Source organism: Cohnella sp. GCM10027633 (assembly GCF_042675445.1).
Classification (GTDB): Bacteria; Bacillota; Bacilli; order Paenibacillales; family Paenibacillaceae; genus Cohnella.
The window spans coordinates 230,687-275,532 of record NZ_JBHTGV010000006.1; the positions used below are offsets into that span (position 1 = coordinate 230,687).

43 protein-coding genes (1 of these 43 cut by a window edge) are annotated in these 44,846 nt (G+C 57.3%); 12 read left to right on the forward strand and 31 right to left on the reverse strand.

Annotated elements, in window-relative coordinates:
• Window positions 1–424 carry the 3' portion of a 3'-5' exonuclease gene (locus ACFQZG_RS16510; RefSeq protein WP_378154411.1) on the forward strand. 185 nt of this gene lie to the left of the window's left edge, so the window shows 424 of its 609 coding nt (coding positions 186–609); its start codon lies off the left edge, out of view; the stop codon is at window positions 422–424.
• A 60-nt stretch (window positions 425–484) separates the two neighbouring features.
• On the opposite strand, the gene ACFQZG_RS16515 is transcribed toward ACFQZG_RS16510, so the two are convergent.
• From ACFQZG_RS16515 to ACFQZG_RS16585, 15 genes are all read right to left on the reverse strand, one after another.
• Window positions 485–2,017, reverse strand: coding sequence for a family 43 glycosylhydrolase (locus ACFQZG_RS16515; RefSeq protein ID WP_378154412.1), 1,533 nt, complete (start codon window positions 2,015–2,017; stop codon window positions 485–487).
• A gap of 156 nt (window positions 2,018–2,173) precedes the next feature.
• A complete protein-coding gene (locus tag ACFQZG_RS16520; RefSeq protein WP_378154414.1) occupies window positions 2,174–3,046 on the reverse strand; it encodes an AraC family transcriptional regulator in 873 nt (290 codons plus the stop codon).
• 131 nt (window positions 3,047–3,177) lie between these two features.
• On the reverse strand, window positions 3,178–5,022 hold the full coding sequence (gene recQ, locus ACFQZG_RS16525; RefSeq protein WP_378154416.1) for a DNA helicase RecQ: 1,845 nt from the start codon (window positions 5,020–5,022) through the stop codon (window positions 3,178–3,180).
• Window positions 5,023–5,047: 25 nt separating this feature from the next.
• A complete protein-coding gene (gene helD / locus ACFQZG_RS16530; protein WP_378154418.1) occupies window positions 5,048–7,390 on the reverse strand; it encodes an RNA polymerase recycling motor HelD in 2,343 nt (780 codons plus the stop codon).
• Window positions 7,391–7,650: 260 nt separating this feature from the next.
• Window positions 7,651–8,985: an LLM class flavin-dependent oxidoreductase gene (locus ACFQZG_RS16535; protein WP_378154420.1), complete on the reverse strand. Its 1,335-nt coding sequence runs from the start codon at window positions 8,983–8,985 to the stop codon at window positions 7,651–7,653.
• A 35-nt stretch (window positions 8,986–9,020) separates the two neighbouring features.
• A complete protein-coding gene (locus ACFQZG_RS16540) occupies window positions 9,021–9,554 on the reverse strand; it encodes a GNAT family N-acetyltransferase (protein WP_378154422.1) in 534 nt (177 codons plus the stop codon).
• 33 nt (window positions 9,555–9,587) lie between these two features.
• On the reverse strand, window positions 9,588–10,094 hold the full coding sequence (locus ACFQZG_RS16545; protein WP_378154424.1) for a DinB family protein: 507 nt from the start codon (window positions 10,092–10,094) through the stop codon (window positions 9,588–9,590).
• A gap of 11 nt (window positions 10,095–10,105) precedes the next feature.
• Window positions 10,106–11,260, reverse strand: coding sequence for an N-methyl-L-tryptophan oxidase (gene solA / locus ACFQZG_RS16550; protein ID WP_378154426.1), 1,155 nt, complete (start codon window positions 11,258–11,260; stop codon window positions 10,106–10,108).
• Window positions 11,250–12,449 carry an amidohydrolase gene (locus ACFQZG_RS16555; protein ID WP_378154428.1) on the reverse strand — a complete coding sequence of 400 codons (1,200 nt, stop codon included), beginning with the start codon at window positions 12,447–12,449 and terminating at the stop codon, window positions 11,250–11,252. Before ACFQZG_RS16555 ends, solA begins: the two co-directional genes overlap by 11 nt.
• Window positions 12,450–12,485: 36 nt before the next feature.
• Window positions 12,486–13,502 (reverse strand): LLM class flavin-dependent oxidoreductase, encoded by a 1,017-nt coding sequence (locus ACFQZG_RS16560; RefSeq protein ID WP_378154430.1) that lies wholly within the window; start codon window positions 13,500–13,502, stop codon window positions 12,486–12,488.
• A 19-nt stretch (window positions 13,503–13,521) separates the two neighbouring features.
• Window positions 13,522–14,274 (reverse strand): amino acid ABC transporter ATP-binding protein, encoded by a 753-nt coding sequence (locus ACFQZG_RS16565; RefSeq protein ID WP_378154432.1) that lies wholly within the window; start codon window positions 14,272–14,274, stop codon window positions 13,522–13,524.
• Window positions 14,271–14,981 carry an amino acid ABC transporter permease gene (locus ACFQZG_RS16570; RefSeq protein WP_378154434.1) on the reverse strand — a complete coding sequence of 237 codons (711 nt, stop codon included), beginning with the start codon at window positions 14,979–14,981 and terminating at the stop codon, window positions 14,271–14,273. The genes ACFQZG_RS16565 and ACFQZG_RS16570 overlap by 4 nt, the downstream gene beginning before the upstream one ends.
• The gene (locus ACFQZG_RS16575; protein ID WP_378154436.1) at window positions 14,978–15,769 is read right to left on the reverse strand and encodes an amino acid ABC transporter permease; all 792 of its coding nucleotides are present in this window, start codon (window positions 15,767–15,769) and stop codon (window positions 14,978–14,980) included. The genes ACFQZG_RS16570 and ACFQZG_RS16575 overlap by 4 nt, the downstream gene beginning before the upstream one ends.
• A 36-nt stretch (window positions 15,770–15,805) precedes the next feature.
• The gene (locus tag ACFQZG_RS16580; protein ID WP_378154438.1) at window positions 15,806–16,696 is read right to left on the reverse strand and encodes a transporter substrate-binding domain-containing protein; all 891 of its coding nucleotides are present in this window, start codon (window positions 16,694–16,696) and stop codon (window positions 15,806–15,808) included.
• A 236-nt stretch (window positions 16,697–16,932) separates the two neighbouring features.
• The gene (locus ACFQZG_RS16585; RefSeq protein WP_378154440.1) at window positions 16,933–17,847 is read right to left on the reverse strand and encodes a LysR family transcriptional regulator; all 915 of its coding nucleotides are present in this window, start codon (window positions 17,845–17,847) and stop codon (window positions 16,933–16,935) included.
• A 155-nt stretch (window positions 17,848–18,002) separates the two neighbouring features.
• Between ACFQZG_RS16585 and ACFQZG_RS16590 the strand changes: the two genes are divergently transcribed.
• Entirely contained in the window at window positions 18,003–18,299 is a 297-nt protein-coding gene (locus ACFQZG_RS16590) for a DUF1294 domain-containing protein (protein WP_378154442.1), read from the forward strand.
• A 32-nt stretch (window positions 18,300–18,331) separates the two neighbouring features.
• Here ACFQZG_RS16590 and ACFQZG_RS16595 read toward each other — a convergent pair whose 3' ends face one another.
• The gene (locus ACFQZG_RS16595; RefSeq protein WP_378154444.1) at window positions 18,332–18,559 is read right to left on the reverse strand and encodes a hypothetical protein; all 228 of its coding nucleotides are present in this window, start codon (window positions 18,557–18,559) and stop codon (window positions 18,332–18,334) included.
• Between the two features lie 153 nt (window positions 18,560–18,712).
• On the opposite strand from ACFQZG_RS16595, the gene ACFQZG_RS16600 reads away from it, so the two are divergent.
• Window positions 18,713–20,110 (forward strand): SpoVR family protein, encoded by a 1,398-nt coding sequence (locus ACFQZG_RS16600; protein WP_378154446.1) that lies wholly within the window; start codon window positions 18,713–18,715, stop codon window positions 20,108–20,110.
• A gap of 122 nt (window positions 20,111–20,232) precedes the next feature.
• Window positions 20,233–21,123, forward strand: coding sequence for an SDR family oxidoreductase (locus ACFQZG_RS16605; protein ID WP_378154447.1), 891 nt, complete (start codon window positions 20,233–20,235; stop codon window positions 21,121–21,123).
• A 42-nt stretch (window positions 21,124–21,165) separates the two neighbouring features.
• On the opposite strand, the gene ACFQZG_RS16610 is transcribed toward ACFQZG_RS16605, so the two are convergent.
• The 6 genes from ACFQZG_RS16610 to ACFQZG_RS16635 form a co-directional block, all read right to left on the reverse strand.
• Entirely contained in the window at window positions 21,166–22,512 is a 1,347-nt protein-coding gene (locus tag ACFQZG_RS16610; RefSeq protein ID WP_378154449.1) for an MATE family efflux transporter, read from the reverse strand.
• A gap of 106 nt (window positions 22,513–22,618) precedes the next feature.
• Window positions 22,619–23,398 (reverse strand): class I SAM-dependent methyltransferase, encoded by a 780-nt coding sequence (locus tag ACFQZG_RS16615; RefSeq protein WP_378154451.1) that lies wholly within the window; start codon window positions 23,396–23,398, stop codon window positions 22,619–22,621.
• A 167-nt stretch (window positions 23,399–23,565) separates the two neighbouring features.
• Complete coding sequence (locus tag ACFQZG_RS16620) at window positions 23,566–23,958, reverse strand: LytTR family DNA-binding domain-containing protein (protein ID WP_378154453.1); 393 nt, start codon at window positions 23,956–23,958, stop codon at window positions 23,566–23,568.
• A gap of 13 nt (window positions 23,959–23,971) precedes the next feature.
• Window positions 23,972–24,100 carry a cyclic lactone autoinducer peptide gene (locus ACFQZG_RS16625; RefSeq protein ID WP_378154455.1) on the reverse strand — a complete coding sequence of 43 codons (129 nt, stop codon included), beginning with the start codon at window positions 24,098–24,100 and terminating at the stop codon, window positions 23,972–23,974.
• Window positions 24,087–24,629, reverse strand: coding sequence for an accessory gene regulator ArgB-like protein (locus tag ACFQZG_RS16630; RefSeq protein ID WP_378154457.1), 543 nt, complete (start codon window positions 24,627–24,629; stop codon window positions 24,087–24,089). Before ACFQZG_RS16630 ends, ACFQZG_RS16625 begins: the two co-directional genes overlap by 14 nt.
• A complete protein-coding gene (locus ACFQZG_RS16635; RefSeq protein ID WP_378154459.1) occupies window positions 24,622–25,284 on the reverse strand; it encodes a hypothetical protein in 663 nt (220 codons plus the stop codon). Before ACFQZG_RS16635 ends, ACFQZG_RS16630 begins: the two co-directional genes overlap by 8 nt.
• A 330-nt stretch (window positions 25,285–25,614) precedes the next feature.
• Between ACFQZG_RS16635 and ACFQZG_RS16640 the strand changes: the two genes are divergently transcribed.
• The 4 genes from ACFQZG_RS16640 (at window position 25,615) to ACFQZG_RS16655 (ending at window position 32,089) form a co-directional block, all read left to right on the forward strand.
• Window positions 25,615–26,979, forward strand: coding sequence for a sensor histidine kinase (locus ACFQZG_RS16640; RefSeq protein WP_378154461.1), 1,365 nt, complete (start codon window positions 25,615–25,617; stop codon window positions 26,977–26,979).
• 675 nt (window positions 26,980–27,654) lie between these two features.
• Window positions 27,655–28,344, forward strand: a complete 690-nt coding sequence (locus ACFQZG_RS16645; RefSeq protein ID WP_378154463.1) for a sensor histidine kinase — start codon at window positions 27,655–27,657, stop codon at window positions 28,342–28,344.
• 149 nt (window positions 28,345–28,493) lie between these two features.
• Window positions 28,494–30,047: a glycosyl hydrolase family 18 protein gene (locus ACFQZG_RS16650; protein WP_378154465.1), complete on the forward strand. Its 1,554-nt coding sequence runs from the start codon at window positions 28,494–28,496 to the stop codon at window positions 30,045–30,047.
• 83 nt (window positions 30,048–30,130) lie between these two features.
• Window positions 30,131–32,089: a stalk domain-containing protein gene (locus ACFQZG_RS16655; protein ID WP_378154467.1), complete on the forward strand. Its 1,959-nt coding sequence runs from the start codon at window positions 30,131–30,133 to the stop codon at window positions 32,087–32,089.
• Window positions 32,090–32,172: 83 nt separating this feature from the next.
• Here ACFQZG_RS16655 and ACFQZG_RS16660 read toward each other — a convergent pair whose 3' ends face one another.
• Window positions 32,173–34,068 carry a PrkA family serine protein kinase gene (locus tag ACFQZG_RS16660; RefSeq protein ID WP_378154469.1) on the reverse strand — a complete coding sequence of 632 codons (1,896 nt, stop codon included), beginning with the start codon at window positions 34,066–34,068 and terminating at the stop codon, window positions 32,173–32,175.
• A gap of 203 nt (window positions 34,069–34,271) precedes the next feature.
• On the opposite strand from ACFQZG_RS16660, the gene ACFQZG_RS16665 reads away from it, so the two are divergent.
• Together ACFQZG_RS16665 and ACFQZG_RS16670 are read left to right on the forward strand one after the other, a co-directional pair.
• On the forward strand, window positions 34,272–35,138 hold the full coding sequence (locus ACFQZG_RS16665; protein ID WP_378154471.1) for a DUF2161 family putative PD-(D/E)XK-type phosphodiesterase: 867 nt from the start codon (window positions 34,272–34,274) through the stop codon (window positions 35,136–35,138).
• Window positions 35,119–35,433 carry a Rieske (2Fe-2S) protein gene (locus ACFQZG_RS16670; protein ID WP_378154473.1) on the forward strand — a complete coding sequence of 105 codons (315 nt, stop codon included), beginning with the start codon at window positions 35,119–35,121 and terminating at the stop codon, window positions 35,431–35,433. The genes ACFQZG_RS16665 and ACFQZG_RS16670 overlap by 20 nt, the downstream gene beginning before the upstream one ends.
• Here the strand turns inward: ACFQZG_RS16670 and ACFQZG_RS16675 are convergent, their stop codons facing one another.
• Window positions 35,434–36,570: an aminotransferase class I/II-fold pyridoxal phosphate-dependent enzyme gene (locus tag ACFQZG_RS16675; RefSeq protein WP_378154475.1), complete on the reverse strand. Its 1,137-nt coding sequence runs from the start codon at window positions 36,568–36,570 to the stop codon at window positions 35,434–35,436.
• Between the two features lie 162 nt (window positions 36,571–36,732).
• Between ACFQZG_RS16675 and ACFQZG_RS16680 the strand changes: the two genes are divergently transcribed.
• A complete protein-coding gene (locus tag ACFQZG_RS16680; protein WP_378154477.1) occupies window positions 36,733–36,888 on the forward strand; it encodes a hypothetical protein in 156 nt (51 codons plus the stop codon).
• A gap of 128 nt (window positions 36,889–37,016) precedes the next feature.
• Here ACFQZG_RS16680 and ACFQZG_RS16685 read toward each other — a convergent pair whose 3' ends face one another.
• The 3 genes from ACFQZG_RS16685 to serC all read right to left on the reverse strand — a co-directional run bounded on the left by ACFQZG_RS16685 (window position 37,017) and on the right by serC (window position 39,121).
• Window positions 37,017–37,259 carry an AbrB/MazE/SpoVT family DNA-binding domain-containing protein gene (locus ACFQZG_RS16685; protein ID WP_378154479.1) on the reverse strand — a complete coding sequence of 81 codons (243 nt, stop codon included), beginning with the start codon at window positions 37,257–37,259 and terminating at the stop codon, window positions 37,017–37,019.
• A gap of 212 nt (window positions 37,260–37,471) precedes the next feature.
• Complete coding sequence (trmL, locus tag ACFQZG_RS16690) at window positions 37,472–37,930, reverse strand: tRNA (uridine(34)/cytosine(34)/5-carboxymethylaminomethyluridine(34)-2'-O)-methyltransferase TrmL (RefSeq protein WP_378154481.1); 459 nt, start codon at window positions 37,928–37,930, stop codon at window positions 37,472–37,474.
• A gap of 99 nt (window positions 37,931–38,029) precedes the next feature.
• Entirely contained in the window at window positions 38,030–39,121 is a 1,092-nt protein-coding gene (serC, locus tag ACFQZG_RS16695) for a 3-phosphoserine/phosphohydroxythreonine transaminase (RefSeq protein ID WP_378154483.1), read from the reverse strand.
• A 130-nt stretch (window positions 39,122–39,251) separates the two neighbouring features.
• On the opposite strand from serC, the gene thpR reads away from it, so the two are divergent.
• The gene (gene thpR / locus ACFQZG_RS16700) at window positions 39,252–39,863 is read left to right on the forward strand and encodes an RNA 2',3'-cyclic phosphodiesterase (protein ID WP_378154485.1); all 612 of its coding nucleotides are present in this window, start codon (window positions 39,252–39,254) and stop codon (window positions 39,861–39,863) included.
• 46 nt (window positions 39,864–39,909) lie between these two features.
• On the opposite strand, the gene glnA is transcribed toward thpR, so the two are convergent.
• The 4 genes from glnA to ACFQZG_RS16720 form a co-directional block, all read right to left on the reverse strand.
• On the reverse strand, window positions 39,910–41,334 hold the full coding sequence (glnA, locus tag ACFQZG_RS16705) for a type I glutamate--ammonia ligase (RefSeq protein ID WP_378154487.1): 1,425 nt from the start codon (window positions 41,332–41,334) through the stop codon (window positions 39,910–39,912).
• 271 nt (window positions 41,335–41,605) lie between these two features.
• Complete coding sequence (aroF, locus tag ACFQZG_RS16710; protein ID WP_378154489.1) at window positions 41,606–42,667, reverse strand: 3-deoxy-7-phosphoheptulonate synthase; 1,062 nt, start codon at window positions 42,665–42,667, stop codon at window positions 41,606–41,608.
• Window positions 42,668–42,861: 194 nt separating this feature from the next.
• On the reverse strand, window positions 42,862–43,365 hold the full coding sequence (locus ACFQZG_RS16715; RefSeq protein ID WP_378154491.1) for a DUF2062 domain-containing protein: 504 nt from the start codon (window positions 43,363–43,365) through the stop codon (window positions 42,862–42,864).
• A 27-nt stretch (window positions 43,366–43,392) separates the two neighbouring features.
• On the reverse strand, window positions 43,393–44,352 hold the full coding sequence (locus ACFQZG_RS16720; protein WP_378154493.1) for a 4-hydroxy-3-methylbut-2-enyl diphosphate reductase: 960 nt from the start codon (window positions 44,350–44,352) through the stop codon (window positions 43,393–43,395).
• Window positions 44,353–44,846 lie beyond the last annotated feature (494 nt).

The following is a 44,846-nucleotide window of genomic DNA, read 5'->3' on the forward strand; positions in this document are numbered from 1 at the left end:
CGCCGATCTCGTGAACGGAATGGACGAGGAGACGGCTTTTCGGATTCTGAACCGCGTCATCGGCGACAGCATCATCGTCGCGCACAACGCCACGTTCGACCTCGGGTTCCTGCATCATACGCTGCTACGGCTCGCGAACCGCTCGTTCAACAATTCGTTCCTCGACACGCTGACGATCAGCCGCAACCGGCACGTCTATCCGCATAACCTCAAGGAGATGTGCGCCCGCTACGGCATCGAGCTGGAAGGCGCCCACCGATCGTTGAACGACGTCGTCGGCACCTGGAGACTGCTGGAGAAGATGAACGCGGAGAAGAGCGTGGGGAGCGAACTCAACGTTCTCGGCTACTTGAAGAAATTCGGCATGCCCAAGTGGTATCCGCAGCACGCGAGCATGGTGTCGGTCGATATCAAATACGCGTAACGCCAAGCTGAAAAAGGAGGCAAGGGGAATCTCCCTTGCCTCCTTTCGCGTCTGCCGCCGTTATTGCGCCGGAGCGAGCGATACCGACACCTTAGATACGTTCGCCCCGCCCATGCCGCCGCTCAAACGGACGACGTTGCCGTTGCCCGGCTTCAGATCGATCAGCCGCTCGGTCTTGCCCGTGTACGCGTCCCAGCCGCCGGTTCCAGGCAAGGAGAGGAAGTAGCCGTCCCCGGCCTTATCGCCGCTGGAATCCACCTTGAACGCAGCGCCTCCGTCGGCGGAAGCATACTCGACCGTCAGCAGAGCCTTGCCGCCGGTTGATCCGCCGTCCACGCCGGTCAGTTCGATGAACGAGCCTTCCACGTGCATGTTGCCGACGTTGGCGCCCGACAGCGTCGCCCCGCCTCCGACCGTTACGCCCTCTCCGCCTACCTGATATTCAGTGCGAACGCTGTAGCCCTCCATCGATTCGCCCATCAACTCGGCGTACTTCGGCTCCGTCGCCTTCGAGCGCGGTCCGACGGCCGGCACGCCTTCGGCGGTTTGGACGACTTTCTGAATGGTGCCGTCCTCGTTGAAGTATACCCGGTCCACCCGCACGGAGCGGAGCGTGCCATTGCCGGAAATTTCTCCGCTATGGTAGAACATGTACCAGTTGTCCTTGTACTCGGCGATCGACCCGTGCGACGTGCCGCTCTTCTCGACCGGGTCGAGGAGGACGCCGCGGTTCATCCACGGACCGAGCGGGCTATCGCTCGTCGCGTAGCGCATCCGGTTGCCGTCCTTATAGTTGTCTGCATACATCAGGTAATAGAGGTCTCCCCGCTTGAACACCCAAGTCGCCTCGTGGAAGTCCGCCAGCTCCGGGAACGGCTTGAGCGGCCCGTCTAGCGACATCATGTCGTCCGCCAGCTTCGCTCCGTAGCTGCGACCGCCGCCCCCGCCGTAGAAGTAGTAGCTGCCGTCGTCGTCGCGGAACACGCTCGGGTCGATGAAGCTGTCGCCGGGCAATCCCTCGATGTAGCCATGAACCTTGAAGTCCGAGGCCGGCTTGTCGCTCGTCGCGACGCCGATCTTCCAAGACTTATTCCAATCGGACTCGTTCGGATGCGGGAAGTAGAAGTAGTAAATCCCGTCCTTGTACGCGGCATCAGGCGCCCACATGAAGCCGCCCTCCGGACGTCCCCACGGCACGTCGGCCGCTTCGAGGATCTGTCCTTCGTCCACCCAGTCGACCATGTTGTCCGACGAGAAGACGTGGTACTTATCCATCAGATCGCTGCCCCGCGACGGGAAAATATCATGCGAAGGATACACGTAAATCCGGCCGTCTTCCCACACGTGCGCGGAAGGGTCGGCGGTGAAGATGCTCGTGAAGATCGGATTGCCGGAGCTGACGTCGGCGACCGGCTCGGCCGGCGCCGGGGCTGAAGCCGCAGACGTAGGCGAAGGCGCCTCGGACGGCGTCGACGACGAAGTCGCCGGCGGCGCGGAAGACGGGGTTGACGTGGATTCGGGCGAAGACGACGTGCATCCGCTGACGACGGCCAATAGCAGTACTCCCGGGAGCAGCAAACGAGCTTTTTTCATAGGGAATCCTCTCTGCGATACGTAGGTTACTCCCATTATAGCAACGCACGATTTACCGACCATGAGCCTCGATTGTCCTTTTACCGGGCAATATTGTCCTTGTTGGAACGCAAACAACGCCCACCCGCCTGGATGGACGTTGCCATTGCTCTTCGCTTACTTCTTCGCGACCGGAAGCCATACCTCGCACCGGTAATCGTCCGCGTTCACGTCTCCAGGCGGATACAGCTCGAACTCGGGACCGCCCGCGTGCTCGTAGCCCGTCGCCGGGAACCATTCCTGGAAGACGCGGTTCCAGACGGTCTGAATCGCGTCCGGCATCGCCCCGACCGACGTGAACACCGCCCACGTGTATGCCGGTATTACCCTCGCCTCGTACCCTTCCGGCACTTCAGCTTCGCTTGGCGCCGCCACCGCGATGAGATAGTTGAACTCTTCCTCGCCTACCTGCATATCCAGGCAGACGCCGAGCACGTCCTCCTTGCCGCCGCCGACCTCGACCAGCTTCTCGACCGTACCGTCTTGATTGCTCCGTTGCCAGAACTTCGGAATCTCTCGCGAGTTCTCTCCGTCCTTGCACGTCGTGCGCAATGCTTTGCCGATGATGCGGAACGCGTCTCTCTCCACGACTCTGTAATCCATGTCCTTGTCTCCTTTAAGCGACAACTGGAAGGAAATGCGGGGAACGGCCTTCAGCCGGACGCTCTCGCCCCGGGCTTCGGAAGGCGCGATGCCGTGCAGCTTCCGGAACGCCTTCGCGAAAGACTCCGGCGAATCGTAGCCGTACTTCAGCGAGACGTCCAATATCCAGGCGCCTGTCGTCGCGAGCTCCTGCGCGGCCAGCGTCAGCTTGCGCTTGCAGGCGTACTCCGCGACCGTCATTCCCGTAACCATATGGAACATCCGCTGAAAATGAAACGGGGACGTATACGCGGCCTTCGCCGCCTGCTCGATATCGAGACGATCTTCCAGCGTTCGCTCGATCTCGTCGATCGCGGCGCTCATCCGGTTCAGCCATTCCAACCGCATCTCCTCCTCGTGGATTCATCCTACCATAGCGTTCTCGCTCGATCCTGTCATTCCCTGCTTCCTTCGGACAGCACGTCGCGGGCATCGGTATGGACAGAGAAGCACGCGCCGTGGCGCGTGCTTCTCATCGTTCATCGATGCTCCCGGATGACCTCGAGGAACGCCCGCCCGTACTTCGCGAACTTCGCTTCCCCGATCCCCTTCAACGTGCGCATCTCGCTCTCGGTCGTCGGCTTCACGCGGCACATCTCCTGCAGCGTCGCATCGTGGAAGATGACGAACGGCGGCAATCGCTCGCCGTCCGCGATCCGCTTGCGCACCTGGCGCAGCGCGTCGAACAAGGCCGGATCCTCGGCGTAGCCGCGCGCGGCCGAGCCGCCGCCGGAGCGAGACCGTCCGCCTCCGCTGCGCGATACGCCCGGAGGCAGCTCCCGCTCCACCCGGCGATAGACGCGCTCTCCTTGCTCGAGCACCTCTCGTACTTTCTCCGTGAACTGGACGACGGGGTATTGGCTGTCGGTCAACCGCAAGTAACCGTCTCCGACGAGCGCTTGGACGATCTGCACGATCTCCTTCTCCGTGCGCCCGCTCATCTTGCCGTAGTAGGCCAAGCTGTCGAACCCGAACTGCTGCAGCTTCGCGTCCTTCGCGCCTCGCAGAACCTTGGCGACCATCGTGACGCCGAACCGCTGGCGCAGCTTATGGATCGTGCCGAAGACGAGCTTCGCGTCGTCGGTCCCGTCGACCATCTCCCGATCGTCCGTGCAATTCGCGCAGCGGCCGCAAGGCTCGCCGTTCTCTTCGCCGAAGTAGCGGACGATCGCCAACTGCAGGCATTCCCCCGTGTGCGCGTACTGCACCATCTCGTTCAACAGCCGGTAATCGTTGCGCTTGCGTTCCTCGTCCGCCTCGCTCTGCTCGATGAAGAACTTCTGCGTCACGACGTCCTGGCCCGAGAACAGCAGCACGCAGTCGCCCGGTTCGCCGTCTCGACCCGCGCGTCCGGCTTCCTGATAATACGCCTCGAGATTCTTCGGCATGTTGTGATGGATGACGAAGCGCACGTTCGACTTGTCGATGCCCATGCCGAAGGCGTTCGTCGCCACGATGAGCGGTACGTCATCCCGTTGGAACGCGTCTTGCGTATCCGCGCGGTCCTCTTCCGTCAATCCCGCGTGATACTTGCCCGCCGCGATGCCGAGCCCGTTCAACCAGGCGTGCGTACCGTCCACCTCGCGCCGCGTTGACGCGTAGATAATGCCCGCTTGTCCCGGACGCTCGCGCAGGAACTCGCGAATATACGCGCGCTTGTCCGCGCCGCGGACGACGTTCAGCGTTAAGTTGTCCCTCGCGTAGCCGGTCGTCACCCGCGCCGGATCGCGCAACTGCAACCGCTCCGCGATGTCGTCCTTCACGACGTCGGTCGCCGTCGCCGTGAACGCGGCCATGATCGGACGCGGCTCGATGTCACGCAGCAGACGTACGATCGTCATATAGCTCGGACGGAAGTCGTGTCCCCACTGCGAGACGCAGTGCGCCTCGTCCACCGCGATGAGCGGCACTTCGATCCGGCGGAGAAGCGAGCGGAAGTATTCCGATTCGAGCCGTTCCGGCGCGATATAGAGCAGCTTGAACTTGCCGGCTTCGAGCTGCCTTATCCGCTCGTTCGTCTCCGCGAGCGACAGCGAACTGTTAATGAACGTCGCGGGAATGCCCGTCTCGTTCAGCGCGTCGACCTGGTCCTTCATGAGCGAGATAAGCGGGGAGACGACGAGCGTCACCCCGGGAAGCAGCACGGCCGGAATCTGATAGCAGATCGACTTGCCCGCTCCCGTCGGCATGATCCCGAGCGCGTCCCGCCCTTCCAACAGCGCTTCGATGAGCGAGCGTTGCCCGCTTCGAAACGCGTCATAGCCGAAGTATATGCGAAGCGCCTTCAGCGCATCGTCGAAATCGACGTTCCATCCGGTTCCCATAAGCCTCTTCCTCTCCCCTTGCGCATTACGACCGCGGCAACCAAGGAGACGGCTCCCCGGCATAGTAGATTCGCAGCACGTGGAGCGCCCGCGTGCATACGGTATACAGCAGCTTGCGGTCTTGCTCCCTGCCGTAGCGTTCGGCGCTCGCGTCCCAAACGAGCACCGCGTCGAACTCGATCCCCTTCGCCAGATAGGACGGGATGACGGATACACCGCGAGGCAGCTCCGCCGATACTCCGGTCACGTGCGACAGCTGCACGCCCTCCGCCAGGCGCTCGGACAAAATCGCGTATGCGTCCCCGCTGTCCTTCGACGTCTTCGCGATGACGCCGATCGTGCCGTAACCGCGCGACGCGAGCTCAGCTACCGCCTCGGCGACCCGCTCGCCGATCCGCGCGACGTCCCTGCATGCCTCGACCGACGGCGCTTCGCCCGACCGCTCGAACGGCGTAATGCCCGCCGCGTCTTCCGGCGATAGAATGCCTTTCGTGTAATCGACGATTTGCTTCGTCGAACGATAGCTCGTCGTCAGCTTCCAAGCGGCCGTATACTCCGGCGACATGAGCCGCGTCCACCCGCCGAAGCCCCCGCTCTGCTGCGATTGCAAGTAGATCGCCTGGTTGAAGTCCCCGAGCACCGTCATTCGGGCGCGCGGATATCGGCGACGCAAGTACGCCGCCTGGAACGGCGAGTAATCCTGCGCCTCGTCCACGAACACGTGCGAGATGTCGCCTTCCACCCTCCGGAAGCCTTCGAGCGCTTCCGATACGTACATGAGCGGCGTGGCGTCTTCGTGATCGATCCGCTTGCGGCCGAGCGTCTCCTCGCACCGGAGCGCCATCCAATCCCAGCCGGCCGGCAGCAGCCCGTCTGGCGCGCAAGCGACGAACAGGGATCTACTATAGAAAAGCTCCTGATAGGTTGCCACGAAGTCGATGAACCGGTAGCCCCGGACCGCCTTGATGATCGGCGCGATCGCGCTCTCCGCCGCGCGGCGGCGAAGTCTCGCGCGCAGTTGATCGTCGTCGTCGAACGATTCGTCGTGGAAGCCGCCGCTTCGGCGCACGTCGACGTACGCCCGCTGCAAGTCCTCGTTATCGGCGAGCTCAGCCGCTTCTTCCACCCACGGTTCATCGGCCTGCGACTCGATCCACGTCTTCAGCCTCTCGTTCAGCCATCGGCGCAAGCCCGCGGCCCTTAGCCCGAATCCGTCGGCGGGGCGAACGGAGTAGAATTGCTCCGTCATCTCCTCCGCCGAAGCGATCGTCATGTTGCGGAACCGGAGCGGACGGAACTTGACGCCTTCGGTCCCGAGCCGCTTCAAGTAGTTCTCGACCGTCGCGAAGTAATGCTCCGAGCCTTTGTACTGCACCGCGCGCTCTCTCGCGGCACCGCCCGTCGTCTCCGCGCTCGCCGCGAGAGCCTCTGTCTGCGAGAACAGATCCTCGACTTCGAACCGGCGCCCGAGCCTCGCCTCGATCAGCTCGCGGAACGTCATCTGCGTCATGTTCGCTTCCCCGAGGTCCGGAAGAACCCGCGAGACGTAGCCTTTGAACACCGGGTTCGGCGAGAACAGGATGATATTGTCCGGCTTCAGCGTGTCGCGGAACCGGTACAGCAAGTACGCGATCCGCTGCAGCGCGGCCGACGTCTTGCCGCTGCCCGCCGCGCCTTGGACGACGAGCATCCGGTGCTTCTCGTCGCGGATGATCCGGTTCTGCTCCTTCTGAATCGTCGCCACGATGCTCTTCATCGACGTATCGGAGCCTTCCGACAGCACGGCCTGCAGAATCTCGTCCCCGACCGTCTCCGACGTATCGAACATATGCCTCATCTGGCCGCCGCGGATGACGAATTGACGTTTAAGCGCGAGCTCCCCCTGCATGACGCCGTCCGGAACCGCGTAGGAAGCCGGCCCCGGCTCGTGATCATAGAATAAGCTCGAGATAGGCGCTCGCCAATCGAATACCCAGAACGTCTCTCCGTCTTCGCCGACGAGCGACGCTCTTCCGATATAGATGGTTTCGTTCGGACCGCCCCGCTCCGCGAAGTCGATGCGCGCGAAATACGGCGAGTCGAACTGCTTCGTCAGCCGCTCGACCGCCTCCGACGCGACGCGGTGGCTGCGCTCCCGCTCGGCCAGCAGCTCCGCCTGCTGCATGATGCTGCGCCATGTCTCGTCGACCTCGGCCCTGTCGGTGAAGCTCATCCGCACGTCTTCCCAGAATTCCTGACGGATGCCGACGACGTCGTCTCTCCGGTCCCCGAGCAGCGCCATCTCCTTGCGCAGCCTGCGGCTTACCTGCTCCAGCGTATCTCGCAACCGCCGTTCTTCCTCTTCGCGAGGCGCCTCTTGTCCAGCCAACGGATCGTTCACTCCTTACGGATAACATTGTATTCTCTGTTGTATCATGCGGGCGGGGCTAGCGCAACCCTGTTCGAATCTGCTTACCCGCATAGACGCGAGGTTAAGAATCGCGGAGCTTGAGCTGCTTATCGAACGAATAGAGAACGGCGATTTCGATTGCGAATATCATGTTAATATCAAACAACCAAGCTCCCCATGATCGCGGCGACTTTGCGTCGATCGCATGGAGAGCTTGGCTCGTTGCTCCTATTCGGCGGTCATCCCGCGCTATTGACCTTCTCCGCCGCATACCGGTTGGCCGGAATCGGCAGCCCGAGATTGCCGCGAAGCGTATCCGACTCGTACTCCGTCCGGTAGACGCCCCTCTCCTGCAGAATCGGCACGACCTTCTCGACGAAGTCGCGCAAGGCGTCCGGCGTCGGCGCATGCAGGATGAAGCCGTCCGCGGCCTCCTCCTCGTGCCAGAGCTGGATAAGATCGGCGATCTTCTCCGGCGTGCCGATGAACGCGCCGCGCGGCGTTGCCGCCCCGATTGCCACTTGGCGCAACGTTAGCCCTTGCTCCCGCGCGACTTGCTTGATCTTGTCCGTGCCGCTTCGGAAGCTGTTCGAGCCGAGGTCGCCGAGATCCGGGAACGGTTCGTCCAGCGGGTACTGCGAGAAGTCGTGATGCTCGAAAAACCGGCCGAGATATTCGAGCGCCTTGTCGATCGTCACGAGATTGGCGAACTCCAAGTATTTGCGCTCGGCTTCCTCCTCCGTATCCCCGACGATCGGTCCGATGCCCGGCAAGATGGCGATATCGTCACGCGAACGGCCGAGCGCCTCCGCGCGGTCCTTGACGTCCTTGTAGAACGCCTTCGCGTCTTCGATCCGCTCGTGCCCGGTGAACACCGCGTCCGCGCTCTTGGCCGCCAGCTTCCTGCCGCTCTCGGAAGAGCCCGCTTGGAAGATGACCGGATGGCCTTGCTTCGAGCGCGCGATGTTCAGCGGCCCTTGCACGGAGAAGAACTCTCCTTTATGGTTCAGCGTATGAAGCTTCGAACGGTCGAAGAATACGCCGGTTTCCTTGTTCCGCACGAACGCGTCGTCCTCCCACGAATCCCACAACCCGCGCGCGACTTCCAGGAATTCCTCGGCGATCCGGTAGCGCACGTCGTGCGACGGATGCTCCGGCTTGCCGAAGTTTTTGGCGGAGCCTTCGAGCGGGGACGTGACGACGTTCCAGCCCGCCCGGCCACCGCTAATGTGGTCTAACGAGCCGAATTGTCGGGATACGGTGAACGGTTCGCTGTACGACGTCGACAGCGTGCCGACGAGGCCGATCTTCGACGTTACCGCCGCGAGCGCGGACAGAATCGTGATCGGCTCGAACCGGTTCAAGAAGTGCGGAATCGACTTCTCGTTAATGTACAGGCCGTCGGCGATGAACGCCAAGTCGAACTTGCCCGCCTCCGCGATCTGGGCCTGGCTCTTATAGAACTCGAAGTTCACGCTCGCGTCGGCCGGAACCTCCGGATGCCGCCAAGCGGACACGTTGCCGCCTACGCCGTGGATGATCGTGCCTAGCTTAATCTTTTTCCGGTTAGCCATGTTGCTCTTCCTCCTCTTCGTTCGCTATGCGTCGTTCAAGCTTCCAGCAAAGCCGTCTCCTCGAGACGCAGCCGGTAGCTCTTGACCAAGATATTGCCGTTATGGAACTCCTTGTCGTAGGCCCGCTCGAAGCCGAGCCGCTCGTACAGCCGGACCGCCGAATCCATCAAGTCCGACGTATGCAGATGCAAAGAGTCCGCGCCGCCCTCGCGCGCCAGCTTGGCGCTCGCCCGAATGAGCTCGGTGGCGACTCCGAGTCCGCGCGCTTCGCGCGTAACGCCTAGCAGCCGGATGATCGGGTTATGGATCTGGAGCTGGGGAGCGCCGTACGCTTCCGTCGACGTCGCGTAGACGAACACGCTGCCGACGATTCGTCCGTCGACCTCGGCCACGAATCTCGCGAGCGTCGTCGGCGCGTCGACCGCCTCGAGAATGTTCGCTTTGTATTGCTCCCAGCGTTCGCCGGCAAGCGCCTCCTCGTATTGACCGTAAGCATCCAACAATACGCGGGCTACCTCTTCCCGGTCCTCCGCTTCCGCGAGCCGGACTTGCAATCGTCCTGTCGTCATGGGCTTCCCCTCGCTTCCATTAATAGATGGCGTTCAGATCGCGCAGCCGGAACCGGCATTGCGCGATTCGGTCTCTCCCCGCTTAATGCGGTCGATCTGTCCGAGATGCGATTGCACGTGGGCGACGAACGACCGGACGATGCCGCCCGCCGTCACGTTCTCGCCTTTGAAGTTGACGCCAGTCTTCTCCCAGTCTTCGGCTTCCAATCTTCGGAACAAGCGGCTATTGTATAGAAGCAATTGACGGAACAGCTCCAGCGTATCCTCGACCTTGCCTTCGTTCGCCTTCTGTCCCGCTACCCACGGATCTTGAGCGAACGCCGGCAGCTTCGTCGTCGAGCCCGACAGGATTTCCCGCAGTCGGAACGAGACGACGATATTGTGATCGGCCAGATGCGTCAGCACCTCCGCGACGCTCCAGGTCTTCTCGGACGCCTTCCAGCGCAACTGCTCGGCGGACAAGCCTTCCGTCGCTTGCCGCAACTGCTCGTAAGTGTCCAGATAGGAATCGATATCGACGAGTTCTTGCGCTTGGCTCATGGTCGTGCCTCCTATTGAAATATGCTAGTCGTGCTTGATTTCGCGGCGAATCGCGAGAGGGAGAACGTCGATAGATCTTCGCTCCACCGGCCGTGCTCGATCCGATCGGCCACCAGCTCTCCGACGGCGCTCGCGAACTTGAACCCGTGACCGGAGAAGCCGGCCGCGATATGCACGTTCGGATAGGCCGGATGGTCATCGATGAGGAAGTGCTCGTCGGGTGTCATCTCGTACTTGCAAGCGACGCCCCGGAGCAGAGAACCGGCGGCCGCGGGCATATAGGCTTCGAGCGCCTGCCGCAGGTCCGCTTCGTCTTCCGGGTAAGCGCCGAACGGCGCGAGCGGCTCGCCGGGCTTCCAAGGAACGCCTCCGTCGTGGCGGCCGATCTTGACGCCAGCCCCGCCGATGCTCGGGAAGCCGTAGTAACCGCCGGTCGCGTCGCCGATCGTGAAGCCCGGGAACGCTCCCGCGTCGAACGAACCGTCGCGGGGCTGGAACCAGCCGACGACTTTGCGGACGGCCCGGATCGGCGCGTCGATCAGCCCGGCGAACGCGCTCATCCAAGCGCCGGCGCTCAGCACGACGTGCTCCGCTTCGTACGTCGCGTTGCCGACGGATACGACGACGCCATTCTTGCCCGGACGAATCGCGGTGACGGGCGCGTTCACGAGAAGCTTGGCGCCGGAAGCCAATGCCTGCTTGCGATATGCCTGCACGCACTTCTCGCTGTACAGATAACCGGCTCCCGGTTCGTACATCGCCCGATAGGCGTCCGGTACGCGGATTTGCGACCACCTGTCGCGAACCTCCAAACCGGTCAACGTCTCGAAGTCGACGCCGTAATCGGCGGCGTCCTTGAACCGGCCGTCGAACGAGAATACGTCGGGGTCGGCGATGCTAAGCACGCCGGACCTCTCCAGCAGCTTCTCGCCGGTCGCCTCCTCGAGCGCCAGCCACTTGGCGTCGGCCCGCAGCGCGAGCTTCACGTACGTCGGGCCGCCGCTATAGACGCGGCGAATGAGACGCGGCTCGCCATGATGGCTGCCGTGCGCGTGCGGCGGATCGAACGCGTCGACGAGCAGCGTCTTCAGCCCGCGCGCGGCTAACTCGTAGCCCGCGCTCATGCCCATCGAGCCCGCGCCGACGACGATCGCGTCATAGCGCATCGGCGCTCTCCTTCCGGTTCGCGGCATCTCGCTTCGCCAGCTCGCCCAGCGCTTCGTCCGCGATCGAGGCGAGCAGCTCCGCCGCGATCGGCAGCGCCCGCTCGTCGACGTCGAACGCCGGATGATGCCACTCCTGCGGCCCCGACGTGCCGACGAACAGGAAGTTGCCCGGCGCCTCGCGCAAGTAGAAGGCGAAGTCCTCGCCGGCCGGCGACGGCTGCGGCTCGACCACCTGCAGCCCGAGCGACGCCGCCGCTCGCGCGGACAGCTCCGCCCATGCCGGATCGTTGACGACCGCAGGCGGTCCTTCGATCCAATTGACCTTCGCTTCCGCGCCGAGCGACGCCGCGACGCCCGTGACGATGCGCTCGAACCGGGCGCGCACCGTCTCCCGCGTCCGTTCGCCGAACGTGCGGAGCGTGCCGTCGAACACCGCCTGCTCCGCGATGACGTTCCACGCCGTCCCGGCGTTCAGCCTCGTCACGCTGACGACCGCGCTGTCCAGCGCGCCGACGTTGCGGCTGACGATCGTCTGCAGCGCCGTAATGATGTGAGCCGACGCCACGATCGGGTCGATGCCCGCCTCGGGAACCGCGGCATGGGAGCTGCGGCCGGTCACTTCGACGAGGAAGCCGTCCGCCGCGGCCATGATCGGCCCCGGCCGTATGCCGACCGTGCCGACCGGCAAGTCCGGCTTGTTATGCAAGCCGAACACCGCCCGGACGTCTGCCAGCGCGCCGCTCGCGATCACTTGGGCGGCGCCCTTCGCCTTCTCCTCCGCCGGCTGGAACAACAGCCTGACCGTGCCGGGCAGCTCGCTCTCCCGCTCCTTCAGCCTAATCGCCGCCCCGAGCAGCGCCGCGGCATGATAATCGTGGCCGCAGGCGTGCATCCGCTCGGGATGGCGGGAAGCGTAAGGCAGCCCGGTCTGCTCTTGGATCGGCAGCGCGTCGATATCCGCCCGCAGCGCGATGACCGGTCCTCCCCGCGCGCCTCCGACTTCCGCGATGACGCCGGTCTTCAGCCGGTACTTATCCGCGATGCGGATGCCCGCTTCTCCCAGCCAGCTTCGAATCGAGGCGGTCGTCTCGTGCTCCGCGTGAGACAATTCCGGGTTGGCGTGAAGGTGCCTTCTATATCCGACCAATCTGTCCGCGAACGCTGCTTCGTCTTGTTTGCCCATCGTCATGCAACCTCCGATATCCCTTCGCCCGTCGCGGCGAATCTATTGAACCGCCGATTCTTCGAACGCTTCCTTCAGCAACGTGAACGATCTCTTCCGCTTCTCGAAGTCCGGCACGATCGTCGTGAACACGAATTCGTCGACGCCGTACGTCTCGCGCAGCTCGAGCAGCCGCTTGCGGACCGTCTCCTTCGTGCCTCTCGTAATGTCCGCTTCGCGAACTTCCGCGGTATACGTCTCTCCTGCCTGCTTCGCGAACGCCTCCGCTTGCTCCAACGAGCCGACGTTCAGCGTCTTGCCGCTCGCGAGCGTCACGCGCACGCTCTTGAACGCGCCCGCGACCTCCGCCGCCTCTTCTTCCGTATCCGCCGCGATGACGGACAACGCCAGTATCGGCTTCGGCTCCGCGCCCTTCGTCCGGTCGAACCGTTCCCGATACGTCTCGAACGCTTCCTTCGCTGCCGACGGGTCGTTGTTGATGAACAACGCGAACGCGTAAGGATAACCGCGCTCGGCGGCTAACCGGGCGCTCGACACGCTCGTGCCGAGCAAGTAGACGTCGGCCGGCTGCGTCGGAATCGGGTTCGCCTGCAAGCCGGACAGCGCGTGCGCTTCGTCCAGCGGTCCTCGGAGCAGCTGGTCCAGCTCGGCGAGCTTCGCCGCGAGCGCATCCGCCTGCTCCTCCGTTCCCCGCTGCAGCGCCTTCGTCGATCTCGGCAATCCGCCCGGCGCGCGACCGATGCCGAGATCGACCCGGCCCGGCGCGAGCGACGCGAGCACGTTGAAGTTCTCCGCTACTTTATAAGGGCTGTAATGCTGCAGCATGACGCCGCCCGAACCGATCCGGATCTTGTCGGTACGCGCGAGCAGATGCGAGATCAGCACTTCCGGGGAAGCGCCCGCCATCTGCGGGGAATCGTGGTGCTCCGACACCCAGAACCGCTCGTAACCGAGCGTCTCCGCCAGTTGGGCCAGCTTGATCGTATTGGCGAGCGCTTCGCCCGGCGTCTGGCCGGGGAAGACGATGCTCTGGTCCAGAATTCCGAATTTCAAAGCCATGCTCCATCCGCTCCCATCTTCATATCGAATACGCGCTCTCCGCCGAGAACCTCGCCAGAAATTGCTTCGTTCGTTCCTCCTTAGGCTTCTGGAAAATCTCCTTCGGAGAGCCTTCCTCCACGACGACGCCGTCGTCCATGAACACGACGTGGTTCGCGACGTCCTGGGCGAAGCCGATCTCGTGCGTCACGATGATCATCGTGATGCCTTCCTTCGCGATTCTGCGTATGACCGCCAGAACCTCGCCGACGAGCTCCGGATCGAGCGCGGACGTCGGTTCGTCGAACAGGATGACCTCGGGATTCAGCGCCAGCGCCCGGGCAATGCCGACGCGCTGCTGCTGGCCGCCGGACAGCTGGCTCGGATACGCGTCCAGCTTGGCGCCGAGGCCGACTTTCTCGAGCAGCTCGACACTCTGCTGCCTTGCCTGCGCTTTCGGCACCTTTTGCACGACGACGAGCCCTTCCATGACGTTCTCCAGCGCCGTTTTATGACGGAACAGATTGTATTGCTGGAACACCATCGCCGACTTGCGGCGAAGCTGTTGGATATCGTGCTTATGCGCCTTGCGGACGTCGACGCCGTAGTTGCCGATCGCGATCGTTCCGTCGCTGGGCTTCTCCAGATAGTTGATGCACCGGAGCAGCGTCGTCTTGCCCGAGCCGCTCGGCCCGATGATCGCGACGACTTCGCCTTGGCGGACGGTCAGATCGATTCCCTTCAGAACATCGTTCTTGCCGAACGACTTCCGTATGCTGGTCAGCTTGATCATGCGACACCTCCGCGATTGTAGACGTTGATCCGCTTCTCTAGCGCCGCCGTGACCCGCTCGATCAGGACGGTCAGTCCCCAGTAGATGAGCGCCGCCGCGAGGAACGCTTCGGAGAACTTCCAGTTGGTCGAGGCGACGATCTGCGCCTTGGCGTTAATGTCCACGACCGATACGTAGAAAGCGAGCGACGACCCGTGCAGCATGCCGATGAGCGAATTGGACAGGTTAGGCAGCGCGGCCGCGAACGCTTGCGGGAACACGATCCGGCGCAGCGCCTGCGGCGTCGTCATGCCGACGGCGTAAGCCGCTTCCAGCTGCCCCCGGCTGACCGCCAGCATGCCGGCGCGAATGACTTCGGACAAGTAGGCGCCCGCCGTAATCGAGAACGAGATATAGGCGAAGCCGATCATCGGAATGATCGTCGAATTGAACGACCAGCCGTACTGTTCGGACAGGCTATCGAGAATCATCGACAACCCGACATAGATGATGAGCAGATGCGTCAGCATCGGCGTGCCGCGAATAATCGTAACGTACGTCGCGCCGATCTGGCGCAGCACCGGAATGCGGTATATGCGTGCGAACGCGACGATCGCGCCGATGACGAAGCCGCAGCCTACGGACACGGCCGTAACATATAACGTCGTCGGCAACGCCTTCAACAGTTCAACGAATGCCGTCCAGATGAACGAAGGATCGAACGTCATCTGCCTACACCTCCTTCCGTAAGCGCGACGTCCGCTTGAAGCCGGCGCTTGAAGCGGCGATTGAGCCATTGACGGCCCATCGGCACGCGCTCTTCGTCCTCCTCGCGGGCTTCATGGCGGAGCAGCCGGCGTTCGACCAAGGCGAACAACCGCTCCAGAATCATGCTGATGAGGAGGTAGATCAAGGCCAACGCCAAGTAGCTTTCGATCATGTGCTTAGACACCGTGAACAATGTCTGCGCCTTGCCGGTTAGCTCCATGACGCCGAGCGAGAAGGCGAGCGACGTGTCCTTGAGCGTCGCGATGACGAGGTTCGCGAGAATCGGAACCGAGATCGCGAGCGCCTGCGGGAACACGATGCGGGCGAACGCCTGGTACCCGCTCATGCCGACGGCGTACGCCGCTTCCACCTGACCCCGGTCGACGGCCGCGACCGCCGCCCGGATGCCTTCGGATATATACGCCGCGCTATGCAGCCCGTATGCCGCGATGACGAAGAGCAACGCCGGAACTTTCGAAACGTCGATCGAGACGAGCTTGAGCAGCTCGGGTAATCCGTAATAGATCAAGAACAGCTGGATGAGGATCGGCGTCCCTCGGAAGAAGGACGCGTACACCTGGGACACCCGCTGCAGCACGGGCACCTTGTAGAGCCGCGGCAGGGCCACGAGCATTCCGACGACCAGCCCTACGCCGATCGAGCTGAGCACGATGACGAGCGAGATGCGGATGTACGGCAGCAGCTTGATGAAATATTCGTAGACGTAGCCGATATCGAACGGTGCCATGCGCACGGCTCCTTTCTTCTCACTTCCGCTGGCGGTTTACTTCTCGGATACGGTGGCGTCGAAGCCGAGCCATTGCTTGCTTAGCGCGGACAGCGTGCCGTCGTTGCGAATTTCCACGATCGCGCGGTCGACCGCGTCGGCCAGCGTCTGCTGGTCCGGATCGTTCTTGCGGAACAGGAACAGAATGTCGGACTCGCTCAGCTCTTTGCCGACCGTCTTCAGCTTGCCTTCCGGATCGAGGAGAGGGAGAACGAAGTCCGCGCCGATCGAAGCGTACGCCCTGCCGGACGTGAGCTGCTGCGCAAGGTCGCCGGAACCTCCGTTCGAATATACGATATCGATCGCGTTGTCGTTTTCCTTGTTATAGTTCTCGACGATTTGCGCTTCCGCGCTCGTCGCCGTCGTGTATACCTTCTTGCCCTTCAGATCGTCGAGAGATTCGATCGGATCGTTGTTATCCGCCGCGACGATGATCTTGTTCTTCCAGTGCGCGTAGGGTTCTTTGTTGAACAGGTACTTCGCTTCGCGCTCCGCGTTCTTCTCGAATTCGTGAGCGGCGAGGTCGATCTTCTTCGTCTCGAGGCTGAGCAGAATGTTCGTGAAGTCGAGCACTTGCAGCTCGAATTCGTATTCCGGCAGACGCTTGTCGATTTCTCTCACGAGCTCGACGTCGAATCCGGTCAGCTTGCCGCTCTCGTCGAGGAACGCGACCTGCGGGAACTGGTTGCCCGTTCCGACGATGATCTTCTTCGCTTCTACCGGAGCTTCGGAACTTGCGGGCTGTTCGGATGCGCTCTGGGAAGCGCTAGGCGACGCGGCTTGCTGCTCGGACGGCGAGCTGCTTGCGTCGTTATTGTTATTGCTTTTGCCGCATGCGGCAGTAAGGACGAGCAGTAGTGCGACGATCACGAACGTTAGTTTTTTCATGGGAATACCTCCGCCTTTTCTACTTCTTTATTAAACTTATAATTCCTAGTGGATAACTAAGAATTAACGTTAGAATAACGATATCACCGCGCATCCTTACCGTCAACGCTTCGGATAATAGAGAAAGTCTATCGATTAATTCAAAATAACGATCGAACGGGAAGGAGATGCAAAAGACCGACGGCATCGGCTCATGGGATGCGTCGGTCTTCGGATAGGAGCGCGGCAATCGGGGATTACATGGCGGATTCTCTCGGGAGGGGAGCAACGGGGCTCGCATGCAGCTCTTTGCCGATCTCTAGGATGACCTGGAGAAGCAGCGCGTGCTCTCCCGGATAGGCGATTACGTTCGTCTGGAGGCCGATGCCCTCCGTCTCCGGCACGCGGAGCCGCACCAGCCTGCCTTCGGCGACTTCTTCCCGGACGCTCCAGCCCGGCAAGAAAGAGATGCCCGCCTGCCGGATGACCAGCTTCTTCGCGGCTTCGGAGTTATCCGTCTGGAACTGAATGTTCGGCGGATAGTCCAGGCTCTCGAACAGTCTATGGATGCGAAGCCAATCGAGCGCCCCGCACTCGAAGAACACGAGAGACTGGTCCGCGATCTGCTCGATCGTAAGCGACGGCTGCCCGACGAACGGATGGCCCTCGTACGCATAGAGCGAGATCGGATCTTCGCAGAACTTGATCGATTGAAGGCTCGGATGCGTAACGTTGCGCACGAAGCCGATGTCGACTTCCTTGTTCAGCACCTTGCCGACGATATCGTCGGTTACGCCGGTCACGATCTTATAACGGGTATCCGGAAAACGCCGCTTCAGCCGCGGCAGCAGCTCGGGAACGATATAGTTGGACACGGAACCGGTACAGCCGATGCGGAATTCGCCCGGCAGCGACTTCTTGCGGTGCACGTCCAGCTTGCCCTTCCGGTACGTGGCGAGCAATTGCTGGGCGTAAGGAAGGAACCGCTTGCCTTCCTCCGTAATGTGCACTTGCTTGCCCAGCCTGTCGAACAGCTTGCAATCGAGTTCCCGCTCCAGCGATTGAATGCGCGCCGTTACGGACGGTTGGGACAAGTACAGGGCATCCGCGGCCTTATTGAAGCTTCCGCAATGGATCACGTAGACGAACGCCTCGATGTTATCGATGTTCATGGATATCGCCTCCCGATCGCTTCACATATTACATATATCCTATAGGATAAATCGGAATTGTAAGAAAGTAAAGGTACAATTATCGAGCGGTTCGGCCCAGGCGGCGTTACATGCTATAATGCCACAGTAGAGATCATAGATTCGGAGGCATCGCCATGGAACCGTACGTCCCTTATTTGATCGGCTATCTCGTCCTATTGAACGCGATCGGCATCATCGCCATGCGCAACGATAAAATCAAAGCGAAACGCCGCATGCGGCGCACTTCCGAGAACGCACTCATGTTCGTCGCGTTCGCCGGCGGCGCGCTCGGCTCGTGGATCGGCATGTATGCGTTCCGCCATAAGACGAAACACGCCTCGTTCGTATTCGGGGTGCCTCTCTTGTTGGCATGGAATGTGTTCGGAGTATTATATTTGACCGATCTTTTACCTGCCGGCTTGTTCGGTTAAAGCATAAAAAAACCGACTCTCGAAGTCGGCCGTCAATTAGAAGATAGATTTTCGATTAACTCATCCGTCGAGAACACTTTACCCTGCCTAATTTCTTTTTCCGAAGCTTCGATCATCTGCCTGATCTCCGGATCGGCATCTAAATCATCGATTGGACTATGAACCTCATATTCCATACCGGCGATCTGAATAAATTCTCTATGGTCTTTCACATAAGATTCGATTACCGTTCCATCAGGAGCTTTCAAGCTAAAGTTCATGCTCATCATCCCTCCTATATTCGTCAATTATATCACAGTTGATTACAAGACAACCAACGGATCCCCCCCACATTCCCTGTCACGCTCCCGCGAGTTCCCACATATACATAAGGTGGTGAAATCTATCACGATCGACAGGGGGCTTGACCGAACATGCCGCACGAACAAGAACAGCAGCAACTGGAGGAAGCGATCGCAGCGATTACGGAGATCGCGGAGCGCTTCGAGCTAGACTTCTATCCCATGCGTTACGAGATCTGCCCGTCCGATATCATCTATACGTTCGGCGCGTACGGAATGCCGACCCGGTTCAGCCACTGGAGCTTCGGCAAAACCTTCAATAAAATGAAGATGCAATACGACCTCGGCCTCAGCAAAATCTACGAGCTTGTCATTAACTCCAATCCTTGCTACGCCTTCCTCCTCGACGGCAACTCGCTCGTGCAGAACAAGCTGATCGTCGCCCACGTGCTCGCGCACTGCGACTTCTTCAAGAATAACGCCCGGTTCTCCATCTCCAACCGCAACATGGTCGAGAGCATGTCCGCTGCCGCAGAGCGGATTCACGGATACGAGATCGAACACGGCACGGCCGAAGTTGAGCGGTTCCTCGATGCAGTGATGGCCGTGCAGGAGCATGTCGACCCCAGCATTCATAAGCCCTATGGGCTCGATAAGCGTCAATATTCCGAACTACAGCAGAAGCGTGCCAAGGATGACCGGGCTCCGCGCGTCATCGACCCGAGGTACGCGGATCTGTGGGAGTTGGAGGAATCGCAGGCTCGCGCCGCCAAGCGGGAAGAACCGGTCGAACCGCGCAAGTTCCCGTTGCGGCCGGAGAAAGACGTCGTCTGGTTCATCCAGGAATTCTCGCCCCAGCTCGAAGACTGGCAGCGCGACATCATGAGCATCCTGCGCGAGGAGATGCTCTACTTCTGGCCGCAGATCGAGACGAAGATCATGAACGAAGGCTGGGCGTCCTACTGGCACCAGAAAATCATGCGCGAGCTGCCCCTGACGAGCGAGGAGACGATCGAATACGCGAAACTGAATTCCGCCGTCGTCCAGCCGTCGCGCCATTCGCTTAACCCTTATTATCTGGGTCTGAAGATTTTCGAGGATATCGAGCGCAGATTCGGCCATGACAAAATTTTCGAGGTCCGCGAGCTCGACTCCGATATCTCGTTCCTCCGCAACTACTTGACGAAAGAGCTCGTCGAAGATCTCGATCTGTACGTATTCGAGAAGAAGGGGCCGGAGTGGCAGATTACGGATAAGACGTGGGAGCACATTCGCGACCAGCTCGCGTTCTCCCGCGTGAACGGCGGATTCCCATACTTGGAAATCGCCGATGGCGACTATCAACGCAACGGCGAGTTGTACATCGCCCATCGGTTCGAAGGCGTCGAGCTCGATCTGAAGTACGTGGAGCGCACGTTGCCGTACCTCGTCTCGTTATGGGGCAAACCCGTGCATCTGGAAACCGTCGTCGACGACAAAAAAGTGCTGTTCAGCTGCGACGGGAAGAAGACTTCGAGGAAGAACGCGTAGATGAAATATGCGATAAAGGCGACCCGTCCGCGGGTCGTCTTTTCGTTAATCGGGTAATGACAGCATGACTAATCGTTACCATTCCGGTATACCCTACCGACATACCGAAAGGAGATCATCACGTGACACTGATTCCTCAACCGGAAAACCGGCAGCCGGCGCGTCCGACATCGTTCCCGCCGCAGCACCAGAACCGGATGCCCGGCATCGAGAAGGACATGAACCCGTTGCCCGAATCGCAATCCCCGCTTTATTATCCGGCCGGGAAGCTGAAAGACAAGGTCGCCATCATCAGCGGCGGAGACAGCGGCATCGGACGAGCCGTCTCGATTCTGTACGCGAAGGAAGGCGCGAAGGTCGCCATCGTCTACTTGAACGAGGAAGTCGACGCGCAGGAGACGAAGCGGCTCGTCGAAGAAGCCGGCGGACAGATCGCGCTGCTCTCCGGCGATGTCGGAGACCCTAGCTTCTGCAAGTACGCGGTCGACCAGACGGTCAAGACGTTCGGACGCCTCGACATCGTCGTTAACAACGCGGCGGAGCAGCACCCGCAAGACACGCTCGACTTGATTACGCCGCAGCAGCTCGAGCGCACGTTCCGGACGAACGTGTTCGGGATGTTCTATCTCACGCAGGCCGCGCTGCCGCACCTGTCCGCAGGCGCCACGATCATCAATACCGCGTCGATTACCGCCTACAAAGGCAGTCCGACGCTGCTCGATTACTCTTCGACCAAAGGCGCGCAGGTCGCTTTCACGAGATCGCTCGCCCTGAACTTGATCGGCCAAGGGATCCGCGTCAACGCGGTCGCGCCCGGCCCGATCTGGACGCCGCTCATTCCTTCGACGTTCGATGCCCAGAAGGTCGCCAAGTTCGGTTCCGACTCGCCGATGATGCGCGCCGGACAACCCTCCGAGCTCGCTCCCGCTTACGTGTACTTGGCGAGCGAGGATTCTTCGTATATGGCCGGCCAGGTGCTGCACGTCAATGGCGGAGAAATCGTAAACGGGTGAGCCGATTCGGCCCACCCGTTTTTCTGTGCGAATAATCGTTAATTAGTGCGCGGCTTCCTTCAACTGAACGGTGCTGAAGTCCGTCCGATAATATCTCACCATGACGGTCAAGCCCAGAACCACGAGATACGTATAGAGCGCATACCACGCGCCCATGCTGCCCCAATCCCATACGCTGACGAACAAGTAAGTAATCGGGATGAACAGGAACAGGCTGAGCACGATCGAGGCGCGCATGAGGAACGTCGTGTCCCCGATACCGCGCAAGCCGCCAGCGTAGAAGTTGTAGAAGCCGTCGAAAATTTGCAAGTAAGCCGACGCCCGAATCAAGTCCGCGGCCAGATGGTAGACTTCCGGATCGTCGCTGTACATTCGAGCGATAGGATCCGCCCAGATCAACTCCGCGGTACCGAGCAGAATCAAGAAGATCGTGCCGAGTATCGCCGTGTGCGTCCCCATGATCTTCGCAAGCTGCGGATTTCGCTGACCGAGCTGCTGTCCGATAAGAATCGTCGCGGTCGAGCCGAACGCGAACGCCGGCATGAAGCCGAACGACATCACGCTGAGCGCCATTTCGTTGGCGGCCGTCGCGACCTCCCCGAGCGTCAGGACGAAGATCGTGAAGATATACATCGAGATACTCATGGAAAATTCTTGCAAGCCGAGCTTACCGCTCTCTTGCGAGATAAGACGAAGCTCCTTCCAATCCGACTTCGGAATGCTGCGCGTCTTGAACTTCCGGTTCAGCGGCCCCCAGAACACGATCAAGCAGATCGCGAGTTGTACCCCTTCGCCGATGACGAGAGCGTAGCCTGCGCCGACGAGACCCATATCAGGCATGCCCCAATGGCCGTAGGTCATTCCGTACGTCAGTACAATCATCAGCGTATTGGAGATGATCGAGACGATCATCGACGTCCGCGTATCCCCGATGCCGCGGAAGAAGCCGTGGAATACGAAGCTGATGATGCCGAATGCCATCGCGTAGAATCGAAGCTCGACGTACTCGCTGCCGGTCGCGATGAAGTTCGACGAAGCGCCGGTTAGACGAAGCACCGACTCGCTCGCGACCCAGCCGGCCAGCGCGATGATCAGGCCGACGCCGAGACTGACAAGCAACGCCAAGTACGTACGCTGCATCCCTTTACGCATTTCGTTCGCCCCGAAGTTCTGGGCGACCAAGTAATTCACGGAGTGTCCGATACCGGAGAAGATGGCAAACACGTTGTACATAATAATATTCGTCACGCCGACGATCGCGATCGCAAGATAACCGAGATCACCGACCAGGATCAAGTTCACGGTGCCGGTTACGGTCTGCGAAGCGAACGCGAATAGCGAGGGCAACGCCAGCAGAAGAATCGCGTACCAGCTTTTCATTAATTTCATCTTGTTGCACTGTCCTTCGTAGTTGGATTCAACCCATTTTCTCCGAAGGACCCCGATGCTGTCAATGCGCGATCGGGTCGAAGTTATATCCAATCTTGACGGTCGCTCAGCTAAGCTTGATCGCCTCGACGCGAATTCTTCGGTAGTCGGCCGTCCATTGTCCGTCCGCATACTGGGCCGTCGTTCTTAACTTATCGCAAGCTTCCGCGAACCACCGCTCCGACTCCTCTTCCGTGGCCGTAGGCACCATGGCGCCGCCGAACATGCGAAGCCAACCCATCATCCCTTGTTCGCCTTCTTCCAGCGGCGTCGGCCGGTCGTACAACATCGCGTGCCGCACCTCGAAGCCGTGCTTCTCGAGCAACGAAGCGTATTCCCCTACCTTCGGAAAATACCAGGGCATCACGAACGCGTCCATTCGGCCGTTCTCGTGCATCGTCTTCCGCATGGCTTCGACGATGTTGCCTACGTTTCCGTAGCCGCCGAACTCGACTACCAGCCTGCCGCCTACGCGAAGACTACCCGACATCGTCCGAACCGCCGCCTCCGCATCCTTCATCCAGTGGAGTGCCGCATTGCTGAACACCGCGTCGTACTTCTTCGTCGCGTTCCACCTCATGCCGTCTGCCACTTCGAACGTAATATCAGGGTACTTCGTTCGCGCTCTTTCGACCATTTCCGGGGAAATATCGACTCCGACGACATTCGCGCCGCTTGCCGCGATCTTTGCCGCCAAATCTCCCGTGCCGCATCCGAAGTCGACGATCGCCTCTCCCATTTGCGGACGCAACGCTTCCATCACGTTCACGCCATACCCGGACACGAAATGCATGGCATCGTCGTATTTCGTTGCTTCCCAGTGTACCTTCTGTTCATAGTTCGCCATAACCGATCGCCTCCAATAATTGTTAAGCCTTATACATCGGTTATATCACGCAGATCTTTATTGGTGAAATATATAAAACCTATTAATTTCATAGGTTTTGACTATGGATAATTGAGGGCGCTCTCTAATAATGCCGCAGCCAAGCCTTTTGGGCTTGGCTGCAAAGATCATTTTCTGTTCCAGAACAGCGACGGCTTCGGTACCGGCTTGTATGTAGGCTGTTCCTCTTTCGCTAAGTGCTCCACCTTGCTTAAATTCGCTTCGGAGACGGTTGCGAACTTGCTATCTGGGTTGTGCGGCGATTCGAAGTACACCTTACGGGCCTTCTTGTCGAATGCTTTAATGTGGTTCAAGTTCACCAGGTTCGTGCGATCGAGACGCTCGAATCCCTGTTCCTTCAATATAACGAGAAGCTCTTCAAGCGTGGTGGGGTAGTAGTACAGATTGTCCTTCGTATGAAACTCCGGACCGTCAGCCGTTGGTTTGACCGCGATTAACTCGCCAACTTCCACGAAGCACAAATTACCGTCGCGATCTAACAAGCGGATGTGCTCAACCATCCTGTTCACCCCGTTATTTCCTTTTTAGTTCATTAGGAACCTGAGGACGATAAATATACCAATAGGAAGCAGTGCTAACGAACATTATAGCACATAGAGCCAATGCTTTTGAAAGTAACAATGCAACTTTACTTTTCCTCATTGAAATCACCTCCTCTCCTATTAAGATTAATCAGTGTTATTGATTGAGCTAAAATCGCCATTGTAACTGCAGAGTCGTTAATAAAGTAAGATGCAATAACGATTATCGTTGAGATAAACTTGAACAGAGGAAAATACTTCTCGTCGACTTGAATATGCTCCTTAATATTCGAGGGAGCGAAAATGAGTACCAAGCTTAATGCTAAAACACTCGCAACAAGAATCCCTGTACCACTTAGATGAGCAAAAGGCGTCAGTATGAAGATTAAAGTAGTGAAAATAAAACATGCTCTCGGGGTCTTAAAATGAAATCCGCCTGAAAATAAACGAAGAACCGAAAAGCTAGTTATTACAATAATCGTCTCTTGAACTTGTCCAAACAAGAAACTAAGACTCAACGAAACGATAGTTATAATCAGATTATTTAATAAACCAAATAATGCGAATTTCATTACATCGATACTGGCTGTTTCTTCGGGATTAGCCTCTTTGATTTTCGTTGCTAAGCGATGTGCAACTCCTTCAATCATTGGATTCATCCTTTCTAAGTGTCATATAAGTATGAACAAGAAGAATAATCATCATAATTGAAGCAATCAGCAAGAACGGGGGATTCTCGCTTTCTATTAAAATAATATTAGAAATTATTGTAACGATAAACGAAAGGAAAATTAAAAGAAGAAACCATTTATTTTTTCCCGAGAATATTTTTCTAGAAAATCTACTTCTAGCTTCGATAAAACTAAACCCGCCTTTAAATTTCAATGTTAACAGACTGAACACAGTCATTACGACAAATGATAAAAATTGAATAATATTCGCATATGTCGATGCGGGTTCAAAATTGTTTAAGTCAATAAAATCAAGATGCAAAGCAACTGCAATAATGCATGTCTGAACTAATCCGAATACGATATATCCGGTCAAAACCATAATGATTGTATGAATAATATTTACTTTCATAACCATTTGAATGTACATTAAAAATATTAAGTTTTGAATAAGCGGCGATATACTATTGAGCTCGTTTAATCGTAATGAGTAAGAAACAAAAGATAGTAACAAAGAAATTAATACGATTTTTGAGATATTCTCCTTAACTGAAAATCGAAATTGGACAAGAACGAACATAAACGTTCCGAAATATTCAAGCGAAGAAAAGAAAATGAATTTCAAAAGATTCATTCTAGCTGTCCCCTCAATCAACGTTGGTATTTTTCTCATTTTCTTCTATAACTAAAGTCTTATAAAACAAATCACTTTAATAATTATTTTAACACTTTTTTAAGAAAACGCATCCATATATTTCATTCATCTATATGTTAAATCATAGTATTATTTTCCTAATAGCTCACCAACAAAGGTCTTTGGCTTGCGTTTATAAAAGGACGAGTCGCCCAATATGGCGGGACGCTGGAAGTCAAGTCTGATGCAGAACGACAATCACCGTACAATTACCCTGCCATATCAGCTACTTCGAAGATTACCACGCTTCATAAGGAGACCTAAGAGGTTATGGACACGTTTCTGGATGCTGTGCGGCTGCACGTTTTTCTATCGCTTCCTCAATCTTTTATTCTATGGCTGTTCGTCTTTTCGCTTTTGCGTCCGTTACCGCATAAGCTGATAAGACGAATGCTCTTGTTCATCGTCATTCATTCCGTATATACCGACATATTTGTTCTGCTGATTCCTGTATATCTACAGTTCGCCAATACGTTAATAGCTATATTCGTCCTTATCTTCTTGCTATTCAAAGAACTAGAACTGCGCAAGAAATTGTTCGTGTTCGTCGGAATCGTGCTCATCAGCATTGTAAGCGATATGATTACCGTAACTGTCGCGAGCTATATAGGTGTACCCGATATTGAAACCTCCCGTAGGGAGAACCTGCCCGAAATCGTATCCATTATGTACCCGCAATTATTGATCGCAGCGTTAGCCGGTTGGTTAATACGCAAACGCAAATCTAACGATCCGCTTAAAAACCTATTTGCAAACATCGACGAGAAAAGACCGTTATTACGGTTATTCGCATTGCTTTTCGTACAGTTCGTCATTATCGCATCGATCGTAGGCGTGCAGTACACATTCAACAGCGACAAACGGCTCGTGACTACCGTTTTGATCTACTTCACAATATCTTGTAGTTTGTTTGCGATTTTCTTCATGATTCGATTGCTTACGCGAACCCGCACCGAAGCCATCCGCACAACCCAAGCACTGTACGTCGACGACATCAATAACATGTTCACGTCCGTCCGCGGTCAACGGCATGACTTCCTGAACCACGTCCAAGTTATCCATACGATGGCTCAGATGGGTAAATACGAGCAATTGCGTGCTTATACCTCGAATCTCGTGCAAGAGACGCGCGAGGTCAGCGACATTATCAATCACACTGCACCCGCGCTCGCGGCATTCGCGCAAGCGAAGACGACGGTGGCGCTCGGCTACGGCATCGCATTCACTTGCGAGCTACCCGATCAATGGAACGTCCCGGATTCGGCGATTAATATGCTTGATATTATCAAGATTCTCGGTAATCTTGTCGATAATGCTTTCGACGAGTCCACCTTGTTGCCTGCCGGCGAACGCTCCGTTCACGTGTCGATTCAGACTACCGCAGACGGCATTACGTTGAAGGTGTCCAACCGCGGCCGGCCTATTGACGAAAAAACTCGAGCTCTTATCTTCCAAGCCGGATACTCGACCAAAGGTGAAGGACATTCCGGACTTGGCCTTGCGATTATTCAAGAAAGAGTGCGGCATTATAGCGGAAAATTTGACGTCGAATCTGACTCCACCTCGGGTACGACGATATTCTCTGTCCGATTGCCCTGTGAACTTCGTTCGTTTGTCGAACAGCCTGCATCCTAAGGAGCACCGTAAAGAATGGATACATTTATTGACGCGCTTAGATTGCATTTATTCGTTTCGATGCCGCAAACGTTTTGCTATTTGCTTTTCGCGTTCTCTTTTTTAAATCCCCAACCCGATCGTTTAATCAGACGTTTATTCATTTTTACGATCGCGCACTCTGTCTATACGGATTTGTTGATTTTACTGATACCGACTTACCTTCATTTGCTTAATACTTTATTCGCGTCAATCGTACTGATCGTAATCTTGTTCAGAGATCTTCCGACACGTACGAGAGTGATCGTATTCGCCGGTATGATCATTTTCGGCATCCTCATGGATATGATTCTAGTGAGCATCGCGACGATGATGGGTGTAGAAGATTTAAAATCTTTATTGCGAGATAATCTTAATGTCGCCGCATCTATCGTATATCCGCAACTAACGATCGTATTAATCGTTGCATGGCTTATTCGAAGAAGATTTTCCGTCAAATCATTGAAATTATTGACAATGAACTTCAAAAAGACCATTCTCAATAAAATAATCATGCTTGTTTTCATTCAAACTGTTACGATCGGCGCGATTTTCACGGTAAAGTACTCTTCGGATACAAATGAACAATACATCTTGACTGCTCTCATCTATCTCACGATTATCTTCAGCCTTACTGCGCTGGTGTTCATGCTTCGAATGCTTACGCAAACGCATACGAACGCCATCCGCTCCGCGCAAGACGTATACGTCGGCGACATCAACGACATGTTCGCCACCGTCCGCGGTCAACGGCATGACTTCCTGAATCATGTCCAAGTCATCCATACGATGGCGCAGATGCGCAAATTCGATCAACTGCAAGCCTACACGGAGACGCTCGTCCAAGAGACGCAAGAAGTCAGCGATATCATGAATCATTCGGCGCCCGTCCTCGCCGCGTTCGCCCAAGCGAAGACGACGGTTGCGCTCGGTTACGGCATTGCCTTTACTTGCGAGCTGCCCGAGGAATGGAACGTCCCGGATTCGGCAATCAACATGCTCGACCTGATCAAGATACTGGGCAATCTGGTAGACAACGCCTTCGATGAGACGCGGCTTCTACCAACCGGACAGCGATCCGTCCATGTCTCGATCCGTACAGCCGCCAACGAAGAACTTACGCTGGAGGTCGCGAACCGCGGCCGCCCGATCGACGAAGAGACGAGGGCTCGTATTTTCCAAGCCGGCTATTCGACCAAGGGCGACGGGCACTCCGGACTCGGCCTTGCGATTATTCAAGAGAGAGTGCGTCATTACGGCGGCTCGCTTTCCGTCGAATCCAACTCACCCGCGGGCACGACGACGTTCTCGATCCGGCTTCCCTATAGCGTACGCCTAGCCGTCTAACCTCTATTTCCCTTCGAACCCAATCTTTTAGCATTTACGCCAGCCTCTCTCTCCACGAAACTAAGTAGATAGCGACTTAGTAGAATCGCAGGATCGCTTCGCGCCTCGCAAGCGAAGCGAATCCGCGGTTCCCCGAAGGAGAGATTCCATTGCACACCGCCGCCGCTAGAGCCATCCTCGTCTTATTGTCCGTCATCGTCTCGCTCTGCGCCTTGCCGCTTCCGGCCGGACATGCGGAGAAACCGATTCAGGTCGTCTATCAAGGCCAACCGATCGAATTCGCCGTAAGCCCTTTCAATCGCAATAACGCCGTCTACATACAAGCGCGCCCGTTCGCCGAGACACTCGGCTTCCGTATCGATTGGCTCGACAAGACGCGCCTTAGCCTTACAAAAGCAGACTTGAAGCTCGTGCTCGAGGTCGGTAGCACGAAGGCGATCGCGAACGGTCAACCGACGACGATCTCGCCGGCCCCGACGAAGGTAGGCGCGACTCTATTCTTACCGCTGCGCGCCATCGCCGAGAGCATGCAGCATACCGTCTCGTGGAACGCGGCGACGAACAGCGCCTCGATCGCGGAACGCGGTACTTCGCCGACGACGCCGAGCACGCCATCGACCAGCCCTTACAAGGTCGTCGCCTATTATCCGTTCTGGGGCGCGGCGTTACAGGAACCGATCAGCACGCAACCGTTATCGAAGCTGACCCACTTGAACTACGCCTTCGCGAACATCAGCGGCGGTCAAGTCGTGCTGGGCGATGCCGATACCGACGTCGCGAGCTTCAAGCAACTGAAGCAAGCCAAATCCGCGAATCCGCGGCTGCGCACACTCATCAGCGTCGGCGGTTGGACGTGGTCCGGGCAATTTTCCGATATCGCGTACACGGCCTCCGCCAGGAAGAAGTTCGCGGCCAGCGCGGTCGCGTTCATCCGGCAATACGGCTTCGACGGCGTCGACCTCGATTGGGAATATCCCGTTGCCGGCGGCTTGCCCGAGAACAAGATGCGCAAGGAAGACAAGACGAACTTCACGCTGTTGCTCCAAGAACTCCGCGATCAGCTCGATGCCGCGGAGAAGAGCGACGGACGGGAATATTTGCTTACGATCGCCGCGGGCGCTTTTCCCGCTTACCTCAAGAACGTCGAGATCGCGAAGATCGTCTCCCTCGTCGATTGGATGAATCTCATGACGTACGACTTCCACGGCGACTGGGACGACAAGAGCGGTCACCTGTCCGCCTTGTACGCGGATAGCGCGGGCCCTGGCGGCAAGCTTGCGACGGACAACGACGACGCCATCGTTAACCTCTACCTGAAGGCGGGCGTTCCCGCTTCGAAGCTCGTGCTCGGCGTCCCGTTCTACGGCCGCAGCTGGACGTCCTGCGATGCGACGAACAACGGGCTCTACCAAGCTTGCGACGGACCGACTCGTAAAATGTACAGCTACGAAGATCTGAAGCAGCAAGGATGGATTAACGCTAACGGGTTCGTGCGTTATTGGAACGCCGATGCCAAGGCGCCGTATCTGTACAAAAAAACGACCGGCACCTTCGTCACGTACGAAGATGCCGAGTCGATCGGATACAAAGCCAGCTATGTGAAGTCGAAAAAACTAGGCGGCGCGATGATATGGGAGTTGACGCAGGATGACTCCTCGCGCACGCTGTTGAACGCGCTGACCAACGGATTGAGAGATTATTGAAGAACAGGAAGGAATATGACGATCCGTGTCGAATGGTAATAGGTCCCATAACCTATAACCTTTGAAAGAAGCGTGGTCGCGTAATGAGAAGGGCTTTGCATCTTATCGCTGTTTTCGTACTGGTAATCAGCTTCAGCTTGAACGTGCAATCGAGCGGTAGCGTATTGGCGAAAGCAGATGAATCTCGAATTAAGGACATTATCGGTAAAAACACCATTTTATTGGAAGACGGCTCATTATGGACGTTGGATACGACATGGAGCGGCGCGATGCATACGCCAGGCGATCTCGTGGCAATTACCGGGGGCGAGCTTAGCGGCATAGGTATAACGTCCAGCGGAGAACTCGTTTCATTCGGACCTGGTAAACCGCCGACAAAGGTTGCCGGTCAGACGGGCATAAAGCAAGTAGCTGGGAATCGCTGGTTGAAGTCTGACGGTACCGTGTGGACATGGGACGGCAAACTGAAGAAGCTCGAAGGCGTCCACTTGATTGGGCAGGGATCAGGCTTCGGAGCGTTAACGAAGTCAGGCGATGTGCTATTGGAAAATCGCTATACGGCCGGAATTTTCAGAACATTTAATACGATTCCCGACGCGTCGTCCGTCGTCTCGCTTGCAGTCGACGATAATAGTGTCGCCTTGCTATATGATAGCGGAAAGGTCGTCGTGTTCGAGGAATTCAACTTTGACGATAACCTGCAAGTCATACCCGTTACCGTCGCGGAAGACGCAGTCCATATCGAATACGTCGCCAACAGCCCGACGGATGCGTTGATAGTGACTCGCAAAGACGGTACGGTGTGGCGAACCGGCGACTATCAGGATCGCTGGAAGTTAGTTGCCCAAATCCCGGGACTAAGTCAGATCGTCAAGACGGACAGCCTATCGAGTGTCGAACAATTTTACGCACAGCGCAGCGACGGGAGTTGGTTGCTATATGACGAAGAGAATGTGATCCCCTTCGACGCGCCATCCATCGACAAGGTAGACGCTGCGCTCTCCGATCTGAAACCGTTCGTTAACGGGACGATTAAAATCGATATACAAGAAACCTACACGAACGGTGCCAAGTTTAAAGTACCTGTTTCCGAATCCAACGTTACTGTTCAAAAACCGTACCTGCTGAAGTTTCAATCGAACGGTACGCTCAAAGCGCTCGGCGTAGGACAGTCGCAAGTATCTGTCACAGCAAGCGGAACGACGAAGACATTCACGGTTTCTATTAGCCTTCGGAACAAATTAAAACACGCCAAACTCGTAAACGGCGTTGTCTTCATACCGATTAAACCGGTATTCGAAGCGCTAAGCGGATCGGTCGCAACGAGTGGCGGAGCATTCGACGTACAACTTGGGGATACGACGGTTTCGCTGAGAACGGGCGATAAGAACGTTAAGTTTAACGACAAAACACTTCAACTTAAAGCCGCTCCTATGATAGTCAACGGAGAAACTCTCTTCCCTGCGGCGCTGCTTACCGATGTGCTAGGTGCACGCATTCAATGGGACGCGAAATGGAAGCAAGCTGTGATCACTATTGGAAGCGCCTCGATGACGGTCGTCTCCGACGATACGGCGCTGTTAGTCAAGAGGGCCGCGCAAGGAAGCCTCGCGAAATTCATCGGCAAGTCGTACTGGATCAATCATTTCCAAGGGTGGGAACGATTCTCCAAAGTTACGATAACGGATATCCTGCCGGATGACACGGGATTTTATACGATCGTATTCAAGACTAGCACAGGAAAATCGTTGAAGAGCTACTCAATGGCAGAGAGTAACGTTACGGATCTGTTCTCTAACGAATTTGCTTTCCTTTCCTACGACCCCTATAAGAAATATGCCTGGTCCGCATCCGTATGGAAGCAAGTCAAAGCGGAACAAGTATCGCTCGGCATGACCAAAGATCAGGTTCGCTTCTCCTGGGGTACGCCATCTACGAAGAGCATTTCGTCTTTCGCGGGAAAAACAATCGAAGTGTGGGTGTATGGAAACTTCGATACGGTGTCGTTCGTGAACGGCAAAGTGACGATGGTAATCGACTAAACGAATTCGAACATTAGCGCAACGCCAAGGCCCCCGTCTCATTCCGAGACGGGGGCCTCCTTCATTATGCATAGCCGCATCGCTTACCGATTCAAGAGGCTGCCCACGTACCGCATCAGCTCGTTGGAGCACACCGGGCAATAGCCGTGCTCGTCGATGAGCCGCTTCGTCACTTCGTTGATCCGCTTCAGCTGGCTCTCGTCCGGCGTCTTCGTCGACGTCGTAATCTTGACGATATCCTTCAAGTCGGTGAACAGCTTCTTCTCGATCGCCTCACGCAGCCGGTCGTGCGTGCTGTAATCGAATTTCTTGCCCTTGCGGGAATAAGCGGAGATGCGGATCAGTATCTCTTCGCGGAACGCCTTCTTCGCATTCTCCGAGATGCCGATCTGCTCCTCGATCGAGCGCATGAGCCTCTCGTCGGGATCCATCTCCTCGCCGGTGAGCGGGTCCTTGATCTTCGACCAGTTGCAATAGGATTCGATATTGTCCAGATAGTTCTCGAACAGCGTGCGCGCCGATTCCTCGAACGAGTAGACGAACGCCTTCTGAACTTCCTTCTTGGCGAGCGTATCGTACTCCTTGCGCGCCACCGAGATGAAGTTGAGGTACTTCTCCCGCTCCTCCTTCGAGATCGAAGGATGCTGGTCGAGGCCGTCCTTGAGCGCCCGCAGCACGTCGAGCGCGTTGATGCACGGCATGTCGTGCTTGATGAGCGCGCTCGAGATCCGGTTGATGACGTAACGCGGATCGATGCCGGACATCCCTTCGTCGCTGTACTCGTTCTGCATTTCCTTCAGATCCGCTTCCTTGTAGCCTTCCACTTCTTCGCCGTCGTACATCCGCATTTTCTTCACGAGGTCCATGCCCTGTTTCTTCGATTCCTTCAGTCTCGTGAGTATGGAAAATATGGCTGCGGCCCGGAGGGCGTGAGGAGCGATGTGGATGTGCTTCATATCGGACTGCCCGATTAGCTTGGAGTAAATTTTCTCTTCCGCCGATACCCTAAGATTGTAAGGCACGGGCATGACGATCATCCGCGACTGAAGCGCCTCGTTCTTCTTGTTGGAGATGAACGCCTTGTACTCGGATTCGTTCGTATGCGCGACGATGAGCTCGTCGGCGCTGATGAGCGCGAATCGTCCGGCTTTGAAGTTGCCCTCTTGCGTTAGCGATAACAAGTTCCACAGAAACTTCTCGTCGCACTTGAGCATCTCCTGGAACTCCATGAGCCCGCGGTTCGCCTTGTTCAGCTCCCCGTCGAACCGGTACGCGCGCGGATCGGATTCCGAGCCGTATTCCGTGATCGTCGAGAAGTCGATGCTTCCGGTCAAGTCCGCGATATCCTGCGATTTCGGATCGGATGGGCTGAACGTGCCGATGCCGACGCGGTTCTCCTCCGATATAAGTACGCGCTCGACGGAGACCCGTTCGATGTCTCCGTCGTACTCGGTGCGCAGCCGCATCTGGCATGAAGGGCACAGGTTGCCCTCGATTCGGACGCCGAGCTCCTTCTCGATATCGTCCCGCAGCTCGGACGGTATCAGGTGCAGCGGGTCTTCGTGCATCGGGCAGCCCTTAATGGCGTACACGGCTCCGCGATCGGTGCGGGAATAGCGCTCGAGCCCTTTTTTAAGCAGCGTAACGATCGTCGATTTGCCGCCGCTCACGGGACCCATGAGCAGCAAGATCCGCTTGCGGACATCGAGCCTGCGCGCCGAGGAATGGAAGTATTCCTCCACCAGCTTCTCCATCGTCCGGTCGAGACCGAAAATCTCCGATTCGAAAAACTTATATCTTTTGTTCCCGCCCTTCTCCTCTACCCCTTGGGAGACGATCATGTCGTATACCCTGGCGTGAGCGGTCATCGCGGGCGTGCTGTCGCTCCGCAGCAGCTCGATATAATCCCGGAACGTCCCCGACCAGTTCAGCTTCTCACTCTCGGCCCGATACTCCGCAATGCGCTTGAAGATGTCCATGCCGCTTCCTCCTCGCTCTCTTTCTCTACCTCGTCACCCGAACGTATTACATACCTATGCGGCAATGCGGACGAATTTGACCTAACATTGTTGGGACATGGGGATCAATTCCGAGAGACGGACTTGTCTTTCGCGCGCCCGCCGTATGCTATAATGTCGATAACGTTCCAGCATTCAGCACGCAAGCGCGAGGAGGGATGGCGATGGCCGTCAAGCACGAGACCGAGCTTTACCCGCCGATCAAAGCCTTCTTCACCGAACGGGGCTTCGAGGTGAAGGCCGAAATCCGGGGCTGCGACCTCGTCGCTTACCATCCCGGACAGGACATTCCCACGATCGTAGAGATGAAGCGAATATTCACGTTGCCTTTGCTGCTGCAAGGCATCGATAGACAGAAGACCGGCGCGGCCGTATGGCTCGCCGTCGAACGGAATCGGACGAAGAAAGGCGCGCACAACCAGCGGTTCGGCGACATTACGACGCTGTGCCGCAGATTGCAGCTCGGCTTCCTCACCGTCACGTTCTACAAGACCAAGGCGCCCGTGCTCGAAGTTTGGTGCGAGCCGGGAGCGCCGTACGCGTCGGAGCGCGTCCGTATATCCAACCCGGCAGACGCCGTCGTAGCCGCGGAAGCGCAGCAAGCCTACGCGCTGGCCGCGGCTGCCGGCGGCCGCAAGAAAGGCGCCGCGCGGCTGCTCAAGGAGTTCTCGGCGCGCAGCGGCGATTACAACGTCGGAGGCAGCACGAAACGCAAGCTCGTGACCGCCTATCGCGAGCGGGCGCTGCAATGCGCGCTGGCGTTAGCCGCCCACGGGGCGTCCGCGCCCCGCCAAGTGCGGGACTGGACCGGATGTCCCGACGCCGGCTCGTTGCTGCGCACGAACTATTACGGCTGGTTCCGGCGGCTCGGCGTCGGAAGATACGAACTATCGCCGTCCGGCCGCGCGGCGCTCAAGGAATATTCCGAAGTCGTCGCGGCATGGACGGCCAAATACGCTTGGGCCACCGCGGCCGAGTTCGCCGCGGCGAAGGCGGAAGGAGGAACGGACGATGAACGAGCACGAGAATGAGATCGATCTAGGACCGCTCGAACGGTTCGGGACGTTGCCCGCGGAAGTGTTGCTGGACATGACGCCCTACTGGCTCGTGCGCTGCGGCGACGGGGAATATCGGCTGCTCAGCGGATTATGCCCTCATGCGGGCGGCGAAGTTCGTCCGATGAACGACGTGCTGTTCTGCCCGCTTCACTTCTGGACGTTCGACGCCGCGTCCGGCGAATGTCTGAATCAACCGGACGAGCGACTCCTGAGCCGTCGGGTCGAAGCGAGAGGCGACAGGCTTATCGCCGTCGGCGAAGACCGATAATCAGCCGATCGACCACCTTCCCGTGAATTCCTCGATGCTCTCCGCCAGCCGCGACACGCCGAGCTTCAGCTGCCTCTCGTCCGCGAACGCGAAGGTGAGCCGTACGGCGTTGTTCTGCGGATCTTTCGCGTAGAAAGGTCCGCCCGGCTGGAAAATAAGTCCCTTCAGCCATGCGCCTTTCAGCAGCGTCTCCCCGTCCAACCCTTGCGGCAACGCGACCCACAGATGAATGCCGCCCTTCGGCGTCGCCCATGTTACGTCCGGCAGCCGTTTGTGCGAGAGCAAATCGGTCAGCTTCCGCATTCTGACGTCGCACTGCACCTTGAACATCTCGATAAGCGGCGCCAGCGGCTGCTCCTCGATCAGATCCGAGAGCGCCCGTTGCTCGATCGCGCTGACGAGCGGCTCTTTGATCGCCGGAACTTCGGCGTTCGGGTCTTGCCTTAGCGATTCAATATGGCCGGCGATCCATCCGATGCGCAATCCGGAGATCAACCCGGGCGGAAGCTGCCCGATCGACAATACTCCGGGGTCTAGGCGACGGTGCGACTCGGGGTCGTCGCCGTCGTACAGCAACATCTCCTGCCGATCGTCCGTGACAAGCAGCACGCCCGCTTCCAAGCATCTGGCGCGCACCGCCTGTTTACGATCGGCGCTCCAGCTTGCGCCTTCCGGATCGGTGCACGTCCATCCGACGTACACCAGCTTCGGCCGATATCGGTATAGAGCCGTCGTGAGCGCTTCCGGATCCATGCCGCCGCGGTCGCCCGCGATCGCCATCGGCTGTAGCCCCGCCCGGCGGAACGACTGCAGCGCCGATCTTGACGTCAGCCGCTCCACGAGCACGACGTCGCCGGGCTTCGCCGTCCTGTCCAAGATCCAAGAGAGCGCTCCGTCCGCGCCGTTAGTCACCGTTAGCAGCCTGGCGTTGCCGCCGGTTTTGCCCCTCAGCAGCCCCTGCGCGAGCTGTTCGCGAAGCTTGGGCGTTCCTTGCGCTTCGAAACGATGCGAGATGCCGCTGATCGCGGCGATCTCCGCCGCCTTGGCGGCCGCTCTCGCCAATCTCTCGTCCCAATCCGCGCCGGCCACCAAGCCTTCCTTGGGCCATCCACCCATCCAGTTAATGACCTGGTTCAAGGCGTATCCCTCCCCCAGACGTTTGCGCCGTCTTGGTACATCTATATGCGATGCGTCGCGGTTCCATAGCCCTATGACGGTTGCAAATTGTTCACACATTTTAGCGTTTTCTTTTTGGAGGACGTTGGGTATAATAAAAGAAGTTAATCGGAGGTGTAGGACATGTTTCTTGCGGAGACGGCTGCCAAAGCGGCTGAAGGTGCTTACAAGCTATTCGGAATGTCCAATCAATTCTGGATCGTCATTCTCGTGTTGGCGTTGTTCCTCGGCGCGATATTGACATCGTCTTATAACGACGACAAAACGAGCGGACTCTAATCGATCGGCCCCGAAGCCGGATATCTTCCCGAACGGGGAAGATTCCGGCTTTTTGCGTTGTATGGGCATTCGTTGCGCATACGAACAAAAAAACCGCCCCGGCGGGCGGCTACTTCTTGCGGCTATGTTTACAGCCCGGACATGTCCTTCAAGCAGGAAGCGCACACGTAACGCTCCTTGAATTCTCCGACGCCTTCCATCGAAGAACAGAACACGCAGCGAGGCCGATAACGTTCGAGAATGATATGATCGCCTTGGACCAGTATCTCTACCGGATCCCCTTCGTTCATTTGATATCTTTTGCGCAACGACTTGGGCAATACGATCCGCCCCAATTGATCCACCTTACGAACTACGCCAGCCGGTTTCAAAGCATTTCCTCCAATCGAGTAGTCAAATCTAGTTAGTCTCCTGAAACACTTTTGCCATCCTATACCGTTCGCTATCGACAGATAATCTCCTGCATCGACAACATTTTTACTTAAAATAATATAAATTTGGCTAAAGTTATCGAAATTAACTGTTAATTGTCGAATTCATCAATGGCCGTATGATCGCTCAATAATTGTACTTCCCGCTAATATCACACAGGAAAATCGTTCTGCCGAAGCGCTTCGAACACGACGATCGCCGCGGAATTCGCCAAGTTAAGCGAGCGGACCTTGTCCGTCATCGGAATCCGCATGCCCGTATCGGGGTGGGCGTCCAGGATGTCCTGCGGCAGCCCCTTCGTCTCCCGGCCGAACACGAACAGATCCCCGTCCTTGAAGTCGAAGTCGCTGTAACGCTTCGTCACGCGCGTGCTCGCGAAGAAGAACCGGCCTTCCGGGAAGGCGGCTTTCACCTCTTCGAACGAGTCGTAATAAGTAATGTTGACCGCGTACCAATAATCGAGACCGGCGCGCTTCAACGTCTTGTCGTCGGTATCGAAGCCGAGCGGACGCACGAGATGCAGATGAGTGCCGGTCGCCGCGCAGGTACGCGCGATGTTACCCGTATTCGCCGGAATTTCCGGATTGACGAGCACGATGTGGAATGCCACGGGGTTGTCCTCCTTGCTGCTTGCCGCGCACTAAAAGGCGTACAACGCAAAACAGCGGTACAATGTACCGCTATTATGCGTCATCGCCTGGGCGTTCCATTAACCATTGCGCTTCTGGAAGTCTTGCATGAACTCGGCAAGGGCGCGAACGCTCTCGAGCGGCACCGCGTTATAGATCGACGCGCGCAAGCCGCCGACGCTGCGATGGCCTTTCAGCCCGACGAAGCCTTGCTGCTCCGATTCCTTGGCGAATTGCTTCTCCAGCTCTTCCGAGCCGAGGCGGAACGTGACGTTCATGATCGAACGGCTGCCAGGCATCGCGCATCCACGGTAGAACCCGCCGGATCCGTCGATCAGGTTGTACAGCGTTCCTGCTTTGTCGGCGTTCAGGGCTGCCATCGCTTCGGCGCCGCCTTGCGACTTGACCCACTTCAGCACTTCGTTCACCATGTAGATCGCGAACGTAGGCGGCGTGTTGTACAGCGAGTCGGCTTTGGCATGCGTATCGTAGCGAAGCATCGTCGGCACGCCGGCGATTTCGGGTTTGCGAATAAGATCTTCGCGAATAATAACGATCGTGACGCCCGACGGGCCGAGGTTCTTCTGCGCGCCTGCGTAGATGAGGCCGAACTTCGAGACGTCGATCGGACGGCACAGAATATCGCTGGACATGTCGCCGACGAGCGGCACGGAGCCCGTATCCGGATATTCCGCCCATTGCGTGCCTTCGATCGTTTCATTGGAAGTCAGGTGCAAGTATGCCGCGTCGGAAGCGTAGTTCAGCTCGCCGATCGAGGGAATGCGCATGAACTTGTCCGCTTCGGAGGATGCCGCGATGGACGTCTGGCCGAACATTTGCGCTTCTTGGATCGCCTTCGTCGCCCAGCTTCCCGTCGACACGTAAGCGGCCGTCTGGCCCGGACGAAGCAGATTCATGGGAACCATGGCGAATTGCGTGCTTGCTCCGCCTTGGATGAAGAGCACTTTATAGCCGCTTGGAATGCCGAGAAGCTCGCGAAGAAGCGAATCCGCTTCGTAATGGACTTTCTCGTAGATCGGCCCGCGATGCGACATTTCCATAAGCGACATGCCGCTGTCGCCGTATTCCACGAACTGCTCTTGTGCTTGCTTCAATACGTCTAACGGCAACGCCGCCGGACCGGCATTGAAGTTATAGGCACGATTAGCCATCTTTCCTGTTCCCACCTTGTTTAGAATTAAGATAGGCTTATCATATCAAGCCGTTGCCGACAGAGCAACCATAAACTGCTCGCGAAGTACGTCATATTCGTGAAAATTCCGAACGAAAGTTGTGGGTTCAGTGGATAATTTTCGCCTTTTTCTCGGTTTACGGCTGTCTGAATCCGCACAAGCGTATTTAAGCGGTAAAATGGCGTCGATGGCGCAATCGTTAAGTTTCCGCGGCTGGACGCACCCGGCGGACTTGCACGTGACGCTGCACTTCATCGGCGACACGCCCGCCTCGCGCGTGGAGGCGCTTAGCGCCGCGGCGGCGGCAGCCGCGTCGCTGGCTGCGCCGTTCGCGCTCGCGCTGACGGAGCCTGGCGCCTTCGGCGCGCCGTCAGCTCCGCGCGTGCTATGGTGCGGCCTGGCGGAGCCCGCCGCACCCGGGGGCGCGCTAACCGCGCTGCACGCGGCGCTGGGAGCGCGCCTGAACGCCTCCGGCTTCGCGACGGAGGCGAGGCCCTTCCGCGCGCACGCGACGCTCGCGCGCGGATGGACCGGCGCCGCCGCGGACGACGGCGGCGCGGCGGAGCTGATCGCGGCGGCATGGCGCGCCGCGCCGGGCGGGCCGCCGTCGGAAGCCTCGGCGGCGTGGATCGCGGATCGCGTCACGCTGTTCCGCACGTATCTCGGCAAGCGGCCGAGCTACGAGCCGATGGGCGTCTTCCCGCTCGGCCGCAAGGCATGAAAAAAGCTCCCCTCGAAGGGGAGCTTTACGAACGCATAACCGCGAATTAGCAGTCGAAGTAGAGGCCGTACTCGTAAGGGTGGATGCGGATCGCGACAGCTTTCGCTTCTGCGCGCTTAACCGTTACGTAGTTGTCGATGAATTCTTTCGTGAAGACGCCGCCTTCGGTCAAGAACTCGAAGTCCGCTTCCAGAGCGTCAAGAGCTTCGTCGAGCGTGCCCGGTACGCTGCGGATTTCTTTCTTCTGATCGTCGGACAGCTCGTAGATGTTCGTGTCGAACGGACCGTAGCCGAGTGCCGAGGGATCGATCTTGCGTTTGATGCCGTCCAGACCTGCCATCAGCATCGCCGCGAAAGCAAGGTACGGGTTCGCCGTGGAGTCCGGCGTACGGAACTCGATGCGGCAGCCTTTCGGCGTAACCGCTGCAACCGGGATACGAACGGCAGCGGAACGGTTGCCTTTGGAGTATACGAGGTTAACCGGCGCTTCGTAACCAGGCACGAGACGTTTGAACGAGTTCGTGGACGGGTTCGTGATCGCGATCAACGCAGGCGCATGGTGAAGGATACCGCCGATGTAGTGCAGAGCCATTTGGCTCAGGTTCGCGTAGCCGCCTTTTTCGTAGAACAGCGGGTTGCCTTCGTTGAAGATCGATTGGTGAACGTGCATGCCGGAACCGTTGTCTCCGAAGAGCGGCTTAGGCATGAACGTTGCGACTTTGCCGTATTGGCGAGCCACGTTGTGAATGATGTATTTATATTTCATAAGGTTGTCGGCTGTTTTCGTCAGCGTGTCGAAACGGAAGTTGATTTCCGCTTGGCCGGCCGTCGCCACTTCGTGGTGGTGACGCTCGATACGGAGGCCGGATTCTTGCATCAGGCGAACCATTTCGCTGCGGATGTCTTGTTGGGAGTCGACCGGTGCTACAGGAACGTAACCGCCTTTAACGCCGACTTTGAAGCCCAGGTTGCCGCCTTCTTCTTTGCGGTTCGTGTTCCAAGCCGCTTCTTCGGAGTCTACGAAGAACGAAGAGGAATTCATCGTGCTTTCGTAACGAACGTCGTCGAAGATGAAGAACTCGGATTCCGGAGCGAAGTAAGCAGCCGTGCCTACGCCAGCGTTTTGCAGGTACTCTTCCGCTTTGTGGGCGATCGAACGCGGGTCGCGCTCGTAGCGTTGGCCGTCAGGCGTGTGGATGTTACAAATAACGATCAAAGTCGCATGAGCGGTGAATGGATCAACGTATACGGAATCTGTGTCAGGCATCATGACCATGTCGGATTCTTCGATACCGCGGAAGCCCGTGATCGAGGAACCGTCGAACGCTACGCCGTTTTCGAACGTTTCAGCTTCTACTTCCGTCGATGGAAGCGTGATGTGGTGAGCGCGGCCGCCGAGGTCGATGAAGCGGAAGTCTACGAATTCGATGTTCTTTTCCTTGATCAGATCCAATACTTGTTGTACAGACATTTACATTTCCTCCCCATTTCCGAACATTAAGAGTATGATTTCGTTCTATTGTTCAAGTTTTCCCCGAACTTATGACGTTATTATAAAACTCGGTCTTGTGGAGCGTCAATACTTATGTAAGGTATTTTTTGTGGTTATGTTAGCATTGCTTACACTTTGGGCGGTTTGTTCATAAAACGTTCAAATTCGCGTATTTACATCGGAATTCGACTTCCGAACGATGCAAAAAAACGGCCCGCGTATCGCGGGCCGTCCGTTGTTGCGGCTATCGTTACTTCACCCAAGTCTCGAACGCGGACGCGGGCTCCTTCGCCGTGTCAAATTTCTTGCCGAGCAGCGGCGCAAGCTGCTCCAGCTCCTTCAGCAGGTTGGCGAATTGATCCGGGAACAGCGATTGGACGCCGTCTCCCGTCGCCGAGTTGTCGGGATCCGTATGCATCTCGATGATCAAGCCGTTCGCGCCTGCGGCGACGGATGCCTTCGTCATCGTCTCCACGAGCTCGCGGCGACCGGTCGCATGGCTCGGATCGGCGACAACCGGCAAGTGGGACAGCTGTTGGATGACCGGAATCGCGGTCAGGTCGAACGTATTGCGGGTGTACGTCTCGAACGTGCGGATGCCGCGTTCGCATAACATGACGTTAGGATTGCCGCCGGCGAGAATGTACTCCGCCGCGTTCAGCCATTCGTCGTACGTCGCGCTGAACCCGCGCTTGAGCAGCACCGGATTCTTGATCGTGCCGAGCTTGCGCAGCAAGTCGAAGTTCTGCATGTTGCGCGTGCCGACTTGCATGATGTCGGCGTACTCCGCGCACACGTCCACGAACTCGGGCGCCATGACTTCCGTAATCGTGAGCAGACCGTATTTGTCCCCCGCGTCCTTCATCCACTTCAAGCCCTCGATGCCGATGCCTTGGAAGCTGTAAGGACCGGTGCGCGGCTTGAACGCGCCTCCGCGCAGCACTTGGCCGCCCGCCGCCTTGACCAGGCGCGCGATCTCGTCGATCTGCTCCGGCGTCTCGACGGCGCACGGGCCGCCCATGACGACGAGATTGTCTCCGCCGATCTTGACGCCTTTCACTTCGATGATCGTGTCGTCCGGATGGAAGTCGCGGCTGGCGAGCTTATAAGACTTCGAAATTTTTATGACGTTCTCAACTCCCTGCATGGAGCGAATGTGCTCCGACAAGGAAGGGGATGCTTTGCCGATGATGCCGATGACGGTGCGGTCGGTGCCGCGCGATACGTGCGCTTGCACGCCGCTTTGTTCGATGACGCGGACGATTTCCGCGATCCGTCCGTCGGTTATATGCGGGGATGTGATAACGATCATGAGGGATTCACGCTCCTGGAATAGTTTAACGCTTATACGCTTTGACGCTTATACGCTTCGACGCTTATACGCTTTTAAGCACTAAAGTAATAATAGCGAAAAATAGATTTCTTGTCAACGGTCATTCCCCTCGCCAACTTGTCCGTAAGCGCTTGAAAATACCGTACAGAAATCTATTTTTGGAACGATGCGATTCATGAGTCCGTCGATCCCGCGTCCGTCTGCGCCCGGGTCAGCTTCCGCTTCTCCTTGCGTCTCGCCTTGAACGCGTTGATGCTCATCTTGATCGGGAAGTAGCAGATGATTCCAAGAATGATGCCGTCGATCATGCCGCCGACGATAAGCTTCAGGTTCGTCAGCAGCAACCGGTTCATCCATTCGGGCAAGAACGAGATATCGAAGACGAGATGCTTCGGCAACACGAGCGCGCCGACCTTCGAGTTCGGATACATCATCGGGATGTAGATGAGCTTGCCGATGACGAATCCGATTAATGCCGCGGGGAGATTCCCCTTAAGAACGTACACGAGCGGGAAAATAAGAATGAAAGCGACGCCGAGCGTGGGCAGCGTGAACATCTCGATCGCGATGCCGATCGCGAAGCCCATCGCGACCATGGAGGCTCCGCCTTCGGCGCGCATCAGGAGCAAGTATTTGTATTTCAGCCATCGCCAAGTCGTCTGTAATCGTTGCTGCATTCGGATCTCCTTCTTCGAGGCCGACCGTTACTTGGGCGCCTCGGTTGCGCGTTCCTTGACGTTGGGCAGCAGCTTGTTCGTGTTTACGGTTCTTACCAGCGGCCAGGTGGCCGGGTCGCCGTGCTCGTATTGCTCCAAGTACGCGATGACTTCCTTCGTCAGCGCGGTCGGCGTCGAAGCGCCGGAAGTAACGGACACCCGGTTAACGCCCTCGAGCCACTCTTGCTTCAGCTCGCCGAGATCGGCGATCCGATAGGCGGGCACGCCCGCGATCTCCTCGGACACTTGCGCGAGACGGTTCGAGTTGTTGCTTCTCGGATCGCCGACGACGATGCACAGGTCGGCTTCCTTCGCCTGTCCGGCTACCGCTTCCTGACGCACCTGCGTCGCCAGGCAAATCTCGTTATGGATTTCGGCGGACGGGAACGCGCTTAACAGCAGCGCCATCAGATGCTTGATATCCCATTGGGACATCGTCGTCTGGTTCGTGATAATGATGCGATCCGTATCCAGCTTCAGCTTCTCGATATCTTCTTCGCGCTCGATCAGATGCACGTGGCCCGGGGCGATTCCGATGGCGCCTTCCGGCTCGGGGTGGCCTTTCTTGCCGATATAGATAACCTCGTAATTGTCCCCGACCTTCTCCCGGATCAGATCGTGCGTCTTCGTGACGTCCGGACAAGTCGCGTCGACGATCGTCAGCCCTTTCTCCTTCGCCCTGCGGCGAACTTCCGGGGAGACGCCGTGCGCGGTGAAGATAACGGTGCCCTGCTCGACTTGCTCCAGAATTTCGAGACGGTCGTTGCCGTCCAGCGTGATGATGCCTTCTTCCTTGAACGCATCGGTGACGTGACTATTATGAACGATCATGCCTAATATATAGATCGGACGCGGCAGCGACAGATTGCGCGCCGTCTGGAGCGCCAGCACCATGGCGTCGACGACGCCGTAGCAGTAACCTCTCGGGGATATTTTCACGACTTCCATGAATGAACGCCTGCTTTCTATGCCGTATACGGGACGGGAACGGAAGGAACCCGGACCCCGGACGCAGCGAATGGATACTCTCTATTATACCTTAATGACTATAGCGGATAAAGTCGACCCCCGCGGGGCGCGTCTTCCGGAGATGTATACGATATTTATTACATATTCAGCGCGGAAACCGCAAAATAAGGAAGTGTATTCGATTAATCATATACATTTGACACTGTTTCCTGTAGTTTGCAAATTGTATTAGATAAATCGACTTTATCGAGCATTCAACGATTGTAACGCGAGATTAAGATTGATTATTCAACCCTATTCCCAGCACCACTCGTCGGCACAATAGGTTGGACAAAAGGCGACCCCTAATCGGGTAGGAGGCTACCCATTATTTGAGTAGCCGACCTCCCACACCACCGTACGTACCGTTCGGTATACGGCGGTTCCTAAGTTTACGTTGTAACTTGCCGGTAATAATCTGAAAAGAATACGAA

Bases quoted from the DNA above. Each gene is read 5' to 3' on its own strand.
- ACFQZG_RS16610 (WP_378154449.1), bottom strand. From the start codon at position 22,512: ATGAAATTAATGAAAAGCTGGTACGCGATTCTTCTGCTGGCGTTGCCC.
- serC (WP_378154483.1), bottom strand. From the start codon at position 39,121: ATGGCTAATCGTGCCTATAACTTCAATGCCGGTCCGGCGGCGTTGCCG.
- ACFQZG_RS16585 (WP_378154440.1), bottom strand. From the start codon at position 17,847: ATGAACATCGATAACATCGAGGCGTTCGTCTACGTGATCCATTGCGGA.
- ACFQZG_RS16625 (WP_378154455.1), bottom strand. From the start codon at position 24,100: ATGAGGAAAAGTAAAGTTGCATTGTTACTTTCAAAAGCATTGGCTCTA.
- aroF (WP_378154489.1), bottom strand. From the start codon at position 42,667: ATGATCGTTATCACATCCCCGCATATAACCGACGGACGGATCGCGGAA.
- recQ (WP_378154416.1), bottom strand. From the start codon at position 5,022: ATGGGAACCGGATGGAACGTCGATTTCGACGATGCGCTGAAGGCGCTT.
- glnA (WP_378154487.1), bottom strand. From the start codon at position 41,334: ATGTCTGTACAACAAGTATTGGATCTGATCAAGGAAAAGAACATCGAA.
- ACFQZG_RS16570 (WP_378154434.1), bottom strand. From the start codon at position 14,981: ATGACGTTCGATCCTTCGTTCATCTGGACGGCATTCGTTGAACTGTTG.
- ACFQZG_RS16635 (WP_378154459.1), bottom strand. From the start codon at position 25,284: ATGAATCTTTTGAAATTCATTTTCTTTTCTTCGCTTGAATATTTCGGA.
- ACFQZG_RS16580 (WP_378154438.1), bottom strand. From the start codon at position 16,696: ATGAAAAAACTAACGTTCGTGATCGTCGCACTACTGCTCGTCCTTACT.
- ACFQZG_RS16560 (WP_378154430.1), bottom strand. From the start codon at position 13,502: ATGGCTTTGAAATTCGGAATTCTGGACCAGAGCATCGTCTTCCCCGGC.
- ACFQZG_RS16600 (WP_378154446.1), top strand. From the start codon at position 18,713: ATGCCGCACGAACAAGAACAGCAGCAACTGGAGGAAGCGATCGCAGCG.
- ACFQZG_RS16665 (WP_378154471.1), top strand. From the start codon at position 34,272: ATGGCCGTCAAGCACGAGACCGAGCTTTACCCGCCGATCAAAGCCTTC.
- ACFQZG_RS16680 (WP_378154477.1), top strand. From the start codon at position 36,733: ATGTTTCTTGCGGAGACGGCTGCCAAAGCGGCTGAAGGTGCTTACAAG.
- ACFQZG_RS16655 (WP_378154467.1), top strand. From the start codon at position 30,131: ATGAGAAGGGCTTTGCATCTTATCGCTGTTTTCGTACTGGTAATCAGC.
- ACFQZG_RS16565 (WP_378154432.1), bottom strand. From the start codon at position 14,274: ATGATCAAGCTGACCAGCATACGGAAGTCGTTCGGCAAGAACGATGTT.
- ACFQZG_RS16670 (WP_378154473.1), top strand. From the start codon at position 35,119: ATGAACGAGCACGAGAATGAGATCGATCTAGGACCGCTCGAACGGTTC.
- ACFQZG_RS16630 (WP_378154457.1), bottom strand. From the start codon at position 24,629: ATGATTGAAGGAGTTGCACATCGCTTAGCAACGAAAATCAAAGAGGCT.
- ACFQZG_RS16515 (WP_378154412.1), bottom strand. From the start codon at position 2,017: ATGAAAAAAGCTCGTTTGCTGCTCCCGGGAGTACTGCTATTGGCCGTC.
- ACFQZG_RS16540 (WP_378154422.1), bottom strand. From the start codon at position 9,554: ATGACGACAGGACGATTGCAAGTCCGGCTCGCGGAAGCGGAGGACCGG.
- ACFQZG_RS16555 (WP_378154428.1), bottom strand. From the start codon at position 12,449: ATGACGATGGGCAAACAAGACGAAGCAGCGTTCGCGGACAGATTGGTC.
- ACFQZG_RS16535 (WP_378154420.1), bottom strand. From the start codon at position 8,985: ATGGCTAACCGGAAAAAGATTAAGCTAGGCACGATCATCCACGGCGTA.
- ACFQZG_RS16520 (WP_378154414.1), bottom strand. From the start codon at position 3,046: ATGCGGTTGGAATGGCTGAACCGGATGAGCGCCGCGATCGACGAGATC.
- solA (WP_378154426.1), bottom strand. From the start codon at position 11,260: ATGCGCTATGACGCGATCGTCGTCGGCGCGGGCTCGATGGGCATGAGC.
- ACFQZG_RS16620 (WP_378154453.1), bottom strand. From the start codon at position 23,958: ATGGTTGAGCACATCCGCTTGTTAGATCGCGACGGTAATTTGTGCTTC.
- ACFQZG_RS16645 (WP_378154463.1), top strand. From the start codon at position 27,655: ATGCTTACGCAAACGCATACGAACGCCATCCGCTCCGCGCAAGACGTA.
- ACFQZG_RS16640 (WP_378154461.1), top strand. From the start codon at position 25,615: ATGGACACGTTTCTGGATGCTGTGCGGCTGCACGTTTTTCTATCGCTT.
- ACFQZG_RS16575 (WP_378154436.1), bottom strand. From the start codon at position 15,769: ATGGCACCGTTCGATATCGGCTACGTCTACGAATATTTCATCAAGCTG.
- ACFQZG_RS16590 (WP_378154442.1), top strand. From the start codon at position 18,003: ATGGAACCGTACGTCCCTTATTTGATCGGCTATCTCGTCCTATTGAAC.
- ACFQZG_RS16720 (WP_378154493.1), bottom strand. From the start codon at position 44,352: ATGGAAGTCGTGAAAATATCCCCGAGAGGTTACTGCTACGGCGTCGTC.
- ACFQZG_RS16545 (WP_378154424.1), bottom strand. From the start codon at position 10,094: ATGAGCCAAGCGCAAGAACTCGTCGATATCGATTCCTATCTGGACACT.
- ACFQZG_RS16615 (WP_378154451.1), bottom strand. From the start codon at position 23,398: ATGGCGAACTATGAACAGAAGGTACACTGGGAAGCAACGAAATACGAC.
- ACFQZG_RS16660 (WP_378154469.1), bottom strand. From the start codon at position 34,068: ATGGACATCTTCAAGCGCATTGCGGAGTATCGGGCCGAGAGTGAGAAG.
- ACFQZG_RS16595 (WP_378154444.1), bottom strand. From the start codon at position 18,559: ATGAACTTTAGCTTGAAAGCTCCTGATGGAACGGTAATCGAATCTTAT.
- ACFQZG_RS16715 (WP_378154491.1), bottom strand. From the start codon at position 43,365: ATGCAGCAACGATTACAGACGACTTGGCGATGGCTGAAATACAAATAC.